The 56,825-nt window shown below is 72.3% G+C and carries 54 protein-coding genes (2 of these 54 only partly in view); 32 read left to right on the top strand and 22 right to left on the bottom strand.

Features of this window, described 5'->3' with window-relative positions:
* From eccCa to IEY73_RS04805, 5 genes are all read left to right on the top strand, one after another.
* On the top strand, positions 1-3,213 hold the 3' portion of the coding sequence (eccCa, locus tag IEY73_RS04825) for a type VII secretion protein EccCa (RefSeq protein WP_189077731.1). Its footprint begins 771 nt before the window's first position; the window shows 3,213 of its 3,984 coding nt (coding positions 772-3,984); its start codon lies beyond the left edge, outside the window; the stop codon is at positions 3,211-3,213.
* Positions 3,214-3,363: 150 nt separating this feature from the next.
* On the top strand, positions 3,364-3,711 hold the full coding sequence (locus IEY73_RS04820; protein WP_189077730.1) for a WXG100 family type VII secretion target: 348 nt from the start codon (positions 3,364-3,366) through the stop codon (positions 3,709-3,711).
* A 31-nt stretch (positions 3,712-3,742) separates the two neighbouring features.
* Positions 3,743-4,045, top strand: coding sequence for a WXG100 family type VII secretion target (locus IEY73_RS04815; RefSeq protein ID WP_189077729.1), 303 nt, complete (start codon positions 3,743-3,745; stop codon positions 4,043-4,045).
* 87 nt (positions 4,046-4,132) lie between these two features.
* The gene (locus IEY73_RS04810; RefSeq protein WP_189077728.1) at positions 4,133-4,507 is read left to right on the top strand and encodes a hypothetical protein; all 375 of its coding nucleotides are present in this window, start codon (positions 4,133-4,135) and stop codon (positions 4,505-4,507) included.
* An 11-nt stretch (positions 4,508-4,518) separates the two neighbouring features.
* Positions 4,519-5,772 carry a WXG100 family type VII secretion target gene (locus tag IEY73_RS04805; RefSeq protein ID WP_189077727.1) on the top strand — a complete coding sequence of 418 codons (1,254 nt, stop codon included), beginning with the start codon at positions 4,519-4,521 and terminating at the stop codon, positions 5,770-5,772.
* On the opposite strand, the gene IEY73_RS04800 is transcribed toward IEY73_RS04805, so the two are convergent.
* Positions 5,738-6,610 carry a sensor histidine kinase gene (locus IEY73_RS04800; RefSeq protein ID WP_189077726.1) on the bottom strand — a complete coding sequence of 291 codons (873 nt, stop codon included), beginning with the start codon at positions 6,608-6,610 and terminating at the stop codon, positions 5,738-5,740. The genes IEY73_RS04805 and IEY73_RS04800 overlap by 35 nt on opposite strands.
* A gap of 199 nt (positions 6,611-6,809) precedes the next feature.
* Here IEY73_RS04800 and IEY73_RS04795 point away from each other — a divergent pair, with 199 nt between their 5' ends.
* From IEY73_RS04795 to IEY73_RS04775, 5 genes are read left to right on the top strand one after another with little or no spacing between them, the layout of a single operon-like run.
* Positions 6,810-7,538 (top strand): hypothetical protein, encoded by a 729-nt coding sequence (locus tag IEY73_RS04795; protein WP_189077725.1) that lies wholly within the window; start codon positions 6,810-6,812, stop codon positions 7,536-7,538.
* 33 nt (positions 7,539-7,571) lie between these two features.
* Entirely contained in the window at positions 7,572-8,144 is a 573-nt protein-coding gene (locus IEY73_RS04790) for a DUF6529 family protein (protein WP_189077724.1), read from the top strand.
* A gap of 24 nt (positions 8,145-8,168) precedes the next feature.
* Positions 8,169-8,615, top strand: coding sequence for a Rieske (2Fe-2S) protein (locus IEY73_RS04785; protein ID WP_189077723.1), 447 nt, complete (start codon positions 8,169-8,171; stop codon positions 8,613-8,615).
* A 50-nt stretch (positions 8,616-8,665) separates the two neighbouring features.
* Complete coding sequence (locus IEY73_RS04780; protein ID WP_189077722.1) at positions 8,666-9,280, top strand: RNA polymerase sigma factor; 615 nt, start codon at positions 8,666-8,668, stop codon at positions 9,278-9,280.
* Entirely contained in the window at positions 9,277-10,278 is a 1,002-nt protein-coding gene (locus IEY73_RS04775) for an anti-sigma factor (protein ID WP_189077721.1), read from the top strand. Before IEY73_RS04780 ends, IEY73_RS04775 begins: the two co-directional genes overlap by 4 nt.
* Here the strand turns inward: IEY73_RS04775 and IEY73_RS04770 are convergent.
* From IEY73_RS04770 to IEY73_RS04750, 5 genes are read right to left on the bottom strand one after another with little or no spacing between them, the layout of a single operon-like run.
* Positions 10,259-10,855, bottom strand: coding sequence for a hypothetical protein (locus tag IEY73_RS04770; RefSeq protein ID WP_189077720.1), 597 nt, complete (start codon positions 10,853-10,855; stop codon positions 10,259-10,261). The genes IEY73_RS04775 and IEY73_RS04770 overlap by 20 nt on opposite strands.
* A 1-nt stretch (position 10,856) precedes the next feature.
* Positions 10,857-11,690, bottom strand: coding sequence for a carbohydrate ABC transporter permease (locus IEY73_RS04765; protein ID WP_189077719.1), 834 nt, complete (start codon positions 11,688-11,690; stop codon positions 10,857-10,859).
* Positions 11,690-12,670, bottom strand: coding sequence for a carbohydrate ABC transporter permease (locus tag IEY73_RS04760; protein ID WP_373292740.1), 981 nt, complete (start codon positions 12,668-12,670; stop codon positions 11,690-11,692). The genes IEY73_RS04765 and IEY73_RS04760 overlap by 1 nt, the downstream gene beginning before the upstream one ends.
* Positions 12,667-13,971 carry an ABC transporter substrate-binding protein gene (locus IEY73_RS04755; RefSeq protein ID WP_373292739.1) on the bottom strand — a complete coding sequence of 435 codons (1,305 nt, stop codon included), beginning with the start codon at positions 13,969-13,971 and terminating at the stop codon, positions 12,667-12,669. The genes IEY73_RS04760 and IEY73_RS04755 overlap by 4 nt, the downstream gene beginning before the upstream one ends.
* Positions 13,972-14,004: 33 nt before the next feature.
* A complete protein-coding gene (locus tag IEY73_RS04750; protein ID WP_189077717.1) occupies positions 14,005-15,024 on the bottom strand; it encodes a LacI family DNA-binding transcriptional regulator in 1,020 nt (339 codons plus the stop codon).
* Between the two features lie 252 nt (positions 15,025-15,276).
* On the opposite strand from IEY73_RS04750, the gene IEY73_RS04745 reads away from it, so the two are divergent.
* From IEY73_RS04745 to IEY73_RS04720, 6 genes are read left to right on the top strand one after another with little or no spacing between them, the layout of a single operon-like run.
* On the top strand, positions 15,277-16,617 hold the full coding sequence (locus IEY73_RS04745; protein WP_189077716.1) for a Gfo/Idh/MocA family protein: 1,341 nt from the start codon (positions 15,277-15,279) through the stop codon (positions 16,615-16,617).
* A 3-nt stretch (positions 16,618-16,620) separates the two neighbouring features.
* Entirely contained in the window at positions 16,621-18,042 is a 1,422-nt protein-coding gene (gene uxaC / locus IEY73_RS04740; protein ID WP_189077715.1) for a glucuronate isomerase, read from the top strand.
* On the top strand, positions 18,039-19,325 hold the full coding sequence (locus IEY73_RS04735) for an enolase C-terminal domain-like protein (RefSeq protein WP_189077714.1): 1,287 nt from the start codon (positions 18,039-18,041) through the stop codon (positions 19,323-19,325). Before uxaC ends, IEY73_RS04735 begins: the two co-directional genes overlap by 4 nt.
* On the top strand, positions 19,316-20,809 hold the full coding sequence (locus IEY73_RS04730; RefSeq protein WP_189077713.1) for a mannitol dehydrogenase family protein: 1,494 nt from the start codon (positions 19,316-19,318) through the stop codon (positions 20,807-20,809). Before IEY73_RS04735 ends, IEY73_RS04730 begins: the two co-directional genes overlap by 10 nt.
* On the top strand, positions 20,806-22,005 hold the full coding sequence (locus IEY73_RS04725) for a Gfo/Idh/MocA family protein (protein ID WP_189077712.1): 1,200 nt from the start codon (positions 20,806-20,808) through the stop codon (positions 22,003-22,005). The genes IEY73_RS04730 and IEY73_RS04725 overlap by 4 nt, the downstream gene beginning before the upstream one ends.
* Before the next feature lie 9 nt (positions 22,006-22,014).
* On the top strand, positions 22,015-22,428 hold the full coding sequence (locus IEY73_RS04720; RefSeq protein WP_189077711.1) for a hypothetical protein: 414 nt from the start codon (positions 22,015-22,017) through the stop codon (positions 22,426-22,428).
* On the opposite strand, the gene IEY73_RS04715 is transcribed toward IEY73_RS04720, so the two are convergent.
* From IEY73_RS04715 to IEY73_RS04695, 5 genes are read right to left on the bottom strand one after another with little or no spacing between them, the layout of a single operon-like run.
* Positions 22,358-23,239, bottom strand: coding sequence for a DUF6807 domain-containing protein (locus IEY73_RS04715; protein WP_189077710.1), 882 nt, complete (start codon positions 23,237-23,239; stop codon positions 22,358-22,360). The two genes, IEY73_RS04720 and IEY73_RS04715, sit on opposite strands and share 71 nt — an antisense overlap.
* A gap of 30 nt (positions 23,240-23,269) precedes the next feature.
* Positions 23,270-23,875, bottom strand: a complete 606-nt coding sequence (locus IEY73_RS04710) for a hypothetical protein (protein ID WP_189077709.1) — start codon at positions 23,873-23,875, stop codon at positions 23,270-23,272.
* A 19-nt stretch (positions 23,876-23,894) separates the two neighbouring features.
* Positions 23,895-24,698 (bottom strand): sugar phosphate isomerase/epimerase family protein, encoded by an 804-nt coding sequence (locus IEY73_RS04705; RefSeq protein WP_189077708.1) that lies wholly within the window; start codon positions 24,696-24,698, stop codon positions 23,895-23,897.
* Positions 24,695-25,852, bottom strand: coding sequence for a DUF993 family protein (locus IEY73_RS04700; protein WP_189077707.1), 1,158 nt, complete (start codon positions 25,850-25,852; stop codon positions 24,695-24,697). The genes IEY73_RS04705 and IEY73_RS04700 overlap by 4 nt, the downstream gene beginning before the upstream one ends.
* Entirely contained in the window at positions 25,849-27,015 is a 1,167-nt protein-coding gene (locus IEY73_RS04695) for a Gfo/Idh/MocA family protein (RefSeq protein ID WP_189077706.1), read from the bottom strand. Before IEY73_RS04695 ends, IEY73_RS04700 begins: the two co-directional genes overlap by 4 nt.
* Before the next feature lie 142 nt (positions 27,016-27,157).
* Between IEY73_RS04695 and IEY73_RS04690 the strand changes: the two genes are divergently transcribed.
* On the top strand, positions 27,158-28,183 hold the full coding sequence (locus tag IEY73_RS04690; RefSeq protein WP_189077705.1) for a LacI family DNA-binding transcriptional regulator: 1,026 nt from the start codon (positions 27,158-27,160) through the stop codon (positions 28,181-28,183).
* A 7-nt stretch (positions 28,184-28,190) separates the two neighbouring features.
* Here IEY73_RS04690 and IEY73_RS04685 read toward each other — a convergent pair whose 3' ends face one another.
* The 4 genes from IEY73_RS04685 to IEY73_RS04670 form a co-directional block, all read right to left on the bottom strand.
* Positions 28,191-29,873 carry a GGDEF domain-containing protein gene (locus IEY73_RS04685; RefSeq protein WP_189077704.1) on the bottom strand — a complete coding sequence of 561 codons (1,683 nt, stop codon included), beginning with the start codon at positions 29,871-29,873 and terminating at the stop codon, positions 28,191-28,193.
* 104 nt (positions 29,874-29,977) lie between these two features.
* Positions 29,978-30,754: an ABC transporter ATP-binding protein gene (locus IEY73_RS04680; RefSeq protein ID WP_189077703.1), complete on the bottom strand. Its 777-nt coding sequence runs from the start codon at positions 30,752-30,754 to the stop codon at positions 29,978-29,980.
* Between the two features lie 10 nt (positions 30,755-30,764).
* Positions 30,765-31,556, bottom strand: coding sequence for an ABC transporter permease (locus tag IEY73_RS04675; RefSeq protein WP_189077702.1), 792 nt, complete (start codon positions 31,554-31,556; stop codon positions 30,765-30,767).
* Between the two features lie 93 nt (positions 31,557-31,649).
* Positions 31,650-32,672, bottom strand: a complete 1,023-nt coding sequence (locus IEY73_RS04670) for an ABC transporter substrate-binding protein (RefSeq protein WP_189077701.1) — start codon at positions 32,670-32,672, stop codon at positions 31,650-31,652.
* Between the two features lie 391 nt (positions 32,673-33,063).
* On the opposite strand from IEY73_RS04670, the gene IEY73_RS04665 reads away from it, so the two are divergent.
* The 5 genes from IEY73_RS04665 to IEY73_RS04645 all read left to right on the top strand — a co-directional run bounded on the left by IEY73_RS04665 (position 33,064) and on the right by IEY73_RS04645 (position 39,693).
* The gene (locus tag IEY73_RS04665) at positions 33,064-34,002 is read left to right on the top strand and encodes a DUF6282 family protein (RefSeq protein ID WP_189077700.1); all 939 of its coding nucleotides are present in this window, start codon (positions 33,064-33,066) and stop codon (positions 34,000-34,002) included.
* 214 nt (positions 34,003-34,216) lie between these two features.
* Positions 34,217-35,140, top strand: coding sequence for a carbohydrate ABC transporter permease (locus IEY73_RS04660; RefSeq protein ID WP_189077699.1), 924 nt, complete (start codon positions 34,217-34,219; stop codon positions 35,138-35,140).
* Positions 35,133-36,032 (top strand): carbohydrate ABC transporter permease, encoded by a 900-nt coding sequence (locus IEY73_RS04655; protein ID WP_189077698.1) that lies wholly within the window; start codon positions 35,133-35,135, stop codon positions 36,030-36,032. Before IEY73_RS04660 ends, IEY73_RS04655 begins: the two co-directional genes overlap by 8 nt.
* A gap of 25 nt (positions 36,033-36,057) precedes the next feature.
* The gene (locus IEY73_RS04650) at positions 36,058-37,368 is read left to right on the top strand and encodes an ABC transporter substrate-binding protein (protein WP_229715494.1); all 1,311 of its coding nucleotides are present in this window, start codon (positions 36,058-36,060) and stop codon (positions 37,366-37,368) included.
* Positions 37,369-37,395: 27 nt separating this feature from the next.
* Positions 37,396-39,693 carry a rhamnogalacturonan lyase gene (locus IEY73_RS04645; RefSeq protein ID WP_189077697.1) on the top strand — a complete coding sequence of 766 codons (2,298 nt, stop codon included), beginning with the start codon at positions 37,396-37,398 and terminating at the stop codon, positions 39,691-39,693.
* A gap of 16 nt (positions 39,694-39,709) precedes the next feature.
* Here IEY73_RS04645 and IEY73_RS04640 read toward each other — a convergent pair whose 3' ends face one another.
* Entirely contained in the window at positions 39,710-40,216 is a 507-nt protein-coding gene (locus tag IEY73_RS04640; RefSeq protein WP_189077696.1) for a DinB family protein, read from the bottom strand.
* Positions 40,217-40,436: 220 nt separating this feature from the next.
* Here IEY73_RS04640 and IEY73_RS04635 point away from each other — a divergent pair, with 220 nt between their 5' ends.
* Positions 40,437-41,024, top strand: coding sequence for a hypothetical protein (locus tag IEY73_RS04635; protein WP_189077695.1), 588 nt, complete (start codon positions 40,437-40,439; stop codon positions 41,022-41,024).
* 81 nt (positions 41,025-41,105) lie between these two features.
* Here IEY73_RS04635 and IEY73_RS04630 read toward each other — a convergent pair whose 3' ends face one another.
* The 4 genes from IEY73_RS04630 to IEY73_RS04615 form a co-directional block, all read right to left on the bottom strand.
* Positions 41,106-42,629, bottom strand: a complete 1,524-nt coding sequence (locus tag IEY73_RS04630; RefSeq protein WP_189077694.1) for a catalase — start codon at positions 42,627-42,629, stop codon at positions 41,106-41,108.
* Positions 42,630-42,843: 214 nt separating this feature from the next.
* Positions 42,844-44,130 carry an SGNH/GDSL hydrolase family protein gene (locus IEY73_RS04625; protein ID WP_189077693.1) on the bottom strand — a complete coding sequence of 429 codons (1,287 nt, stop codon included), beginning with the start codon at positions 44,128-44,130 and terminating at the stop codon, positions 42,844-42,846.
* 201 nt (positions 44,131-44,331) lie between these two features.
* Complete coding sequence (locus tag IEY73_RS04620) at positions 44,332-45,387, bottom strand: S-adenosylmethionine:tRNA ribosyltransferase-isomerase (RefSeq protein WP_229715492.1); 1,056 nt, start codon at positions 45,385-45,387, stop codon at positions 44,332-44,334.
* The gene (locus IEY73_RS04615; protein WP_189077692.1) at positions 45,384-46,109 is read right to left on the bottom strand and encodes an SDR family oxidoreductase; all 726 of its coding nucleotides are present in this window, start codon (positions 46,107-46,109) and stop codon (positions 45,384-45,386) included. The genes IEY73_RS04620 and IEY73_RS04615 overlap by 4 nt, the downstream gene beginning before the upstream one ends.
* Before the next feature lie 124 nt (positions 46,110-46,233).
* Here IEY73_RS04615 and IEY73_RS04610 point away from each other — a divergent pair, with 124 nt between their 5' ends.
* Complete coding sequence (locus IEY73_RS04610; protein ID WP_229715491.1) at positions 46,234-47,400, top strand: GAF domain-containing sensor histidine kinase; 1,167 nt, start codon at positions 46,234-46,236, stop codon at positions 47,398-47,400.
* Positions 47,387-48,073, top strand: a complete 687-nt coding sequence (locus tag IEY73_RS04605) for a response regulator (protein ID WP_229715489.1) — start codon at positions 47,387-47,389, stop codon at positions 48,071-48,073. Before IEY73_RS04610 ends, IEY73_RS04605 begins: the two co-directional genes overlap by 14 nt.
* Before the next feature lie 51 nt (positions 48,074-48,124).
* Here IEY73_RS04605 and IEY73_RS04600 read toward each other — a convergent pair whose 3' ends face one another.
* Positions 48,125-49,267, bottom strand: a complete 1,143-nt coding sequence (locus IEY73_RS04600) for an LCP family protein (RefSeq protein ID WP_189077690.1) — start codon at positions 49,265-49,267, stop codon at positions 48,125-48,127.
* 336 nt (positions 49,268-49,603) lie between these two features.
* Between IEY73_RS04600 and IEY73_RS04595 the strand changes: the two genes are divergently transcribed.
* The 6 genes from IEY73_RS04595 (at position 49,604) to IEY73_RS04570 (ending at position 55,452) form a co-directional block, all read left to right on the top strand.
* Entirely contained in the window at positions 49,604-50,875 is a 1,272-nt protein-coding gene (locus IEY73_RS04595) for an MFS transporter (RefSeq protein WP_189077689.1), read from the top strand.
* 91 nt (positions 50,876-50,966) lie between these two features.
* Complete coding sequence (locus IEY73_RS04590; protein WP_189077688.1) at positions 50,967-51,203, top strand: phosphopantetheine-binding protein; 237 nt, start codon at positions 50,967-50,969, stop codon at positions 51,201-51,203.
* Positions 51,200-51,985 carry a 2,3-dihydro-2,3-dihydroxybenzoate dehydrogenase gene (locus IEY73_RS04585; protein ID WP_229715488.1) on the top strand — a complete coding sequence of 262 codons (786 nt, stop codon included), beginning with the start codon at positions 51,200-51,202 and terminating at the stop codon, positions 51,983-51,985. Before IEY73_RS04590 ends, IEY73_RS04585 begins: the two co-directional genes overlap by 4 nt.
* Before the next feature lie 29 nt (positions 51,986-52,014).
* Positions 52,015-53,190 (top strand): isochorismate synthase, encoded by a 1,176-nt coding sequence (locus tag IEY73_RS04580; protein WP_189077687.1) that lies wholly within the window; start codon positions 52,015-52,017, stop codon positions 53,188-53,190.
* Positions 53,191-53,192: 2 nt separating this feature from the next.
* Positions 53,193-54,806: a (2,3-dihydroxybenzoyl)adenylate synthase gene (locus IEY73_RS04575; protein ID WP_189077686.1), complete on the top strand. Its 1,614-nt coding sequence runs from the start codon at positions 53,193-53,195 to the stop codon at positions 54,804-54,806.
* Between the two features lie 4 nt (positions 54,807-54,810).
* Positions 54,811-55,452 (top strand): isochorismatase family protein, encoded by a 642-nt coding sequence (locus tag IEY73_RS04570; RefSeq protein WP_189077685.1) that lies wholly within the window; start codon positions 54,811-54,813, stop codon positions 55,450-55,452.
* Here the strand turns inward: IEY73_RS04570 and fes are convergent.
* Positions 55,436-56,710, bottom strand: a complete 1,275-nt coding sequence (gene fes / locus IEY73_RS04565; RefSeq protein WP_189077684.1) for an enterochelin esterase — start codon at positions 56,708-56,710, stop codon at positions 55,436-55,438. The genes IEY73_RS04570 and fes overlap by 17 nt on opposite strands.
* A 42-nt stretch (positions 56,711-56,752) precedes the next feature.
* Between fes and IEY73_RS04560 the strand changes: the two genes are divergently transcribed.
* Positions 56,753-56,825, top strand: partial view of a non-ribosomal peptide synthetase gene (locus IEY73_RS04560; protein WP_189077683.1) — the start only. 3,743 nt of this gene lie beyond the right edge of the window; the window shows 73 of its 3,816 coding nt (coding positions 1-73); its start codon is at positions 56,753-56,755; the stop codon falls past the right edge of the window.

The following is a 56,825-nucleotide window of genomic DNA, read 5'->3' as shown; positions in this document are numbered from 1 at the left end:
TGGCTCCCGCACGCCGGCCATCCGGACCGGGCCGACGCCGCCGGCCCGGCACGCCTGTTCGGCCACCGCCCCGGTGATCTGGAACCGCTGCTGGCCGGGCTGACCCAGGACCGGCCACGCTTCCAGGCCGGGGCGGGTGCGCCGGCCGGCCGGGCGCACCTGGTGATCGTGGTGGACGGCGGTCCCGGTGCGGCGTCCGCCTGGGCGGTGGCCGGCGAAGGGCTCGCCGGGGTCACCGTCGTCGCGGTCGGCGGCGAGCACGAACGCCGCGCCCCGGCCGTCCTGGATCTGGTGGTGGCCGACGACGGGCGGCTGGGCGCGCGGCGACGCGACGCGGTGGCGCTCATCGGCACGCCGGACCGCCTGGACGCGGTCGCCGCGGAGGCGACCGCCCGGCAGTTCGCACCGTGGTTCCATCCGGCGCCGACGCACTCCGGGTCGCGGCACACCGGCCCGTCCGGGCTCGCCGACCTGCTCGAACTGGGCGATCCTCGGCAACTCGACACGGCACGATGCTGGCGTCCGCGTACGGCGCGGGAACGTCTGCGCATTCCGCTGGGCACCGACGCGGACGGCGTACCGGTGGAGATCGACCTGAAGGAGTCCGCCGAGGGCGGCATGGGCCCGCACGGCCTGGTGATCGGCGCGACCGGCTCGGGCAAGAGCGAGCTGCTGCGCACCCTGGTCACCGGCTTGGTGACCACGCATTCCTCGGAGACGCTCAACCTGGCCCTGATCGACTTCAAGGGCGGCGCGACCTTCACCGGCATGGCCGGCCTGCCGCACACCTGCGCGGTCATCACCAACCTGGCTGCCGAGCTGACCCTTGTCGATCGCATGGGCGACGCGTTGCGGGGGGAGATGATCCGCCGTCAGGAGTTGCTGCGCGAGGCCGGCAACTACGCCTCGGTGCGCGACTACGAGCAGGCCCGATCGGCCGGGGCGGATCTGCGCCCGTTGCCGTCGCTGCTGGTGGTGATCGACGAGTTCAGCGAGCTGTTGTCGGCGCGTCCCGAGTTCACCGAACTGTTCGTGATGATCGGCCGGCTGGGCCGCAGCCTGGCGATCCATCTGCTGCTCGCCTCGCAGCGGTTGGAGGAGGGACGCCTGCGCGGTCTGGAGAGCCACCTGAGCTATCGGATCGGCTTGCGGACGTTCTCCGCGGCGGAGAGCCGGACGGTGCTCGGCGTGCCGGACGCGTACCACCTGCCGGCCGAGCCCGGCGTCGGCTACCTCAAACAGGACACCACCACGATGGTGCAGTTCAAGGCGGCGTACGTGTCCGGTCCGGTGCGCACCGCGCCGGTGTCCGGCGGTGCCCGGCCGGGACACCGGCGCCCGCCGGATCCGGTGCCGTTCACGGTGACGGCGATCGCGGACCGCGGCGCGACCGCGGGCGGCGCGACTACGGCCGAGCCCGAGGCACCGGCGGTGCGACCGGCACCGCCACCGGCGGCGACCACCGGTCCGTCCACCATGGAGGTCCTGCTGGATCGACTCACCGGCCGGGGCCCGGCCGCGCACCGCATCTGGTTGCCTCCGCTGCACGAGCCGCCCGCCCTGGACGATCTGCTGCCGCCGCTGTCGGCCGACGCGGACCGCGGGCTCTGCGCGGGCGGATTCGCCGGCAACGGGTGCCTGACCGTGCCGCTCGGCTGGGTGGACAAGCCGTTCGAGCAGCGCCGTGACGTGCTGTGGGCGGACCTGTCCGGCGCCGCGGGGCACGCCGTCGTGGTGGGTGCGCCGCAGAGCGGCAAGAGCACCTTGCTGCGCAGCCTGACCGGCGCGCTGGCGCTCACCCACACCCCCCGCGAGGCGCAGTTCTTCCTGCTGGACTTCGGCGGCGGCACGCTGTCCACGCTCTCCGGGCTGCCGCACGTCAGCGGGCTGGGCAGCCGACGCGATCCGCAGCGGTGCCGGCGCATCGTGGCCGAGGTGACCGCCTTGCTCGCCGAGCGGGAGGTGGCCTTCCCGGAGCACGGCATCGACTCCATCGCGGCTTTCCGCCGCCATCGGCCGCCGACCGCCGACGGACGCGAGTTCGGTGATGTCTTCCTGGTCGTCGACGGATGGATGACATTGCGCCAGGAGTTCGAGGAACTCGAGGAGGCGGTGACCGGCCTGGCGGCGCGGGGTTTGGGATTCGGCATTCACCTCCTGCTGTCGGTGAACCGCTGGATGGAACTGCGGCCCGCCATGCGGGACATGATCGGCACTCAGTTCGAGCTGCGTCTGGGCGACCCGTCCGACTCGGCGGTCGACCGGCGCGCCGCGGCCGGCGTCCCGGATTCCCCCGGCCGCGGCATCACCCGGGACAAGTTGCACTTCCTCACCGCGCTGCCGGTGCTGGGCCACGGGCCGGACGACGCCGACGCCGGTGCCGACGTCGCGTCCGGCGCGACGCGGCTGTCTCAGCGGGTCCGCGAAGCATGGCCGGGCGAGCCCGCCCCACCGGTGCGGCTGCTGCCGCGCCTGGTGCCGGCAGGCGACATGCCGGTGCCGGAGGGGGACCACCGGGTGCCGTTCGGGTTGGCCGAATCCGACCTCAAGCCGGTCTTCGTGGACTTCGACGCCGAACCGCACCTGCTGGTGTTCGGCGACACCGAGGCGGGCAAGTCCGGCCTGCTGCGGCTGCTGGCCCGCGGGATCGCCGACCGGTACACCCCCGCCGAGGCCGCGATTCTGGTGGCCGACTTCCGGCGCAGCCTGCTCGACGTGGTCACCGGCGACCATCTGCTGGGGTACGCGGGCTCCGAGCCGACCTTGACCGCTCTGATGGGCGATGTGGTCACCGGAATGCGGGCGCGCCTGCCCGGCCCGGACGTGACCGCCGACCAGTTGCGCCGCCGAAGCTGGTGGACCGGACCGGAGCTGTTCCTGGTGATCGACGACTACGACCTGGTGGCCGCGCAGGGCGGCAACCCGGTGGCCGCCCTGCTCGACCTGCTGCCGCAGGCGCGCGACATCGGTCTGCATCTGGTGCTGGCCCGCCGCACCGGCGGCGCGGGGCGGGCGATGTACGAGCCGGTGATGCAACGCCTGCGTGAGCTCGGATCGCCGGGTGTGCTGCTGTCCGGCGCCGCCGAGGAAGGCGCGCTGCTGGGCGGCGTCAAGCCGGCACCCCGGCCGCCGGGGCAGGGCCGGTACGTGGGCCGCCGGGACGGCGCACCGGTCGTCCAGGTCGCCTGGTCACCGCCGCCGGGCGAGGACTGACGCGCCCCCGGCGACCGGGTCGCACAGAAGGGGTAGAAGTGCCGTGCTGGCACGGCTTCCCGATTCCTAGGCTGAAAAGCACAAGGACCGCCGACAACCCGAAACATCCACCCGGCAGGTCCGTCCACATCAGAGAAGGGAGGATCCGTCATGGCCGGTACGGGCTATCAGAGCGATGCCGCGGCGATGTCGCGAGCCATCACCGGGTTCAACGAGTCCGCCGCGGACGCGCGTTCCTCGATGAGCGCGCTGGAGAACGAGCTCACGAGCGTGCTGAGCCGGTACGCCGGCGCGCAGGCGCAGGCGTTCTGGCAGTTGCACGCCCGGCTCCAGGAGGACATGCAGAAGGCCGGACAGGAGCTGGACACCATGTCCCAGCTCGTGCACGACAGCGCGACCAACTACGACACCGGCGACACGGACGTCGCCTCGTCCCTGACCAGCCTCGTCGGACAGGCCGGCAACAGCGCGGTGCTGGGCCGGCTCTCCGGGGCGTGACCGCCCCCCTTCGCACAGAAAGGCTTCTGACATGCCCGCCGATGTGATCAATGTCGACTTCGCCGCGCTGCGGTCCGCCGCGGACTCCCTGTCGGTCAAGGCCAAGGCCCTGGACGCCAACATGGAGGGCCTGGTGCAGTCGCTGATGCCGATCAAGGAGACCTGGTACGCCTCGGGAAGCTCCGCCGGTCAGGCCGCGGAACAGTCCGAGTCGCGGCTGCGCGCGGCGATCGCCGACGTGACGTCGATCATCGCCTTGTTCTCCGCGAAGGTCAGCGAGGCGCACGACACGCAGATGGCGCTGGAGAACAAGAACACCAGCTATTTCTCCTGAGCCGCCGCTGTGCGGCCGGCGGTGCTTCTCCGGCGGATCGTCCGCCGGAGACGGCATCGCCGCCGCCGTTTCTCCGGGAGGCAGAACATGAACGTCGAGGGAAACGCCGGGTCGTACGAGGTGCGACCGGGCGACGTGGAGGCGCTGGCCGACGAACTGGCCGCGCAGCGCGAGGCGGTGCGGCTGCCCGCGGACCGGATCGCCGCTCTCGGCGCACATCCGCTTGAGCTGGGTGCGTTCGCCGAGGCGTACGCGCTGCGCGACGCGCATGCCGCAGCGGTGCAGCGCATGGGCCAGCTCACGTACGCGGTGGCGGTGGCCATCGGGTTCGCCGAGGAGGTCGCCCGTGCGGTTGCCGCCGGTTACGCGGAGGCGGACGAGGCGGCGGCGCAGGCGTACCGGTCGCTGGCGAACCGGGCTGCGGGCACGGTCTACACGTCCCGCCGAGGCGGACTGGAGTGACGATGCAAGCCGTGCCCGAGCGTCCGGAGATCTGGACCGACTTCTCCCGCTACCCGCACGCCGAACTCATTCGTGCCCTGTCGGCGAGCAACCCGAACGCGGTGACCGCCGCCGGGGACGTGTGGGCCGATGTGGCCGCCGCGCTGCACGAACGCGCGGACGACGTGGCCGACCGGACGACGGAACTGCGCCGGACCTGGTCCGGTGTCGCCGCCGACCGTTTCCAGGTGATGGCCGGCGACCTGCTGACCGGCATCCGGCGGGTGGCGGACGCCGCGCAGGAGATGCGCGACCTCGCGTACGCCGCCGGGGAGGCCCTGTACGCGGCGTGGACCGCGATGCCCGCGGTGTCCGGTGAGGCGGCGCGCCGCCAGGCGATCCTGGTGATGGCCGAGCTCGCGGAGCGATACCTGGTGCTGGCGGCGCAGTTCCACGAGGCGATGTCGCAGTTGCTGCCCGGCGCCGCCGACCCGGCGACCGCCGGGGCACCGGGACGCGACGGGGTTCCCGCCGGAACGCTACCGCCGGCCAAGCTGGTCTTCGGCAGCCCGAGCGGGCCGGGGGGTTCGAGCGCCGGCCGCGGTGGCCCGGATCCGTTGTTCGGACGGATGCTGCCCGCCGGGCTGGCCACCGCCGCCGTACTGGGCCGGCGTTTCGTGCCGAGCCTGTTGACGCCGCGCCGCCAGGCGGACGGCTACTCCCCCGCTCACCCACCGGCAGATCCGCAAACCCCGGTACCGCCGGACGCCACGGTCGGTCCGGCGGATCCGGACATCGACGACCCGGACATCGACGACCAGCAGATCGGCGACCAGCAGATCGGCGATCTGGCCGGGTCCGGCCCGCCACCCGGCGGGCTGCCCGGTCCGGACGCCGACGCCGCGGAGCTCGACGAGCTGAGCGCGGGCGGCGGCCTCGACCCGCTCCCCGGCGGGGGCGGATCGCTCGGCGGCGCGGACTTGGGTTCGCTCTCCGGTGGCGGTCTGGGACCGCTGCCCGATGCCCCGGACATCGGCGGCACGGCCACCGCGGGGGGCGTCACCGCCGCGGCCGGTGTCGGTGCCGCCGCCGGGGCCGGGGCCGGGGCGGCCTCCGCACGGCCGATGATGCCCATGATGCCGATGATGCCGATGGGCATGGGCGGCGAGGGCGGCGGCGGCCGCAGACTCCCGCCGTGGCTGGTGGAGACCGAGGACGTGTGGGGCGAGAGCGCGGCGATGACCGCCCCGGTCATCGGCGAGGACGCCGACGCAGGCGGGTGGTGATGACGGTGGACGGCGCCCAGAGCCGCACCCGGGTTCCCCGCCCGGGACGGGACTCGATCTCCGCCGATCCGCCCGCCTCGCGCAGGCGCGCGGAGATCGACTCCCGCGTGCCGAATCCCGGGACGGTACGGCGCGGGTCGAAGCCGCGCCCGTCGTCGCGCACGACCACCTGGACGCCGACGCCGGCGGCGGTCACCCGCACCACGATCCGGCGCGCCGCGGCGTGCTTCACCGCGTTGCCGAGTGCCTCCCGGACGGCGTCGCGCAGCGCCTCGCGCGACGCGGCGGCGAGCCGCGGAAGGTCGGCGTCGGCCAGCAGCTCCACCGGCGGAGCCGCATCGGGCAGGCCGGCGATCACCTCCGCCAGCGTCGGTGTCACCCCGGACCCGGCGTGGCGGTCCCCGGCCAGCTCGGCCAGGCTGCGACGCAGCAGCGACGCCTCCCGGCGGGCGGCATCGCGCAGCCGGGCCAGCTCCGCACCGGCACCCGCCGGGTCGGCGTCCGACGCCTTGGCCATCGCCTCCAGGGTCTGCAGCACCGTGTCGTGCGACATGCGCAGGTATCGGGTCCGCTCGGCGGCGCGCCCGGCGCGGTAGGCGGCCGGTGCCACCGCCGCGACGGCGGGCAGGACCGCCGTGAGGACGAGCCACCACATCGGGCGGACCAGCCCGGCAGCGCTCAGCCCCGCGGTGAGCAGGGTGGCGGGGATCAGGGCCGCCAGGGCGAACAGGGCGGGCCGGGCCGGCACCCGCGGGCGGGCGCGCCCACCCGGCGGAGCGAGCCGCACGGCCGTGTCCACCGTGAAGCCGGATCGATAAGGGTTCATGGTCACCGACATGATCGCCTCCCCGCGTCGCCGTGCCCGGACGTGGCCGCGGCGCGGCGCCCGGTGCTGCCGGTTCTCCGCACCGACACCGCGTTTCGGTTCTCCCGTGGAGCGAATCCGAGCCGGAGGAAAAAATTCGGCGCCGCCGCGAACCGAATGCGCTTCTCGCGCGGACCTGCTGGTGAGGACACCATCGCGACGGGAGGACGTCATGAAGCGCAACGGCCCGTTGATCACCCTGCTCGCCGGCATCGGCGTGGCGGCCGTGCTGTTCCTGCTGAGCATGCAGGCGACCGGGAACGGCGACGCGGCGCTGCAGCCGGCCGCCGATCCGCAGGTCTCCCTCTCGGCGCCACCGCGGGTGGCCGATCCGGTCCAGGCCGCGCCGCAGCGGTCCGCGACGTCCCCGGCCGCGCCGGCGACATCCGCCTCCTCCGCTGCGATCGACCGGGAGACGCTCGCCGCACCGGCGCCGGTGACCGCCACCTGGGCCGGGCATCTCAAGCCGGGCACCCTGGCCATCGCGGCGAAGGACGGCACGGCGATCGCCTACCTGTGCGACGGCAAGCGGGTCGAGGCGTGGCTCAAGGGCGTCGCGTCGGACGGCCGCCTGGCGCTGACCGGCAAGAAGGAAGCCCGGTTGGACGGCACCTACGACGAGGACGCCGGCAAGGCCAGCGGGACCGTGCGGGTCGGCGAGCGGACGTGGAAGTTCTCCATCACGAAGGTGAAGAAGCCGGGCGGCCTGTACCGCGCCGCCGCCAACGTGCGTGGCGCGAAGATCGTCGGCGGGTGGATCGTGCTGCGCGACGGCACGCAGGTCGGACTGGCCACCGTGAACGGCACACTGAAGCGCCCGTCCGCTCTTGACCTGACGACCGGAACCGCGACCATCGATGGCATCCAGGTAACCGCGGCGCCCGCCGACGGCAGCCGATGATGTCCCGCCGTACGCCCACCCGTGGGAGGTTCCATGCAGGCCGCCGGACAGGCAGACCATCCGTCCTCCCGCTCCCCCGGCACGCGCACGCTGCTGGTGCCGGTCGCCGTCGGTGGCGCCGCCGCGATCACCATCGGGGTCTACGGCAGCCTGCACACGCCGACCGGCGTGGGTGTCAGCCTGGCCGGATTCTCCAGCCCGGTGACCGTCAAGGTGTGGCTGGCTTCGGCCTCCGGCATGCTCGCGCTGGTGCAACTGGCGTCGGCGCTGGTGATGTACGGGCGGGTTCCCGGGCTGACCGCGCCCCGCTGGACCGCCGGGCTGCACCGCTGGTCCGGACGAGCGGCCTTCCTGCTGGCGGTGCCGGTGGCCGTGCATTGCCTGTACGCCCTCGGCGCGTCCTATCAGGACCCGCGGACGCTGCTTCACTCACTGGCCGGTTGCCTGTTCTTCGGCGCGTTCACCACGAAGATGCTGATCCTGCGCGCACCGGCCGCGCCGGGTTGGGCGCTGCCGCTGGCCGGTGGACTGGTGTTCGTCACGCTGGCCGGTCTCTGGCTCACCGCCTCGCTCTGGTTCTTCATCACCGTCGGCCCGCAGATCTGACCTCCCCGACCGCAGGAGCAGCCCATGCCACCCCCTCCGTTCACCACCGAGCCCGGCACGCACCCCTGCGGCCGTTCGTCGCGCCGACGGCTTCTCGGCGCCGCGGCGCTCGGCGCGTCACTCACCGGCTGCCAGGTCTATCGGGAGCCCGGCACCGCCCCGGCGGACGGCTCTCCGGAGCCGGTCACCGTCCTGGCCCGGATGCCGGACGTTCCGGTCGGCGGCGGCCTGATCGTGGCGAGTTCCTCGGTGGTGGTCACCAGGCCGTCGGCGGAGCGTGTGCTGGCCTTCTCGGCGGTGTGCACGCATGCCGGGTGCGCGGTCAGCGAGGTGGCCGACGGCACCATCAACTGCCCCTGTCACGGCAGCCGCTTCGCGGTCGCCGACGGTTCGGTGGTGTCCGGGCCTGCGCGGCGGCCCCTGCCGTCGTTACCGGTCACTGTCGCGAACGAGACGATTCGGCTCGCCTGAGCGTTGCGGGTGGCCCGGGAGAACATCGACCACCTACGATCAGGGCCACGATGGACGACACGCAGTTGGCCACCCGGTTCGCCGAGGGCGGCGAGGAGGGCTTCACGGCCGTCTACACCGCCTTCCGGGGTCCGGTGTTCGGCATGGCGATCAACATCCTCACCGACCCCGGTCTGGCCGAGGAGGCGACCCAGCAGACCTTCGTGGGCCTGTGGCGCGGTCGCGGGCGATACGATCCGGGCCGCAGCCTTGCGGCATGGGTGTTCGGCATCGCCCGCAAGACCGCCATCGACTTCTATCGGCGCGAGCGGCGGGTGCCGGTGCCCGCCACGGACCGATCGCCGGAGACCACCGTCGAGGCCATGTCGGCGGAGCGGCTGTGGGAGGTCTGGGAGGTGCGCCGGGCCGTGGAGCATCTGCCGCCGGACGAGGCCGCGATCGTGCGCCTGGCGCACTACTACCAGATGACCCACAGCGAGATCGCGGAATATCTCGGCGTGCCGGTGGGCACGGTGAAGTCGCGGTCGCATCGCGCGCATCGACGGCTGGCCGAGTCCCTCGGTCACCTGCTCGACGAGCCGTCGCACGACGGCCCGGCAGGGCCCCCGGGAGGAGGCCCCGACGGCGGGGCGAACGACGAGGTGGCGGCCGGAGGGCATCGATGAACGACGACGTGGAGCGCCGCGCACGGGCGCTGGAAGGAGCGCTGAGCCGGGTGGTGGCCCTGGCGGCCGACGGCGACGCGCCCCGGCCCGGAGAGACCCGGCCCGAGGAGACCCAGCCCGAGGAGACCCAGCCCGAGGTCGTGCGGCCCGGGGAGACCCAGCCCGGGGAGACCCAACCGGAGACGGTGCGGCCGGAGGGGGTGCGGCCGGAGGCGGTGCGGGCCGGCGAGGTCGGGCCGGCGCACGAGCGGGCCGTCCTGGCCCGGATGAGCGCGACGCTGGCGCACCCCGGCACCTGGCAGCAGGCGCCCGCATCGCTGCCCGCGTCGCTGCTCGCGGAGATTCGCGCGGCCGCCGGCACGGCGAGCACCGAGCCGCTGACGGCTCCCGCGGCCGACGCCGGCCCGGAAGCCGACGCCGACCTGCAGGCCGATGCGGGCCCGGCAGCCGGCGCAGACCCGCCGGCCGGGACGATCCCGGGTTCGCCGGCGCCGCCTCCGGATCGCGAGACGGCCGCCATCAAGCCGACGCGGCCCGCGCGGAACCGGTGGTGGCTGCCCGCCCATTGGTCGTTCCCGCGTCCCGGGCTCGGCATCGCCGCGGCCCTGGCCGCGGTGGTGCTGGTGGCCGTGCTGGTCGGCAACTACCTGGTCCAGCCGTCCGACCCGGGACGCCTGGTCGCCACGGTCCAACTGACCGGCACCAGCGTGGCTCCGGGCGCACACGCTCGGGTGCAGGGCTTCGAACGGGACGCCGGGTGGCGGTTGGTGGTGAACGCCGACGGCTTGGCCCCGGCCCCGGCGGGCAAGTACTACCAGGGCTGGGCGGTGCGCGGCGACGAGTACGTGCCGCTGGGCACCTTCCACATGCACCAGCCCGGGCAGGTGGAGCTCTGGTCCGGGGTGCCACTGAAGAAATTCAACCGCATCGAGGTGACCGAGCAGCGGGTGGGCGGCGGCAACGCCCCCGGCGTCCTGGTCATGGTCGGGCAGATGTGAGACTGCCGTGGTGCCGTCGGCGCCGGCAGATCACATGCAACGCGAACAGGGTGTAGCCGGCCAGCACCGGGACCAGCACCGGATGCACCAGCACCGCGAGGCCGGCCGCCAGCAGGATCACCCCGGCGCAGGCCGCCGGGGCGGACGGCCGCATCCGGGCCGCGCGCACCGCGGTCGCCACGGCACGACGCACCGGGCCGCCGTTCGCCGCCGTCACCACCGCCAGCCCGCCCACCCCGAGCAGCGCGAACGCCACCGCGGCGGTGACCGCGATCAGCGGAACGCCGCCGGGCACCCGGCCGTCCCCCAACGCCCGCAGGTCCGCCACGATCAGCCCGGCCACCGCGACGGTGACCACGGCCGCCGCCAGCGCCGGCCAGAAGGCGCGCCGGAACGCGTCGCCACACGCGCGTGGCGACGGCCATCGGTCATGGTCGAGGCGGTGGCGCACGGCGGCACTGCCCGCGACCGTCACCGCGGGCGCGGTCACCACCGGCAGCGCGGCGAGCACCAGCAGGAAGCCGAGCACGGCCAGTTCGGTCGCGGTACGCACGGTGTCGTGCCAGCGAGGCGTCATCTCAGCCCTTCAGGCCGCTGGTGTTGATGCCCTCCACCAGCATCCGCTGGAAGGCCACGAAGAACAGGAACACCGGCACCAGCGACAGCAGTGACATGGCGAACATCGGGCCGACGGCGGTCTCACTGGTGGAGTCGATGAACAGGGTCAGCGCCACCGGCACCGTGTACTGGTTCAGGTCGGACAGGTAGACGAGCTGGCGGAAGAAGTCGTTCCAGGTCCAGATGAACGAGAAGATGGCGGTGGTGACGAGCGCCGGGCGGCTCAGCGGCAGGACCACGTAGCGGAAGACGGTCCAGGCGGACGCGCCGTCGATGGTGGCGGCTTCGTCCAGCTCGCGGGGGATGCTCCGCATGAACTGGACCATCAGGAAGACGAAGAACGCCTCGGTCGCCAGGAAATGCGGCACCAGCAGGGGCAGGTACGGCCAGGATCCACCGATCCAGCCGAGCGACCGGAACAGGATGTACTGCGGGACGATCAGCACGTGGCCGGGCAGCAGCAGGGTGGCGATCATGACGGCGAACCACACCGACCGCAGACGGAAACGCAGCCGGCCGAGGGCGTACGCGGCGAGCACACACGACGCGACGTTGCCGACCACGGTGAGCCCCGCGACCAGGACGCTGTTGGCGAAGAACCGGCCGAAGCCGACGTCGAACTTGTGCCAGCCCTGGGTGAAGTTGCCGGGCGTGACGTGCTCCGGAAGCAGCCCGATGTTGCTCACGATCTCGCCGGGTGACTTGAATGCGGTGCCCACCATCCACACCAGCGGATAGAGCACCACGGCCAGCACCAGGATCAGCAGCAGGGGGCGGAGGAGCCGGCCACGCATCAGTGCTCCTCGGCGTCGGAGTAGTGCACCCAGAAGCGCCCGGTGCGGAACAGCACCACGGTGATCAGGCCGACCGCGACCAGGAACACCCAGGCCATCGCGGAGGCGTATCCCATGTCCAGCCGGACGAAACCGTTGATGTAGAGGTTCAGGGTGTACATCAGGGTGGAGTCGACCGGGCCGCCGGTGCCGTTGCTGAGCACGAAGGCCGAGGTGAATCCCTGGAATCCGTGGATGGTTTCGAGCACCAGGTTGAAGAAGATGACCGGGGACAGCATCGGCAGGGTGACGTGCCAGAACCGCCGCACCGCCCCGGCACCGTCCACCGAGGACGCCTCGTAGAGCTCGGTGGGCACCTGTTTGAGGCCGGCCAGGAAGATCACCATCGGCGCACCGAACTGCCAGATCGCCAGCAGCATCAGCGTCTCCAGCGCCCAGCGCGGATCGTTGACCCACGGGGCGCCCTGGATGCCGAACAGGGCGAGCAGCGAGTTGAACGCGCCGTCGCGGTTGAACATGCTCACCCACACGATGGCCAGCGCGACGCTGCCGCCCAGCAGAGACGGCAGGTAGAACAGGCCGCGGAACACGCCGACGCCGCGGAACGTCCGGTTGAGCAGGACCGCGACCCCGAGCGCGACCGCGAGCTTGAGCGGGACGGCGACCAGCGCGAAGGTGAGGGTGACCCGGACCGCGTGCCAGTACGACGGGTCGGCGGTGACCATGCGCCGGTAGTTGTCCCAGCCCACCCAGTGCACCTCGCGCAGCGGGGTGAGCACGTCGTAGTCGGTGAAGCTGAGATACAGCGAGAGCAGCATCGGCACCGCGGTGATCAGCAGGAAGCCGACCAGCCAGGGGCTGAGGAACAGATATCCGGGAAGGTTCTGCCGGTGGCGCCCGCCGGGGCCCGGCCGCGGTGCGGCCGGGCCCCGGCGGGCGATCGCGGGACGTTCGGCGGTCGGCGCCGCGGCCACGGTCAGCCCTGCCCCACGGCGGATTTCGCCGCCGCGAAGTACATCGCCGCGGCCTGGGCCGGCTGCTGCCGGCCGTACTGGACCTCCTCGGCGGCCTTGAGGAGTTCCTTTTTCACGTCGCTGTGCCCGGCCGGGGGCACCGACGGCGCCGGGCCGAACTTGTCCGCCAGGTCGTCCTCCACCCGGATGGACTGCTTCATGGCCGGGTCGTCGACGGCATCGGCGAGTTTCCGGCGTACCTCCATGTTGGACGGCAGCCCGCGGTCGGTGCCCAGCACCTGGGCGACGTCGGGGTCGTTGACCAGGAAGTTGATCACGTCGACCGCCTCGTCGCGATGCGGGCTGCCGCGAAACACCGACAGGTACATCGATGCGCGGGCCCACTGACCGCTGGGATCGCCCGGGTAGGCCACCACGCCCAGTTCGTCGTCGGTGTTCTTCTTCAGCTCGGGCATCTGGTTGGCCCACACCCAGGAGGTGGCCGCCTTGCCCGTGACCACGAGCTGCTTGCTGATGTCGGTGACGTTGCCCTCGTGGATGACGTCCGGCGGCGGGGTGGCACCGCGGTCCCGGGCGCCTTTCCACAGCTCGAACCAGCGGGTCACGTCCTGCTCGGTGAAGCCGAGTTGCTTACCCTTGTAGAGGTCCTTGCCCTGCTGTCGCAGCCAGACCCAGAACGCCTTGTAGTCGGCGCTCGGGTCCTGGGTGCCGGGCACCTTGGCGGTCTTGCTGACCCGCTCCGCCCAGGCGATGTGATCCTCCCAGCCCATCCCGGTGGTGGGCGCGGGCAGCCCGTGCCGGTCCAGCAGGGTCTTGTCGAAGACGAGACCCTGAGTGTTCTCACCCATGGCGACGCCCGCCAGTTCCCCGTCCACCACGCCGTACTGGTAGAGGCTTTCCGGGAACTTGCTGACGTCGAGTTCGCCGTCCGAGCGGTACGGGTTGAGGTCCAGCGTGACGTTGCGGGTCGCGTACTCGGCCAGATAGTTGTCGTCGATCTGGAACAGGTCGGGTGCGTTGCCGCCCGCGGTCAGCGTGGCCAGCTTGTCGAAATACCCCTGGTTGGCCTGCCAGGTCTTCTTGAAGGTGACATTGGGGTGGCGCTCGGTGTAGAGCGCCAGCGCCTTCTCCGTCAGTGATGCGCGTTCCTCGGCGCCCCACCAGAAGACGGACAGCTCCACCGCCTTGCCGGAGCCGGAGCCGTCATCGTCGCCGCCGTCGCCGCAGGCCGCGACTGACGCAAGCACGGGCAGGGCCAGCGCCGCGGCCAGCACGCGACGCCGGGTGGCGTGGGTTTTGCGGTGCAACACACTCACTCCTCGAAGTGGGAGGGGACGGTCTCAGACGGTGCCGGCCGCGTCGCCGGGCTCCGCGGGACGGCGCGGGTTCGGCGCCGCGGTCGAGTCGCGGACGACGAGCTCGGTCTGCAGGTTCACGTGTGCGGTGGTGCGGCGGTCGTCGCCGTACGCGAGAAGCATGTCGACGGCCGCCCGGCCGGCGGTGGCGGTGGGCATCGCCACCGTGGTGAGCTTGGGCCGGGTGAGACGGCTGAGGGTGATGTCGTCGATGCCGACGACGCTGATGTCCTCCGGGGTCCGCACACCGGCGGCGTGCAGGCCCTCCATCAGGCCGATGGCCATCAGGTCGTTGTAGGCCAGCACGGCGGTGGCCGGGCCGTGGGCGATCTGTTCGGCGACGGACAGCCCGCCCTCCTCGGTGGGCAGGTTCGGGCCGACGATGGAGAGCTCGCACCGTGCGGTGCGGGCCGCCGCCGTGGCGGCACGCCGGATCTCCCGGCTGGTCCAGGAGCCGCGCGGCCCGCTGACCAGCGCGAGACGACGGTGTCCCAGGCCGGCGAGATGCTCGACCGCGCGACGCGCGCCGTACGCGACATCCATCACCACCGCGGGCAGGCCGCCGACCTGACGGTTCACGATGACCAGCGGGACCTCGCGGCTGAGCTGCTCGATGAGGCTGTTGCTCATCCGCGGGCTGCACAGCAGCACGCCGTCGACCTGCTTGGCGAGGGCGCGCACCAGGTCCTCCTCGACCACCGCGTCCTCGTTGGTGTCGGCCACGAAGATGTGGTGGTCGTGCCGGCGAGCCTGGCTCTCGGCCGCCTTGACCAGCGGTGGGAAGAACGGGTTGGCGATGTCCGCGACGATCAGTCCGATGTTGAAGGTGCGGCCGGTGATGAGCGCCCGCGCGGCCCGGTTGGGCCGGTAGCCGAGCTGCTCGGCGCAGGCCTGCACCCGCGTCCGGGTCTCGACGTTGACCAGGTGCGGGGCGGAGAAGGTCCGCGACACGGTGGAGATGTGCACGCCGGACGCCTTGGCGACGTCACGGATCGTGGCCGGCATGCTCGGTGCCTCCTCGTCGGCTACCCCCGCAAGAAGTGGCGTGGGTCACGGTATCGGCCACCATTAATACAAGCGGTTGCATCAATGTCAACCACAATGTGTTGCCAAATGATTTCGACGCGGCTTCGATCAACCGCCCATAAGCGGACAAGACCGGGCGATAAGGCCCCTATTATTGACTGCCGTCTATCGCTTTGGTTAGCGTCGAAATGCAAACGTTTGTAGCCTCGGGATCGAGGGGACGGAAGGACCATGGCCGACACGGGCAGCGAGGGACGGCGACGCTACGCGATCGTCGGCACCGGGGCGCGCGCCGAGATGTTCGTCCGGGCGATCACCCGCGACCACTGCGGCACCGCCGAGTTGGTGGCCCTCTGCGACCGCAACCAGGCGCGCATGGACGCGCACAACCGCTGGCTCTGCGCGGACGCCCTGGCGCCGGTGCCCACCTACCGCTCGGCGTCACCGGCCGCGATGCTCGCCCGCGAACACGTCGACACGCTCGTGGTGACCAGCATGGACAGCGCGCACGCGGACCACATCGTGGCGGGCCTGGACGCGGGCTGTGACGTGATCACCGAGAAGCCGATGACGGTGGACGGCGACGGCTGCCGCGCCATCCTGGACGCCGAGAAACGCACCGGCCGCGAGGTTCGGGTGGCGTTCAACTACCGGTTCAACCCGGTCCACGAGAAGGTGCGGGAGCTGCTGGCCGCCGGCGCCGTCGGGGAGATCGGCTCGGTGCACTTCGAATGGCTGCTGGACGTGCGGCACGGCGCCGACTACTTCCGGCGCTGGCACCGCGAGCGGGCCGGCTCCGGGGGCCTTCTGGTGCACAAGGCCGGGCACCACTTCGACCTGGTCAACTGGTGGCTGGGCGCCCGGCCCGAGCGAGTGTCCGCGCAGGGACGGCTGTTCTTCTACGGCGACGCCGGCACCCGGCATGGTTACGCTCGCGACTACCAGCGGGCACACGGCAGCCCGCAGGCCGCGGACGATCCGTTCGCGCTGTCCCTGGCGGGCAACCACCGGCTGCGCGAGCTCTACCTCGACGCCGAGGCGGAGGACGGCTATCTGCGCGACCGCAACGTCTTCGCGCCCGGCGTGACCATCGAGGACGACATGGCGGTGCTGGTGCGCTACCACACCGGCGCGACGATGACGTACCACCTCACCGCGTACGCGCCGTGGGAGGGCTACCGGCTGATGGTCAACGGCAGCCGGGGGCGGCTGGAGTTGGAGGTGGTGGAGAGTGACCACGTCGAGCCCGGCCAGGCCGCCTCACTCAAGGGCGCGGCGGTGCACGGGATGACCGCATCGTCCGAGCGCGGCCGGGTCCGGCTGACCCTGCATCCCTTCTGGGCTGCGCCCCGCGAGGTGCCCCTGCCGGAACGCCCCGGGGACGGGCACGGCGGGGCCGACGCGCGGATGACCGCCGTGCTGATGGGCGCGGCCACCGACCCGATGAACCGCTCGGCGACCGCCCGCGACGGGGCGCTGGCCCTGCTGACCGGTCTCGCCGCGAACGAATCGATGCGGACCGGCGACGCCGTGCACGTGTCCGACCTGCTGGACCTGACCCGAACGGAGTGAGGCGTGCCCGACCTATCGTTTGCCCTGGCCGACTCGGACCGCGCGTTGGCGCGGGACCTGCACGCGCAGGTGGCCGAGCTGCCGCTGATCTGCCCGCACGGGCATGTGGATCCGCGGCTGCTCGCCGACGACGTGCCGTTCGCCGACCCGGCCCGGCTGCTGGTGGTGCCCGACCACTACGTCACCCGGATGCTGCTCAGCCAGGGCATCCCGCCGGGCATGCTGGGCGTGCCGGCTCGCGGCGGCGCCGCCGTGGAGACCGACGGGCGCACCATCTGGAGACGGCTCGCGCAGAACTGGCACCTGTTCCGCGGCACACCGTCCCGGCTGTGGCTGGAACGGACGTTCACCGGCGTGTTCGGCGTCGACACCCCACTGCGCGCGGAGACCGCCGACGAGGTGTACGACGCGATCGCCGCCCGCCTGGCCGAGCCCGGATTCCGCCCGCGGGCACTGTTCGAGCGCTTCGGCATCGAGGTGCTGGCCACCACCGAGTCGCCGCTGGACGACCTCGCCGCGCACGCCAAGCTGGCCGCCGACGGCTGGGGCGGTCCCGGCGCTCGGGTGATCACCACATTCCGGCCGGACGAGGTGGTGGACATGGAGTTCGGCGGGTGGCCGGACGCGGTGGCCCGGCTCGGCGCGATCGCCGGGGAGGACACCACCCGCTACGGCGGCTACCTGGACGCGCTGCGCCGCCGCCGGGAGGCGTTCGTCGCGGCCGGCGCCACGTCGGCGGACCACGGACACCCCACCGCCCGCACCGCGGCGCTGAGCCGGGCCGAGGCCGCCGAGCTGTACGAGCGTGGCCTGCGTGGCGAAGCGGACGCGACGGACGCGGAGACGTTCCGCGCGCACATGCTCATGGAGTTCGCCCGAATGTCCATCGAGGACGGTCTGGTGATGCAGTTGCACCCCGGATCGGTGCGCAACCACAACCGGTGGCTGCACACCACGCACGGCCGTGACACCGGCGGCGACATCCCGCAGGCCACCGACTATGTGCACGCGCTGGCCCCGCTGCTGGACGCGCACGGCAACGATCCACGGCTGCGGCTGGTCGTCTACACGCTGGACGAGTACACCTACACCCGGGAGCTGGCCCCGCTGGCCGGCGGCTACGCCGCGATGTACCTCGGCGCGCCGTGGTGGTTCCTGGACACCCCGGGCGGGCTGCGCCGGTTCCGGGAGGCGGTCACCGACACCGCGGGCTTCTACAACACCGCCGGCTTCGTGGACGACACCCGCGCCTTCTGCTCCATCCCGGTGCGTCACGACGTCGCCCGCCGGGTCGACGCGGCGTACCTGGCCACCCTGGTCGGCCAGGGCCGGATGTCGCCCGACGAGGCCGCCGAGACCATCGCCGACCTCGCCTACCACCTGCCCAGGCGGGTGTTCCGGCTGGACCGCGGGGCGAGCGCGTGACCACCATCGTCGCGGTGCAGGTGCACGACGTACGGTTCCCGACCGCCGCGACCGGGGACGGCTCGGACGCGATCAACCGCGGGGACTACTCGGCCACCTACGTCGAGTTGCGCACCGACGGGCCGCACACCGGCACCGGCTTCACCTTCACCAACGGTCGCGGCAACGAGCTGACCTGCGCCGCGGTGCGGGCGCTCGCGGTGCACGTGACCGGCCGCACGATGGCCGAACTGGCCGCCGACCCGGTGGGATTCTCCCGCTCGCTCACCGCCGATCCGCAACTGCGCTGGCTGGGCCCGGAGAAGGGCGTGCTGCACATGGCGACCGGCGCGCTCATCAACGCGGTGTGGGATCTGCGCGCGAAACTAGCCGGCCTGCCGCTGTGGCGCCTGCTCGCCGAGATGCCGACCGAGGAACTGGTCGCCTGCGTCGACTTCCGGCACATCGGCGACGCCCTCACCCCGGCGGACGCGGCGGCCGTCCTGGACAAGGGACTGATCGGCATGCCGGAACGCCGGGCGCGGCTGGAACGCGACGGCCTGCCGTCGTACACCACCAGCGTCGGCTGGCTGGGCTACCCGGACGCCAAGGTCACCGCGTTGACCCGGGCCGCGTACGCGGCCGGCTGGCGGGCGATGAAGATGAAGGTGGGCGGCGACATTGAGGACGACGTCCGCCGGGCCCACCTGATCCGCGCCGAGATCGGGCCGGACGCGTTGCTGATGATGGACGCCAACCAGGTGTGGGACGTCGACGAGGCGATCGCCTGCATGCGTCGGCTGGCCGGTGCCGCGCCGTACTGGATCGAGGAGCCCACCCACCCGGACGACGTGCTCGGGCATGCCCGCATCCAGGCGGCGGTGGCGCCGATCCGGGTGGCCACCGGTGAGGTCGCCGCCAACCGGGTCGTCTTCAAGCAACTCCTCCAGGCCGGCGCGATCGGCGTCATGCAGGTCGACGCGTGCCGGGTCGCCGGGGTCCCGGAGGTGCTCGCGGAACTGCTGATGGCGGCCAAGTTCGGGGTGCCGGTGTGCCCGCACGCCGGCGGCGTCGGACTCTGCGAACTGGTGCAGCACCTGGCCGCCTTCGACATGCTGCGGGTGGGCGCCTCCACCGACGGCCGCCTCGTCGAATACGTCGACCACCTGCATCAGCACTTCACCGACCCGGTGCGCACCCGGGGTGGCCGCTATCTGCTGCCGCGCTCACCCGGCTACAGCAGCACCCTGCGGCACGCCTCGGTGGCCGAGTTCGCCTTTCCGGACGGGCCGGCATGGCGGTGACCGCGGCCGGGCTGCTCGGCCGCGCCGGGCTGGCGCGCCTGCCGGAACGCAGCCGCCCGCTCGTGCCCCCGGGCTCGCTGCGCACCGGCATCGTCCACCTCGGACTCGGTGCGTTTCACCGCGCGCACCAGGCGGTCTACACCGAGGAGGCGATCGCCGGCGCGGGCGGCGACTGGGGCATCGCCGCGGTGGCGCCCCGCTCCACCGGCGTGCTGTCCGCCCTGCGCGCCCAGGACGGGCTGTACAGCGTGACCTCGACCGGCGCGCACGGCGCGCACACCCGGGTGGTGGGGGTCTTCACGGACCTGCGGCACGCCGCCGCCGACCCGGATGCGGTGGTGGCGCTGATGGCCGACCCGGCGGTGCGCATCGTCACGCTGACCGTGACCGAGAAGGGCTACCGGCTCGACCCCGCCTCCGGGCGGCTGATCCTGGACGACGACCTGCGCGCCGACCTGACCGGTGAGCGGCCGCCGGTCACCGTGCCGGGCCTGCTGGTGCGTGCGCTGAGCGCCCGGTGCCGCGCCGACGCCGGCCCGCTGGCCCTGGTGAGCTGCGACAATCTGCCCGCGAACGGGCGCCGGCTGCGACGCCTGACCGAACAGGCGATGCAGCGGCTCGGACCGGGCGGACCGGCCGGCCTGGCCGGGTGGGTGGCCGACAACGTCGCCTTCCCGGGCACGATGGTGGATCGCATCGTGCCCGCCGCCTCGCCGGACAGCCTCGCCGCCGCCGAATCCGCCCTCGGCGTGCGCGACCTAGCCGCGGTGACCGCCGAGCCGTACCGGCAATGGGTGATCGAGGACCACTTCCCCGGCGGCCGGCCCGCCTGGGAGCGGGCCGGCGCGGTGCTGACCGCAGACGCCGGGCCGTGGGAGCGGCTGAAGCTGCGCACCCTCAACGGCGTGCACTCGGCGATCGCCTACCTGGGTGCGGTCGGCGGGCAGCCCACCGTGGCCGCGGCGCTGCGGATGCCGGGCCTGCACGAGGCGATGCGGCGGCTGGTCGCCGAGGACGTGGCGGCGAGCCTGCAACCGCCGCCGGGGGTGACGGTGGTGGAGTACGGGGAGTCGGTGCTCGACCGGTTCGCGAACCCGGCGATCGCCCATCGCACCGTGCAGGTGGCGCAGGACGGCTCGCAGAAACTGCCGCAACGGTTGCTGCACACCGTCGCGGACCGGCGGGCCGCGGGTGCGGCACCGAGGTGGGCGGCGCTGGCGGTCGCCGCCTGGATGCGTTTCGTGCAGGGCCGGGCGGACGACGGCACCGACCTGCCGCTGGACGATCCGCTGGCCGCTGCGATCCGGCAGCGTCTGGCGTCCGCGCCGGGGAACCCGGCCGGCGTGGTGCACGCGCTGCTCGGTCTGCGCGCGGTCTTCCCGGCGGAGCTGGCCGCCGACGAGGTGTTCCGGGACCTGCTGACCGCATGGCTGACCGCGCTGGACCGGCACGGCGTCGCGGCGACCCTGTCCGGCGCCCGATGAGCACCCCTGCCCGCGTGGTGCTGATCGGCGCGAACGGGCACGGCCGCACGCACCGGGCGACCATCGCGGCCGGGCAGGCCGCGGGCATCTTGACGCTGACCGGGGTGGCCGAACCGCAGCCGCTGCACCCCGATCCGCCGCTGCCGTCCGGGGTGCCGGTCTTCCACGACCATCGCGAGCTGCTGGCCGCCACCGCACCGGAGGTGGCGGTGATCTGCACCCCGCCGCACACCCACCTGGCGATCGCCACCGACGCGCTGGCCGCCGGATGCGACCTGCTGCTGGAGAAACCGCCGGTGGTCACGCTCGCCGAACACGTGCGGCTGCTCGCTGCGGTACGCCGGTCGGGGCGTGCCTGCCAGGTGGGCTTCCAGGCGCTCGGCTCGGCCGCGCTGACCCGGCTGCTCGCCGCGGTGTCGCGGGGCGAACTGGGCACCGTCACCGGGCTCGCCACGCTCGCGTCGTGGCGGCGCGAGGACGCCTACTACGAGCGGGCGCCGTGGGCCGGGCGGCAGCGGGTCGCGGGCCGGCGCGGGCTGGACGGGGCGCTGGTCAATCCGCTGGCGCACGCGGTGATGCAGACCTTCGCGGTGGCGTCCGCGGCGGGCGCCGGCGAGCCGGCCCGCCTGGAGGCGGAACGATACCGGGTGCGGCCCATCGAGACCGACGACACCGCGTTCGCGCGGGTGACGTTCCGCAGCGGGCTGCGGATGACCGCGTCGGTGACGCTGGCCGGGGAGGATTTCCTACCCGGCGAGGTGATCGTCGCGGCCACCCGGGGCCGGGCGGTGCTGGAATATCCCACCGACCGGCTGGCCCTGCCCGCGGACCCGCGGATGCGGGAGGTGCCGGGCCGGGTGGACCTGCTGACCAATCTGATCGCACACCGGCGTTCCCCTGCCGACGTGCCGTTGCTGGCGCCGCTGGCACGCACCGCCGGTTTCACCGCGTTCGCCGAGGCGCTCACCGATCCGGACGGTCCACGGCCGTCCATGCTGGACGGTGACCTGGTGACGTCGGCCGGGGAACCGCCCCAGCGGGTGCGGGTGATCCGGGGCATCAACGCCCTGCTGCGCCGCACGGCGGACACCGGCGCGCTGCCGTCGGAGCTGGGCGTCGCCTGGGCCACGCGCCCCCGGTCGACGGCGTTGCGGCAGCCGGCCGGCAACGCGCGCGGAGAGGCGGTGGCGAACTAGGATCCGGGCGTGCATGCGTTCGCCTTCCTGACCTGGCCGTGCTGGATCCTGCCGGCTCTGCTGGTGGCGATCTGGCTGCTGTTGTGGTTCGCACGCAACGGCAGCCGCACCCGGATGTGGTACGCGGGCACGGCCCCTCTCGTCTGCGCGGCAGGCATCGTGATCGGCGTCGTCACGATGTTCACGGCCGGGGACCGCACGCCGGCGGACTCCTGCGCCGGCCCGCAGTCGTGCGCGGCGGCGGGCCACGCGGCGCACTGGGCCTCCAGCCTGTCCTCGATGTCCGACGTGGGCGCGTTCCTTGTTCTGAACGCGCTGATCGCGGCGGCCGTTTCGCTTCCCCTGCTGGTCGTCACGGCTGCGGTGGAGCTGCCCCGGATGGCGGCTGCCCGGGAACGGACGACGGTCCCGGGGCGGCGCTGACCTGTGCCCGCGCCACCTCGTCCCGGGTCAGCGTCCCGTCGGCGACCAGCACCCGCACCTCCCGACGCAGTGGCGCGCCCGGCCCGACGGTCAGCGTGTGCCGGAACGCCCAGGCCGCGCACACGCCCGCATACTCCGCGGTGCGCACGAACCACCGGTCGGCGCCCGCCAGCCCGTCCAGCACGAGGGTGTACGCGTCCGCCACGGTCAGCGCCACCCACGGCGCGGCGCTGCCGTTCACCTCGCCCGCGCCGCGGTGCCGCGCGGTGAACGTGTCCGCCGCTCCCGGACCCGCGCGCCAAAGAAACCCGCCGTACCCCGCTCCCCCGCTCCGCCCGTGCGTGGCCGGGCTGCCCAGCACGACCGGGACGTCATCCGCCGCGGCCAGCTCGCACCTCAGGCGCAGGCGCCACCCGTACGGCGGGGCGGCCTCGGCGGTGATCCCGCGCCGCTCGGTGAGCAGCACCCGGCCGGCCGCATCGCACCAATGCAGCTCCTGGTCGAGGCCGTCGGCGGACGGTCGCCACGCATGGTGCGTGATCCGGCCGTGGTCGCCGCACCACTGATACCCGGCGCCGCGGACGTACGTGCGGCCGCCCCACAGGTTGACCCCGGCCACGTCGGCGACCGCGATCGAGGCGCCCAGATGCCAGGGATGGTCGAAGCAGAGCGCGTCGGTGACCGTGACGCCGCCCAGCGTGCGCACCGGATGCAGGTACGGGCGGGGCGCCAGCCGCACGTCCAGGTCGGGATCGACCACGTACGTGGCGACCGGCGCACCGTCCACACGCAGGTCCCGTTCGACGGCCATGGCGCCTCCTCTCCTCCGGCGGAACGCCGGTCACCGCGCCGGGGTGCCGCGGACCCGGAAGTCGCGGCACCGCCCGATGTCGTCGAACGAGCCGAAACCCACCCGGCCCGCGCCGAAGGTGCGGTCGGTCGCGGTCAGCAGCGGGTCCCGATCGCCGTCCAGGTGCACCGCGATCCGGCCGGTCGCCGGATGGTGCCGCACCGTCACGTGGTGCCAGGCGTCGTCGGTGATGGCCGGGGCGGCCCGGCTGCGGCGCCCGTCCCACTGGTCGTCGATGCGCTCGCGGTCCGCGTCGTGCACCTTGAACACGCCGTTGTGCGGATAGATCGTGTTGTCCGCGCACAGGTGCGCGTAGTAGAAGCGGGTGTCGCTGCGGTGGCCGAAGACCACGATCACGTCCCGGTTCCGGTTCGTCACCGGCTCGTCGGTCCGCACCCGCGCGTCGATGCGCACCGCGGAGAACTCTGGCCCGGCGGCGAGCAACGCGTACTCGAAGGGCCGGCGCGGGCCCGGACGGCTGCGGCCCGACTCGGCCAGCACCACCTCGCCGTCGGCGAACCGCCATCGCGCCGGAGTGACCGGCGCCCAGTCCTGCGGCCGGGCGGCGCCCACGAGCCGGATCTCGCCGTCGGTCACGTCTCCTCCTCCCGGTCCCTCAGGCTACGTGCGTGCGGTACGCGGCGATCGCCTCGTGCAGCACCGAACGGCCCGGACGCGCCCACAACGCGGCGTCGAACACCTCCACCTCCACCGGCCCGGCGTATCCCGCGGCGTCCACGGCTTCCCGGAACCGGCGCAGATCCACGCAGCCCGCGCCGGGCAGACCGCGGCCCAGCAGCACGCCCGCGGGTAGCGGGGTCACCCAGTCGGCGACCTGGAAGCAGGCGATGCGGTCCGCGCGCCCGGCCCGCTCGATCTGCGTCCAGACCTCGTCGTCCCACCACACGTGATAGGTGTCCACCACCACCCCGACGGCCGCGCTCGGATGCGGCGCCGCCAGGTCCAGCGCCTGGCGCAGACTGGACACCACGCACCGATCGGAGCAGAACATCGGATGCAGCGGCTCCACGGCCAGCCGCACCCCGCGCTCCAGCGCGTACGGCGCCAGCGCGCCGAGAGCGTCGGCCACCCGGCCGCGGGCCCCGTCCAGGTCGCGACTGCCGGGCGGCAGGCCGCCGCAGACGAGCACCAGCACCGGGGCGCCGACGGTGGCGGCCTCGTCGAGTGCCCGCCGGTTGTCGTCCCACCAGTCCGGCCGCTCGAAGAAGCCGCCGCGGCACAGCGACGTCACGGCGACCCCGCAGTCACGCATCAGCGCGGCGGTCGCGGCCGGCCCGTACGCCTGGACGTCCTCGCGCCACAGCCCGGCCCCGGCGACGCCCGCGGCGGCGCACTCGCGCGCCAGCTCGGGCAGCGGCCAGCCCTTGGTGGTGGCCTGGTTCAGGGCGAAACGGTTCACGGCTGGTCCACCCCCACGGTGGTGAAGAAGGCACGCGCCCGGTGCGCGGCGAGTTCGGCGTCGGGCAGCGTGCCCGCGGCGTCGGCCAGGCGCAGCAGGGTGCCCAGATGCCGGGGCGACCGCGCGCTCCGCGCACCGCCCAGCATGGTGCAGTGGGACTGATGCCCGGCCAGCCAGGCCCAGAACACGATGCCGGTCTTGTAGTGCCAGGTGGGCGCGCGGAACAGGTGCCGCGCCAACGCCACCGTCGGGGACAGGATGCGCGCATACCGGCCGGTGTCACCGGTGTCCAGGGCGCGCAGCGCCGCCGCGGCCGGTGGCGCGATCGCGGCCAGCACGCCCAGCAGCGCGTCGGAGTGCCCGTGGTCGTCGCCGCGGATCAGGTCCGGATAGTTGAGGTCGTCCCCGGTGTACAGCCGCACCCCGTCCGGCAGGCGGCGGCGCAGCGCCACCTCGAAGCCGCGGTCCAGCAACGAGAGCTTGACGCCGTCGACCCGGCCGGGACGCGCGGCGATCAGCGCCACCAGCGCGTCGGCAGCGCGTTGCGGATCCTCGCTCCCCCAGTAACCGGCGAGCTGCGGATCGAATGCCGGGCCCAGCCAGTGCAGCACCACCGGCGTGTCCGCCTCCTCGTCCAGCAGCCGGCCGTAGAGGCTCAGATAGTCGTCCGCGCCGCGGGCCGCCGCCGCCAGGTGCCGGCTGCACATCACCACCGGCACGGCGCCGGCCTCCTGCACGTCGGACAGTTGCCGGGCGTACGCCGCCCGGATCGCCGGCAGCGTCGCCGGGCCGGGTGGCAGGTGGTCGGTGGCCACGCCGGCGCAGATCGCCCCGCCGACCGCCCGAGCCCGGTCCGCGCTGCGCCGGATCAACTCCCGCGCACACGGGTAGTCCAGCGCGGCGCCGCGCTGCGCGGTGTCCATCGCCTCGGCCACCCCGAAGCCGTGCGACCAGAGGTGCGTGCGGAAGGCCAGCGTGGCGTCCCAGTCCGGGGCCGCCGCGGCGCCCGGCACGTTGTCCGCCAGCGGGTCCGCCACCACGTGCGCGGCGGCGTAGGCCACCCGGCTGGTGAACGGCGGCCCGGGGGTGACGTGCTCGGCGCCGGCACCGCTCAACGCGTACCGCCCGTCCGGCAGAGCGACCACGACGCTCACGCGGCGCCGCCCGCGACGAGGTCCGGAATCTCGATGCGGCGTCCCTCGCGGGCGGAGCGCAGCCCGAGTTCGGCCAGTTGCACGCCGCGGGCGCCGGCCCAGAGGTCCCAGGTGTACGGCTCGCCGCACGCCACATGGCGCAGGAACATCTCCCACTGGGCGCGGAAGCCGTTGCCGAACTCGTCGTTGTCCGGCACCTCCTGCCACTGGTCGCGAAACGCCTCGGTGACCGGCAGGTCGGGATTCCACACCGGCTTGGGGGTGGCGGCGCGGTGCTGGATCCGGCAGCCGCGCAGCCCGGCCACCGCGCTGCCGTGCGTCCCGTCGACCTGGAACTCGACAAGCTCGTCGCGGTGCACCCGCACCGCCCACGAGGAGTTGATCTGAGCGACGATGCCGCCGTGAAGTTCGAAGAGGCCGTACGCGCTGTCCTCGGCGGTGGCCTCGTAGGCGCGCCCCTGCTCGTCCCAGCGCCGGGGTATCGCCGTGGTGACGTGCGCGGTGACCGCGCGCACCGGCGCGAACATCTGTTCCAGCACGTAGTGCCAGTGCGGGAACATGTCCACCACGATGCCGCCACCGTGCTCGGCCCGGTAGTTCCAGCTCGGCCGCTGCGCCGGCTGCCAGTCTCCCTCGAACACCCAATAGCCGAACTCGCCGCGCACCGACAGGATCCGGCCGAAGAAGCCGCCGTCGATCAGCCGCCGCAGCTTGCGCAGTCCGGGCAGGAACAGTTTGTCCTGCACCACCCCGTGCCGCACCCCGGCGGCGTCGGCGGCACGCGCCAGTTCGACGGCGCCCTGCACGGTGGTCGCGACCGGCTTCTCGGTGTAGACGTGCTTCCCGGCCGCGACGGCCTGCCCGATCGCCTTCTCCCGCTCGCTGGTCACCTGGGCGTCGAAGTAGATCTGCACGTCCGGACGGGCCAGGGCGGTGGCCAGGTCGGTGCTGATCTCGGTGAGCCCGTGCCGGTCCGCGATCTGGGCCAGCTTGGCCTCGCTGCGCCCCACCAGCACCGGCTCCGGCCAGAGCACCTGCGCGTCGGCGACGGGCACGCCGCCGGCTTCCCGGATGGCCAGCAGCGACCGGACCAGGTGCTGCCGGTACCCCATCCGGCCGGTGACGCCGTTCATCACGACGCCGATCGGCACACGTACGGCCATGGCCGTGACCTCCCTCGTCGGCGCCGGCGCCATGGCGGATGCGCCTGAAGCACCGAGGTAAGCGCTTTCCTGGCAGATTAGCGGCGTGCCGCAGGTACCGGCAAGCGCTTACCGGGACGGACCGGTGCGCTATTCTCGGCCGGTGGTGACCCTCGCGGACGTCGCGCGGCACGCTGGCGTCTCGACCGCCACGGCGTCCCGCATCATCAACAACAGCCCCAAACCGGTCGCCGAGCACCTGCGCGAGCGGGTCCTCGCCGCGGTCAACGAGCTGCAGTTCGTGCCCAACGCCAACGCTCGGCAACTGGCCCGCGCGGACCGCAGCGCGGTCGGCGTCATCGTGCACGACGTCTCCGACCCCTACTTCGCCGAGATCACCCGCGGGCTGCAGCGGGTCGCCGCCGAGCACGGCCGCCTGGTGATCATCTGCAACAGCTACCGCGACCCGGAACGCGAGCTGGCCTATGTGGATCTGCTGCACGCGCATCGCACCGCGGCGATCGTGCTCGCCGGCTCCGGCTACCACGACACCGCCGCCACCGCGCGGCTGCAGCACAAGCTCCGCGTCTACCGCGACGCCGGCGGCCGGGTGGCGGTGGTCGGCCGGCACGAGCACACCGGCGACGCGATCGTGCCGGAGAACGAGAAGGGTGGCTACCTCGCCGGCGACGCCCTCTATCGGCTCGGGCACACCGCCATCGGGGTGATCGCCGGGCCGCGTCACCTGACCACCACCACCGATCGGCTGGCCGGGCTGCAACGCGCGGCCCGCGAGCACCGCCGCCGGATCACCTCGCGGCACGTCGTCTACGCCGGGTTCGACCGCGACGGTGGCGTGACCGCCGCCGCGGAACTGCTGGAACGCAACCCCGCCATCACCGCGCTGGCCGCCCTGAACGACTCGATGGCCGTCGGCGCCCTGGCCTGCCTGCGCGAGCGCGGGATCGACGTGCCGGAACGGGTCAGCGTCATCGGCTTCGACGACATGCCGGTGGCGGTGGACGTCACCCCCGCGCTGAGCACCGTCCGGCTGCCGCTGGAGGAGATCGGCATGCGCGCGATGGCACTGGCGCTGCGCGGCGGTCAGGGCGCCCCCACCACGGAAACCGCCGCCGCCCGGCTGGTGCTGCGCGGAAGCACCGCCGCCGCGCCGCCCCAGGGCCGGTGAGCACGGCTCAGGCGGCCTCCGGCAGCCCCGCGCTGACCCGGTTGCGACCCTCCCGCTTGGCTCGGTAAAGCTGCTCGTCGGCGCGGCGCAACGCATCGGTCAGCGCCGTCTCCGCCGACCCCTCGCCCAGCATCGCCAGCCCCACGCTGATCGTGACGGCCAGGCCGGGCTGCACCGTGTGCCATGGCCAGGCGGCCACTGTCGAACGGATGAGTTCACAGCGCTGAGCCGCGGCGTCCGGGTCCAGACCGTGCAGGGCGATCAGGAACTCCTCGCCGCCGAACCGCGCGACCAGATGCGGCTCGCCCACGGTGTCCCGCAGCAGCGCCGCCAGCCGGCGCAGCACCACATCGCCGACGGGGTGGCCGAAGCGGTCGTTGACGTCCTTGAAGAAGTCCGCGTCGGCGATCGCCACGCACATCGGCCCGCCGCCGGCCGCCAGCTCCGGCAGGCGCAGTTGCGCGCACCGCCGGTTCGGCAGACCGGTCAGCGGATCCTCGCGGGCCTGCTGCGCGAGCTGCCGCCGGTCCTCCTCCAGCTCGACGCTGCGCACCCGGTGCAGCTCGGCCTCCAGCCGGGCGTTCGCCGTCTCCAGCCGGGCGTTGTCCAACTCGAAGTGATGCACCGCCATCCGGGCGCGGGCGGCGGCGACCTCGTTGTGCGTGCGGCGCTCCAGCCGATGGTGGGCGCGGTAATGCCGCAACGCCGCGCCACAGTCGCCGGTCTGCTCGTAGGCCTCGGACAGCTCGCGGTGGATCTCCATCTCCATCGGCACCTCGCCCGCCTCCACGGCACGGTCCAGGGCCGCGAGCAGCCCCTCGATGGCCCTCGTGACCTGTCCGCGCATCAGACGTACGCGGGCCTGGTGCTGCAGCGCGGCGGACTCCAGCGACCGATATCCGTGAATGACCGCGATCGCCCGGGAATCCTCGATCAGGCGCTCGGCCTCGGCGTAATCCCCGGTCAGCGCGAGCAGCATGCCGTAGTTGTCCAGGCAGATGGACTCCCGGAAGGGATGCCGGGCGGCGCGGGCGAGACCGAGAGCTTCGGTCACGCACTGCAGCGCCTGGGTGAGCACCTGGTGTGCCGCGCCGGTGTCGCCGTCGGCCCGCAACTGCGGAACCCGGTGCGTGCCGTTGTCGCCCACGTTGTTGAGGATGCAGAACCGGGCCTCGTCGTCCATGCCGTCGGCCATGCCCAGCGCGGTCATCAGGTATCGGGTGCTCAGTTCGCGGTCACCCATGCTGCCGTGCACCACGCCGGTGCGGTTGTGCACCCAGTAGAGCAGGTCGCGGTCGCCGAGGCGCTGCGCGATCTCCCGGGCGTCGGCGAGCGCCTGCAGCGCCTCCTCGTGCATGCCCAGCTCGTTGAGCGGCATGGCCAGCACGGTGAGCACCCGGCAGGTGGCCGGGTCGTCGCCGATTTCGGCCAGCAGCACGGCCGCCGCGCGGCAGGCGCCGACCGCTGCCTCCTGCTCACCCAGGCGCAGTAGCTGGTCCGCCATCGACCGCAGCGCCCCCGCGCGACCCGCCAGATCGCCGACCGAGGCCGCCAGCTTCTCCGCCTGGCCGGCCAGTTCATGGCCGCGCCGGTAGTCGCCGGCCAGGCGGGCCTCCTCGGCCTGGTCGAGCAGCGCGGTGACGTGCGGCGACCGGGAGCCTGCCGGAGTGCGCGCGATGTCCGTGGCCATCGGACGCCCGCCTCCTCCCGCCGGGAGAACGGACCGCAACCCGGACACCTTCCCATCGCCGGGCCGGGCCTGGACTTGAGGAGATTCCGCTTTGCGGTTGCGGCTCAGGCCGGGTGGTGGGCGGCACCTTCCTCGGCCAGCAGCAGGTGATGCAGCTCGGCGGAGGCGCCAGCCACCTCCTCCAGGTGGGCGTTGTGCCCGAACGACCGCGGACGCGGGATGTCGATGCCGATCACCTTGCGCAGCCGGCCGGGACGGGCGCTGAGCACCGCCACACGGTCGGCCAGCAGCACCGCCTCCTGGATCGAGTGCGTCACGAAGACGACCGTGGTGCCCAGCTCCATGTGGATGCGCTGCAGCTCCACCGCCAGCTCCTCGCGGGTCAGCGCGTCCAGGGCGGAGAACGGCTCGTCCATCAGCATGACCTTCGGCCCCTGGATCAGCGCCCGGCACAGCGACACCCGCTGCTGCATGCCGCCGGACAGCTCATGCGGCAGGCGTTTGGCGAAGCCGCCGAGGCCGGTCATCTCCAGCAGGTTCTGCGCCTGACGGCGGTGCTGCGCCCGGGACCATCCGAAGATCTCCACCGGCAGCAGCACGTTGTCCAGCACCGAGCGCCAGGGCAGCAGGGCCGGGCGCTGGAAGACCATGGCCACGTCCCGGCGTGGGGTGGTGACCCGGTCGCCGGCCACCGTCACCCGGCCCCCGGTCGGCTTGAGCAGGCCCCCGATCAGCCGCAGCAGGGTGGACTTCCCGCAGCCCGAACGCCCGATGACGGCCACGAACTCACCGGCACCGATGGTCAGGTCGATGTCCTGCAGCGCGTGCACGCGCCCGCCCCGGGCCTTGAAGGTCTGGGTGGCCGCCTCAATGGTGATCATGGTGACTCCGTCAGGACGCGATCGCGGCGGCCCACGGCACGAGCAGGCGCTCGATGGCCACGATCAGATAGAAGAGGACGACTCCGGTGATGGCCAGCAGCACCAGCGCGGCGAAGGCGAGCGGGGTGTCGGCGGAGGATCCGGAGCCCACGATGACCGAGCCGAGACCGTGGTCCGGGCTGACCACCTCGCCGATCACCGCGCCGATGATGGCCAGCGGGGTGGCCACCTTGATGCCGACGAAAATCTGCGGCAGCGCCCACGGCAGGCGCACCTTGACGAACGTCTGCCACCAGGAGGCGGACAGCGACCGGCCGAGCTCGCGCAGATCGGCCGGGGTGGAGGTGAGCCCGGCCATGGTGGACACGATCACCGGGAAGAAGCTGACCAGGACCACCATGACGATCTTGGGCGAGTTGCCGAAGCCCATCCAGACCAGCAGCAGCGGAGCCAGCGCCACCTTGGGCACGGCGTTGATCGCGGCCAGCAGCGGCATGGTCATCCGCTCGACGGTCCACGACGCGGCCAGCAGCACCGCGATGAGCAGGCCGCCGGCGACCGCGATGCCGAATCCGATGAGCACCCGGCTGAAGGTCACCCAGGTCTCGTTCATCATGAAGCCGGGATCACGCATGAAGGCATCGAGCACGTCGGCCGGGGACGGCACGAAGAACGGATCGATGTGCAGGGCGACGGTCACGAGCCACCACAGGGCGACCGCGAGGATCGCGCCCAGCGTCGGCAGGGCCGTGTTCGCCCACGCCCGGGTCAGCGTGGATCCCGTGCTCTGCTGCGTGGCCATCGAGCACTCCGTGGAAATCGGTCTGTCAGTTCTCTGGTGCGAAACCGCCCCGCAGGCGGCGGCCGGGTGGCTGCCGCCCGCGGGGCGTCGGGCTCAGCTACTCGGGACGATATCGAAGTCGGCAACCTTGTCCGGGGTCAACCCCGGCGGGATCAGACCGGCGCTCTGCAGCACGGCGATGCTGTGCGTGACCCGCGTCTGGTCGATGCTGCCCAGCGGCGCGCCGCTGGCGGGGGCGGTGTACGGCTTCATGGCCTCGATCTCGGCGACCGCGGAGTCCTCCGAGGAGGTCGGCTCGGCGGCGTGCAGGCTGGCGGCGGCCTCGTCCGGGTGGTCGAGGGCGTACTGCAGGCCCTTGAGCGCGGCCCCGATGAACCGCTTGACCAGGTCCGGGTTGCTGGAGATGAGCTCCGGCTTGGCGATGATGACGTTGCCGAACAGGTCGCTCAGGTAGTCGCTGTACGGCATCACCACGGCCTGCTTCTTGGACGCCGACTCCAGTGCCTTCTTGCTGAGCAGGAAGGTGCTCAGCGCGTCCACCTTGTTGCTGGCCATCAGGCCGTTCAGCGCGGTGGACTGGGCGCCCTGGATGGTCACCGAGTCCGGGTCCAGCCCGGCCAGCTTGGCGTACGCCGGGAACAGCAGCTCGCTCACCGAGCCGGCGCCGGTGGCCACCGTCTTGCCCTTCAGGTCGGTCGGCTTGGTGATGCCGGTGTCGTCGGTGGTCATGATGGAGACCAGCGTCTGCTGGTGGATGGCCGCCACCGCACGCCAGTCGGTGAACTTGCCCTTGCCGGCCTGGATGATGGCGCCGGTGTAGTCCAGCGCGGAGAACTGGACCTGGTCCGACTTGACCGCCGACAGGTTGCCGGTGCCGGTGCCCTTCTGGATCGTGATGTCGATGCCGGCGTCCTTGAAGAAGCCCTTGTCCTTGGCGAGCCAGATGAAGGCGTCGCGGCCCAGGGCACCGAACGCCGTCATGTAGGTGACGGAGTCGGTCTTGCCGGAGTCGCCGGTCGATCCTCCTTCGGTGCTGTCGTCGGAGCTCGTGCAACCACTTGCTGCGGCCAGCGTCGCGGCCAGCAACAACGCCAGCACACGAGAACGCCTGATCATGCTTTTCCTCCCGAGGGATTGACCGTTTCGGCGATGAAGATCGACTGCCCGTACCCACACTGCACGGCCGTCTTCGCTATTGACGCCGGGCCACCGGCCGACGTCCGGACGAGATCGTAGAGCAGCATCGATCCGCTGTCATCGGCGGATTCGGACAATGCGCCCCCGCCCGCATCCCGCGGCCACCGGAGAGATCGGACATCCATCCAGGTCAGCACGGAGATGATGAGGCGTCATCCTGTGTGCAAGATTGTCGCCAATCCGGTATGCGGCATCCCTCAAACGGGCTCCGCGGCGGCGCCGCCCCATCCGCCGAGAGGTCTCGACGGTGCTCTATGATCCAGTTCGCCGCCCGGACGCGACACTGCTCGACCCGATCGGAAGGAACGTCATGACGGACCACCCCACCCCGTCGGATGCCGCCCGCGATCTGGTTGCCGGCGCGTATGACACGCACGTCCACATCGCCCCGGACGTGATGGAGCGCCGGGTCGACGACCTGACACTGGCTCGCCGCTTCGCCGAGGTGGGTCTCGCGGGATTCGTGATGAAGTCGCACTACGTGGCGACCGCGGAGCGGGCCGACGTGGTTCGTCGCGCGGTGCCCGGAGTGGACGCGCTCGGCGCCGTCACGCTCAACGGTTCGATGGGCGGCATGAACCCGGCCGCGGTGGAGGTCGCCGCTCGCGAGGGCGCCCGGATCGTGTGGATGCCCACGGTGGACTCCCGCAACCAGCGCAGCAGCACCGCCAGCGACCTGCCCGGCGCCAAGCCGGCGATGTGGGGCGCGTTGCAGGCCAGCCTGCGCGAGCAGGGCATCATCCCGGACATCGTGGAGGTCGTCGACCAGACGGGCGCGGCGTTGGAGCGGGTGCGTCAGGTGCTGCGCGTGCTGGCCCGCCACGACCTGGTGCTGGCCACCGGCCACCTGTCCGGGCCGGAGATCCTCACGGTGGTCCGCGCGGCCCGCGAGGAAGGGGTGCGGCGCGTCGTGGTGACCCACCCGGAGTTCACCTCCCAGCGGCTCTCCGTGGCACAGCAGCGTGAGCTGGCCGACCTGGGCGCGCTGATGGAGCGGTGTTTCACCACGCCGTACACCGGCAAGGTGTCGTGGTCGGACCTGTTCGACAACATCCGCCGTGTCGGGCCCGAGCATTCGGTGTTGTCCAGCGACCTCGGTCAGCCCTTCAACCCTCCGGTGGAGGACGGGTTGCCGCTGTTCGCCGAGCGGCTGCTGGACGCCGGCTTCTCCGAGGCCGAGGTGCGCACCATGGCGGTGACGAACTCCCGCATGCTGGCCGCCCCGGCGGGCGCCGACGCGACGAAGTAGGCGCCGCGCCGTTTCCGGCGCGCGGGTTCTGAAACGTTCAACGCCGGGAAGCGTCCCGGCGCCTTCCGCGCGGGCCGGGACGACGGCAGCACCGCCACGCCCGCAGTGAAACGATCCATGTGACTTCCCCGTAGCGGTTGACCCAGCGACGCCGGTCGATGCAAACTCAGGAAACCGCTTTCCTGAGGGGTTCCGGCCGGGCGAGGGAGGTCACGTGAGCGCTCTCGACGCCCGCCCGCGCAAGCGCGACAACCACGCCCGCCCGCGCAAGCGCGACAACCGCGCCGCCGTCGCGTTCCTGCTCCCCTGGTTCGGCGGCCTGGCCCTGATCACCGCCGGGCCGGTCGCGGCGTCGTTCGTGCTCGGCTTCACCGACTACAACCTCATCCAGCCGCCGCGGTTCAACGGCCTGACCAATGTGCACCGGATGCTCTCCGACGAGCGCCTGCACCACGCCTTCGGCGTCACCGTGGTCTACGTCGTCGTGTCCGTGCCGCTGCAACTCGCCGCGGCTCTGGGGCTCGCCATGCTGCTGGACCGGGGTCTGCGCGGGATGGCGTTCTACCGCTCGGTGTTCTACCTGCCGTCGCTGCTCGGCGGCAGCGTGGCCATCGCGGTGCTGTGGCGGCAGATCTTCGGCGCGCAGGGGCTGCTGAACCAGGTGCTCGGCGTGGCCGGGGTGCCGGACCGCAGTTGGATCGCCGACCCGGACACCGCCCTGTCCACCCTGATCGTGCTCAACGTGTGGACCTTCGGCGCCCCGATGGTCATCTTCCTGGCCGGGCTGCGGCAGATCCCGGTCATGTACTACGAGGCGGCAGCGGTCGACGGAGCGAGCCGGTGGGCGCAGTTCCGCGCCATCACCATGCCGCTGCTCTCCCCGATCATCTTCTTCAACCTGGTGCTCCAGGTCATCCACGCGTTCCAGGCGTTCACCCAGGCGTTCGTCGTCTCCGGCGGCAGCGGCGGGCCCTCCGACTCCACCCTCTTCTACACGCTCTACCTCTATCAGCGCGGATTCAACAACTTCGACATGGGGTACGCGTCGGCGCTCGCCTGGCTGCTCCTGCTGATCATCGCCACCTTCACCGCGGTCAACTTCTGGGCCGCCAGACACTGGGTCTTCTATGATGACTGACCTGAAGGAGCGCGGCGTCCCGGTGGTCACCGAGGGCGATCCGCCGCCGAGACGCACGCGGCTGCCGTCCGCGGTGCGGTCGGTCGCCAAGCACGCCGGTCTCAGCCTGCTGGCGCTGGTGATGCTGTACCCGGTGATCTGGATGGTGGTCAGCTCGCTGCGGCCGAACAACGACATCTTCCGTTCGCCGGGGATCGTGCTGGACAGCCTGCAGGTCTCCAACTACGGCACCGGTTGGAACGCGCTGGCGTCCCCGTTCGGCCACTACATGATGAACTCCGCGATCGTTGTGCTGGGCTGCATCATCGGCAACCTGGTCTCCTGCTCGATGGCGGCCTATGCATTCGCCCGGCTGGACTTCACCGGCAAGCGCCTGTTCTTCGCGATCATGCTGGGCAGCATCATGCTGCCGATCCACGTGATCATCGTCCCGCAGTACATCATGTTCTCCCAGCTCGGCTGGGTGAACACGGTCCTGCCGCTGATCGTGCCGAAGCTGCTGGCCACCGACGCGTTCTTCGTCTTCCTCATGGTCCAGTTCATCCGGGGGCTGCCGCGCCAGCTCGACGAGGCGGCCCGGATCGACGGCGCCGGGCACGGACGGATCTTCCTGCGGGTGATCCTGCCGCTGATGCGCCCGGCGCTGGCCACCACCACGATCTTCACCTTCATCTGGACCTGGAACGACTTCTTCAGCCAGCTCATCTACCTGACCGACCCGGACAAGTACACCGTGCCGGTCGCGCTGCGGTCCTTCGTGGACTCGACCGTGGCGACCTCGTGGGGCGCCATGTTCGCCATGAGCGTCGTCTCCCTGCTGCCGATCTTCCTCGCCTTCCTGTTCGGTCAGCGCTACCTCGTGAAGGGCATCGCGACGACCGGCATCAAATGACCACCGGCTCCGGAAGGACACGCCCATGCGCAACGGAATGACCCGACGCTCCGTCCTCCGTCTCGCGGCCGGCGCCGGCGCCGGCGCGGCCCTCGCCGCCTGCGGCGACGGCGGCGGCGACGCCGGCGCCGACATCTCAGGAGATCCGGTCACCCTGCGCTTCACCTGGTGGGGGTCGGACGCCCGGCATCAGCGCACCCGGCAGGTCATCGACCTGTTCACCAAGGCGCACCCGAGCATCACGGTGAAGGGCGAGTTCAAGGAGTGGAACGGCTACTGGGACAGCCTGGCCACCACGGTTGCCGCGAACGATGCCCCGGACATCATCCAGATGGACGAGCTCTACCTCTCCTCGTACGCGCAACGCGGCGCCCTGCTGGATCTGGCCACCGCAGCCAAGCACCTGAGCACCGCACGGTTCGACGCCAACGCGCTGGACACCGGCAGGGTGGAGGGCACGCTGTACGCGCTGCCGACCGGGCTCACCGCGTACGCGATGGTGGTGAACACCGATCTGCTCGGCCGGTTCAAGCTCGCGGTGCCGGACGATGCCACCTGGACCTGGGACGATCTGAAGAACCTGGGCGCGCAGGTGTCCCGGGCGTCCGGCGGGTCCGTGCACGGCGTGCAGTCGTGGGGTTTCGACACCGGCGGCCTGAACGTGTGGGCCCGGCAGGCCGGCGCCTCGCTCTATGACGCGCAGGGCAACGTGGGGATGCCGCCGGACGTGCTGGCGAGCTTCTGGCAGTACCTGCTGGACCTGACCACCCAGGGCATCGCACCGAAGCCCTCGGTCACCATCGAACAGGGCGCCGGGGGCCTCGACCAGTCCGGCACCGCCACGAACACCGCGGCCTTCGGCACGTGGTGGAACACCCAGCTACCGTCGCTGGCCGAGGCGAGCGGGCAGGAACTGCGGCTGCTGCGCCAGCCGGGCGAATCGCGGGCCCCGTCGCCCGGCGCCTACCTCAAGCCGTCGATGTTCTGGTCGATCTCCGCGCGCTCGGCGCACCCCGCCGAGGCGGCCCTGTTCGTCGACTTCCTGGCCAACTCCACGCAGGCCGGCGACGTCCTGCTCACCGACCGCGGCGTACCGGCCAACACCGCTGTCCGCGCGGCCGTCCTGCCGAAGCTCTCCGGAGCGGACAAGGCCGCTGCGGACTATCTGGAGGCGATCCAGGTGGGCCCGGCGCCGCGCGTCACCCCGAACGGCGCCAGCGACATCGAGGCGATTCTCAAGCGCCACACCGAGGAGGTGCTGTTCGCCCGCCGGACACCGGCGCAGGCGGCGGCCGGCTTCATCAAGGAGTTGCAGGCCGAGATCGATGCGGCCTGATCACGCGTACGGATGAGGAGGCAGGCGATGATTTCGCGCATCACGGCCGCGGCCGGTGTGACGGTGCTGGCGCTGGCCGGTGTGCCGGGTGCACCCGCCGCCGCGGGTGCACCCGGGCATGGCATCGCCGGGCATGGCATCGCCCTGGAACGGCTCGACCGCGGTCTGGTCGCCGCCGTCACCGGTGACGGCGTCTTCCTGAGCTGGCGGCTGCTGCGCGGCGAGGTGTCCGGGCATTCACCGACCGGCGTGACCGGGACGGACTTCGCCGTCTACCGGGACGACCGGCGCATCGCCACGGTCACCGACAGCACCAACTACCTCGACGGGCGCGGCGCCGCGACGGACCGGTACCGGGTCGTGCCGCTGCGGCACGGGGTCGCGGCCGGGCGCGGTGCGACGGTCGCCCCCTGGTCGGCTGGCCACGTCGACCTGCCGCTGCGCAAGCCGCCGGACGGCGTCACGCCGACCGGCGAGACATACACCTACTCGGCCAACGACATGAGCGTCGGGGACGTGGACGGCGACGGCCGGTACGAGTTCGTGGTCAAGTGGGACCCGTCCAACTCCAAGGACGTGTCCCAGGTGGGATACACCGGGCCGGTGCTGGTGGACACGTACGAGCGGAACGGCACCCTGCTGAACCGGATCGACCTGGGCGTCAACATCCGGGCGGGCGCGCACTACACCCAGTTCCTGGTCTACGACTTCGACGGCGACGGCCGCGCCGAGATGATGATGAAGACCGCGCCGGGCACGCGGACCCTCCGGTACGGCGCGGACGGCCGGGTGGTGTCGCAGCGCTTCATCACGATGCCCCGTGCGGACGTGCGGGCCGGCTGGTCCCCGCACGACGACTACCGGATGAGCGCGGCGGACTACTACCGGCACATCGTGGATCTGTTCCTGGGCTGGCACCGGCTGCCCGAGGTGGCGGCGGGTCACTGGCCGACCACGCTGGAGGAGGCGTTCGGCATCGCCCCGGCATACGCGTACCCGCTGCGCCGCCCGGACGCGGAGGCACTGGCGGACTACTTCATGGACGTGTACGCGCCGTCGCGCAGCGAGCGGAACAACCTGCGGGCGTTCGAGGGCTTCATCCTCACCGGGCCGGAGTACCTCACCGTGTTCGACGGGGTGACCGGCCGGGAGCTGCAGACGGTCCGGTACCGGCCGGGACGGTACGACGACGGGCTGATGTGGGGCGACTACGCGATGCCCCGGATCGAACCGGGCAACCGGGTGGACCGGTTCCTGGCCGGCGTGGCATACCTGGACGGCCGCCACCCGTCCGCGGTCTTCGCCCGTGGCTACTACACCCGTTCCACCCTGGTGGCGTACCGCTGGACCGGCCGGCGGCTGGTGCAGGACTGGTATGTGGACAGTGGCTGGACGCCGATGAGCAACCCGTTCCACGACTCGCCGCACGGGCGGGACGGCACCAACCCGGAGTTCGCCACGCTGACCACGCAGGGTTTCCACTCGATGAGCGCGGCGGACGTGGACGGCGACGGGCGTCAGGAGATCGTCTACGGGTCCGCGACCATCGACGACGACGGCAGCCTCAAGTATTCGTCCTTCGACGTGCTGCCCGAGGGCAGCGCGGCACCCGGCGAGCGGGTCCGCCTCGGGCACGGCGACGCCATGCACGTCACCGACATCGACCCGGACCGTCCCGGCCTGGAGATCTTCACCGTGCACGAGAACGCCACCCTGGCGCCGTACGGGATGGCGATGCGCGACGCGGCCACCGGGCGGGTGCTGTTCGGCGCGTACTCCGGCCGGGACACCGGTCGCGGCATGGTCGGCGACGTGCTGCCGCAGGTGCGCGGCATCGAGTCGTGGGCGAGCATGCCCGGCGGCTCGGAGGCGCTCGGCCTGCACACCGCGACCGGCGAGGTGACGCCCGGCCCGATCCCCGGCACGAATCAGAGCATCCGCTGGGCGGCGGATCTGACCACGCAGATCCTCGACGGGGCGATCGACGTCACCCCGCGGATCGAGGACTGGCAGCGCGGCACGCTGCTGACCGCCGAGGGCACCCTGGCCAACAACGGCACCAAGGGCAACGCCTGCCTGATCGCGGACGTGTTCGGGGACTGGCGCGAGGAGTTGCTGCTGCGCACCGCGGACAGCTCCGCGGTGCGTATCTATCTGAGCACCGAGGTGACGCGCCACAAGATGTACACGCTGATGCAGGACCCGCAGTACCGGGTGGAGGTGGCCCGCCAGCAGACGACCTACAACCAGCCGTCCTATCCGGGGTTCTACCTGGCCGCGGACACCGACTGGGCGCGGGTGCCGGGAGCCGCCGGGCGGGACTGAGCCCGCGCCTGCGGCATCAGTCGCCGGTCGCGCCGTCGATCTGCTCGCGCAGGATGTCGGCGTGGCCGGCGTGCCGCGCCAGCTCCTCCAGCATGTGCACGTAGATCCAGCGCAGGGAGACACGCCCCATTCGATGGTGCGGCACGGCGTCGTCCAGCTCCATGCCCGCCGCGATCTCCCGGGAGACCGCGCACGCCTGCGCGAACTCGGCGCGGACGTCGGCGATGGTCTCCGTCTCGGCGACCTCCCAACTGTCGTCGTCGCCGCGGGAGTTGCCGGAGATCTCCGCCGCGGGCCGTTGCCCGAGGCGCTGCTGGAACCAGCCCCGCTCCACCGCCGCGCAGTGCTTGACCAGGCCGATGAGGGTGGTCAGCGAGGGGACCTGACGCCGGCGCACCTCGGCCTCGGACAGGCCGTCCAGCTTGGCGGCGAGCACTCGCCGGTAGTAGTCGACGAAGGTTTCCAGGGTTTCCCGCTCGCCGGCCGTGCTGACGAGTTCTTCCGCTTCGAGATCCACTGTCATGCCCGCAGCCTACTGTTTCGCAACGCTGCGCAACGCATTGACCTCAATCTATTACTTGTCGTAACGAAACAACTACTTTCTGTCCTGATATAGAACACGCTGCGTTAATGATCCACTTCGCGCTAAATGAATACTTGCCACCCCGATGTCGGGTTTCCCCCAAGTGACGCCGGGCACTGCACGATTCGACAGCAGTCAATCAACAGAAGGGGACACCCGAATGCGAATCAGAAGCGCATCGCGGATGCTGGTGGCCGGCGCTCTGGCCATCACCACGGCCGTCGCCGTCGCCGCACCCGCACAGGCTGCACCGGCGCCCGCGCCCGCACCGACCGGTCTGAGCAACGCCGCCGGCAGCCTGACGTCGGAGGTCGAGGGTTCGTTCACCGACGCCGCCGGCGCGCTGGGTTCGGTCTCCGGGGACTTCAGCCCCACGAAGTTCGCGAAGAGCGGCAACGGCATCACGGCCACGGGCATCCTGACGGCCACGCTGACCGACTCCACGGGAACCGCCCTCGGGACGGTGCAGCGCACCGTCAGCATGCCGGTCGAGCTGCCGACCGGCGTGGCCACCCGGGCCTCGTGCCCGGTGCTCAACCTGATCCTCGGCCCGCTGCACCTGGACCTGCTCGGCCTCGTGGTCGACCTGAACCGGGTGATTCTCAACATCGTCGCCGAGTCCGGCGCCGGGAACCTGCTCGGCAACCTGGTCTGCGCCATCGCCAACCTGCTCAACGGCGGCTTGAACCTGCCGCTGGCGATGATCGTCGACCTGCTGAACCAGATCCTGGCCATCCTCCGGATGTGATCATTATGAGCTGAACCAGCGGCGCCCCCCACGCAACTTCGTGGGGGGCGCCGCTGTCTTCTCGAACAGGCCCGCGTCGGCTCAGGCCTTGGCCTGCATGCTGGACCGGGCCGGGTTGCCCTGCTGGGCCGCCTTCGGGTCCTTCTCGTTCTGCTTGGCGCGCACACCGGCCTCGACCCGGTCGCCGAGGCTCTTGTCCACGTTGTGCCAGTACTCGAAGGCACGCAGCAGCACCGGCTCGGTCACCCCGTTGAGCAGGTGGCCGACGATGTTGTCCACCAGCCGCTCGCGGGCCGCGTCATCGAGCACCTCCCGGACCATGGTGCCGGCCTGGCCCCAGTCGTCGTCCTCGGCGCGCAGGGTGTACGCGGTGCGCACCATCTCCCCGTCGGAGTACCACGTGCCGCCGTCGTCGGTCCGCGCCGGGTCGGCCTGCGGGCCGCCGTACGAATTTGGCGCGTACACGGGATCGCTGACGTTGTGCACCCGCATGGCGCCGTCCTTGGAGTAGCTGTGCGTCTCCACCTTGGCGGAGTTCACCGGGATCTGCTTGTAGTTGACCCCGAGCCGGGCGCGGTGCGCGTCGGCGTAGCTGAACCCGCGGGCGAGCAGCATCTTGTCCGGCGACAGCCCGGTGCCGGGCACCGTGTTGTTGGGCTCGAACGCGACCTGTTCCATCTCGGTGTGGTAGTCGGTCACGTTGCGGTTCAAAGTGAGCTTGCCGACCTCCTGCAGCGGGTAGTCACTGTGCGGCCACACCTTCGTCAGGTCGAACGGGTTGAACCGGTACGTCTTGGCGTCCTCGAACGGCATGAGCTGCACGTGCAGCGTCCAGCTCGGGAACTGCCCGGCGGCGATGTGGTCGTACAGGTCACGCTGGTGGTAATCGGTGTCGGCGGAGGCCATCTGGTCCGCCTCGTGCTGGGTGAAGCACTCCACACCCTGATCGGTCTTGAAGTGGTATTTCACCCAGAACCGCTCACCGGCGGCGTTGATCCACATGTACGTGTGGCTGCTGTAGCCGTTCATGTGCCGCCACGTACGCGGAATGCCGCGGTCCCCCATCAGCCAGGTGACCTGGTGCGCCGACTCCGGCGACAGGGTCCAGAAGTCCCACTGCATGTCGTGGTCGCGCAGGTTGTTGTCCGCGCGGCGCTTCTGCGAGCGGATGAAGTGCTGGAACTTCATCGGGTCCCGGACGAAGAAGACCGGCGTGTTGTTGCCGACGATGTCCAGGTTGCCGTCGCTGGTGTAGAACTTCACCGCGAAGCCACGCGGGTCACGCCAGGTGTCGGGGGATCCACGCTCCCCCGCCACGGTGGAGAACCGGATGATCACATCGGTCTCGGCGCCGGGCTGGAAGACGGCCGCCCGGGTGAACGCGCTGACGTCGCTGGTGACCTCGAAGGTGCCGAACGCGCCGCCGCCCTTGGCATGCGGCTGCCGCTCCGGGATCCGTTCGCGGTTGAAGTTCGCCATCTGCTCGATCAGGTAGTGATCCTGGAGCAGCAGTGGACCGTCCGGACCGACGGTGAGCGAGTGCTCGTCGCTGGCGACCGGTATCCCGGCGTCCGTGGTGGTGGGCCGACGTTCATGTGTCGTCACGCGAAACTCCTTACGTCGGATGTGTCTGCCTCCCCCGGCGGTGGAGACCGCCACCGGGGCGGGCAATCCCTGCATCGTCGACCTGGTACCCGGCGCGCGGCGGCGGAATCACCACCACGGCATTTCCGGCGTGACGCGCCGGTCGGCGACGACGGATCCAGCATCCACCTTTTCTGGAATGAGTCAAGTTGAGCGCTACGGGCGGGCGGGCCGCTCAGCGGAAGAAGCGCAGCGGGACCGCCGCCGCCATGGCGGCCATCCCGGTGTCGTTGGGATGCAGGTGGTCGCCGCTGTCGTAGGCGGGCCGCAGGCGCAGCGGATCGGCCGGGTCCTGCATCGCGGCGTCGAAGTCCACCACGCCGTCGTATTCGCGCGACGTCCGGATCCAATGGTTGAGCGTCTGCCGCTTGCGCTCGTTGTCCTCGGTGAAGAAGCCGAGCGTGTCGCCCTTGAACGGCAGGATGGTGCCGCCGAACGCGGCGATGCCCGCCTCGTGCGCCCGCGCGATCAGTTGCCGGTGACCGGCGATGAGATCCGCGGCGGAGACCGTCTCCGACTCCGGCGCCACGGTGCCCGGATGACCCAGGTCGTTCACGCCGAGCAGGACGATCAGATAGCGCGCCGCCGGCTGGGCGAGCACGTCACGGTCGAAGCGGCGCAGGGCGGCCTGCCCGAAGTACGCCGCGTACGCTTCCGCACCGCTGCCGGCCGGCGGATGGGGGTCGTGCAGCAGCCGGTTGCCGGAGACGCCCAGATTGAGCATCCCGCGGTCGAGGTGCGCCGCGCGCAGACGCCCGGCCAGCAGATCCGGCCACCGGTGGTTGACGTTGTTCGCGGTGTTCGCGCCGTTGGTGATCGAGTCGCCGAGCGCGACGATCGCCGTGTGCCGCGACCGGACGCTGACCCCGGACAGGAAGTAGTCCTGCGTGACGGTGGCGGCCGGGGTGACCGAGCGGGCCCCGGTGACGTTTCCGGCGGCGACCACGTTCTCCTGGTAGGCGAACGCGGCCACGGTGGTGACCGCGGTCGGACCGGGCAGATAGAGGCTGATCACCAGGTCGCTGCCGTCCGGCACGTCGAGCCGCACCGGGTCGCTGATCAGCGGAGCACCGGCCGGCACGGTCACCGACGTCCGTCCGCCGAAGGTGAGGCGCCGGTCGGTGCCGGGCACCGTGTCGGTGCTCGCGGGCGAGCCCGACCGTCGCGCCAGCCGCGCCTCGCCCACGACCAGCGGCACCGGCCCGAATTCATTGGTCAGCCGGACCCGCACCTCGTCGCCGCCGAGGCTGGCGTGCACCACGTGCCGGACGGTCTGGTCGGTGACCGTGCCGACCGCGGAGTCCGGGACGGTGGTGGGCACGGCCGCCCAGGTGCCGGCCCAGGCTCCCGCGGGGCCGGCACCCGGCGGGCGGCCGGCCCACGCCGGCGCGGGCGCGGACGCGGTCGCCGCGGCCAGCGCGGCGCCCGCGCCACCGGCCAGAAGCTCACGTCGGGTGGCCATGAGTCGCCTCCGCTCCGCCGGCGCACCGACGCTGCCGCACGGCAGGGCGAGGCCGGAACTTTCGGTTACCTTCCGATGACGCCATCGCAACGTAGAGCCGTTCGTCGATGTCGTCAAGCGCGGACACCCCCGTTCACCGCCCGCGCCGTCGACATCGGACCATCGGCCTCGATACTCGGACATCCGGAAGTTTCGGCATCCTCAGCGGTGCCGACGGTCCGGCAGCAACAGGTGCACGTCGCCGAACTCGTGCCAGCGGTAGCGTTCCCGCAGCGCCGCCGCATAACCGGCGCGCAGCGCCGGCTCCCCCGCCACCGCGGTCAGCATCTGCAGATGCGAGGCGCGCGGCTCGTGCAGGCCGGTGAGCAGGCCGTCCACGCTGCGCACCGGCCGGTCGCCGCCGACCACCAGATCGGTCCATCCGCAAGCCGCGCGCACCCGCCCCGCGCTGTCCACCGCGGACTCCAGCGCCCGCACGACGGTGGTGCCGACCGCGATCACCCGTCCGCCGCGCTCCCGGACGTGCCCGATCAGGCCGGCGGTGGGCGCGCGCACCGCGAACCATTCCGGGTACGGCGGTTCGGACACCTCGGCCGAGGCGACGCCGGTGTGCAGGGTGATCGGCGCGACCGTGATCCCGCGCCCGGCGAGTTCGGCCAGCACCGCCGCGGTCAGCGGCCGGCCGGCGCTGGGCATCTCCGCGCTGCCCGGCTCGGTGGCGTACGCGTTCTGGTACGCCGACAGCGGCCAGTCCCGATCGGTATAGGAGTACCGGATCGGCCGCCCGTGCTCCGCCAGCAGGGCGACAAGCCCGCCCGGCACGTCCGCGGCGGCCACCCACAGCCGGGCGGTCTCCGGCCGCACCAGGGTGAGCGATCCGCGGGCCACCGCGAGACGCAGGCCCGCGCGGGCCGGTCCCCGTCCGGCCGGCCAGGGCGTGGTGCTTCCGCCGGCCGGGCGGCGCACCTCCACCAGCCAGGTGCCGTCCGGGCGGGCGGTGGAGACGTGCACGACCACCGGCGGCCCCTGCTCCGGGACGGCGTCCACGGCGGCCGGCACGGTGGCGGAGTTGTTCACCACCACCAGGTCGCCGTCCTCCAGCAGGCGCGGCAACTCGGTGAACCGGCGATGCTCGATCTCGTCGTCGCCGCGGCTCACCAGCAGCCGCACGTCGTCACGGCGGCCACCGTGCGCCTCGACCGGTTCCCGGGCGGCCAGTTCCGGCGGCAGGTCGAAGTCCAGCGCCGCGGCGGTCACCGGCTGGCCGTCTCGGCCGCCAGGTCGGCGGCCACGTACCGCCCGGACGGCGGACGGCGGTGCAGCAGGGCGAGCAGGCGCGGAACCACGGTCTCCGGCAACGGCCGGTCCGAGATGTCCTCGCCCGGAAACGCCTCCTGCTGCAGCCGGGTGCGCAGATCCCCCGGATCGACCGACCAGAACCGCAGCGCCGGATCCTCCTTCGCGAACACCGCGCTCGCGTGGTCCAGGGCGGCCTTTGCGGCACCGTAACCGCCCCATCCCGGGTACGCCTCGACCGCCGCGTCGGAGCTGACGTTGAGCACCGCGCCAGCCGGCGCGCGCCGAAGCTGCGGCAGCAGCAACTGGGTCAGCGCGATCGGCGCCAGCACGTTGACCTCGAAGGTCTCCAGCAGCGCCGGCAGCGGGAAATCGGACAGCGGCGGGGGTGGGCTCCCGCCGAGCGTGGAGGCGTTGTTCACCAGCAGGTCGGCGCCCCCGAACCGATCGGCCGCGGCGGCCAGCGCGACCCGGTGGGCGTCGTCCACCACGTCCCCGGCGAGGACCGCGACGGCGGTCAGCGGTTCCAGACCGGCGGCCGTCGCGGCCAGGTCGGCGGCGGTACGCGCGTCGACCACCAGGCGCCAGCCGGTGCGGGCGAGCCCGGCGGCCAGGGCGGCGCCCAGACCACGGGACGCGCCGGTGACGACGGCGACCGGCGCCTTGTCGAAGATTTCAGTCATGTCCGGAACACTGCCGCGCGCTTCGCTGCGGCGAATCCGGCTGCGGCACGGTCCACGGACGGACCTTGGTCCTAGGACCGCTGACCGACGCGGGGCGCCGGACGGCGCGGATATCGTGTCTGACGTGACCACTGCCGCCGGTCAGCCCGGCCGCGACGAGCTGCGCACCGCGCGCCGGCTGTCCGATGCCGTGCTGGCGGTGAACGGCCGGGTCACCGTCCCGGAGGTGTTGCAGACCATCGTCGACACGGCCCGGGAGCTGGCCGGCGCCGAATACGCGGCGCTGGGCGTGCCGGACGGCGCCGGATCGTTCGCCCAGTTCCTGGTCTCCGGCATGACCCAGGGGCAGCAGGACGCCCTCGGGCCGCTGCCCCGCCAGCACGGATTCCTGGCGTTGATGCTGCGGGAGCCGGCCGCCCAACGGGTCGCCGACATCCGCGCCGACCCGCGGTTCCGGTGGTGGCCCGAGGAGCATCCGACGTTGCGGGCCTTCCTCGGCGTGCCGATCCTGACCGGCACGGACATCCTCGGCGCGCTGTACCTGGCCAACAAGGCGGGCGGGTTCACCGAGGCGGACGAGGAACTCGTGGGCGTGCTGGCCGCGCACGCCGCGATCGCGTTGACCCATGCCCGGCTGGCCGCGCGCAACCGCGAGCTGACCATCGCCGAGGAACGCGCCCGCATCGCGCACGACCTGCACGACGCGGTGGCCCAGCGGCTGTTCGGGCTGCGGCTGACCGTGCAGGCGACCGGCATGCTGCTGGACCGCGATCCGGCCGCGGCACGGGCACGGCTGTCCGAAGTGGCCACGCTGGCCCGCGAGGCGAGCGAGGAGTTGCAGGCGGCCGTGCTGGAACTGCGACCGGCCGGCATCGGCGACGGCGCGCTGCCCGCGGCGCTGCAGGCCCAGGTGCGGGCGCTGGACCGGGCCTGCCGGGCCTCCGGCGGGCCGCGGTTGAGCTACACCGGCGACGGGCCGCTCACGCTGCCGCCGGCGCATCAGGCGGTGGTGCTGCGGGTGGCCCAGGAGGCGCTGCACAACGCGGTCCGGCACGCGCGGGCGCACACCGTACGCGTACGTCTGATGCCGCACGGCCGCGGCGGCGCGCTGCTGGAGGTGTCCGACGACGGCGCCGGATTCGACGTCGGCGCGGCGCTTGCCGCACGGGGCAGCCTGGGCCTGCGGTCGATGCGGGAGCGTGCCTGCTCGGTGCGCGGCACCGCGACGGTCCGATCCGGGCCGGACACCGGCACGGTGGTGCGTCTGGAGGTGCCCGGTGTCCGCGGCTGATCCGCTCGGGCCGGCGATCCGGGTGCTCATCGTCGACGACCATCCGGCGGTGCGCCGCGGGCTGCGCACCTTCCTGGAGCTCACCGACGACATCGACGTCACCGGCGAGGCCGCGGACGGCGCTTCGGCGTTGGAGTTGATCACACAGACCGCGCCCGACGTGGTGTTGCTGGACATGGTGCTGCCCGGCACCGACGGCATGGCCGTGCTGCGCGAGGTGCGCCGCCGCGACCTGCCGGTGCGGGTCCTGGTGGTCACCAGCTTCACCGATCCGGGCCGCGTCCTGCCGGCCGTGCGGGCCGGGGCGCACGGCTACCTGTCCAAGGACGTCGACCCGCAGGCGCTGGCCGCCGCGGTGCGCTCGGTGCACGCCGGTCATCTGCTGCTGGAACCGCAGACGGCCGCATCGATGCTGAGCGAGCCCGGCACGCGCGCGGATGCCGGGCCGCCGCTGACCGCCCGGGAGCGCGACGTGCTGGCGCTCCTCGCCGACGGCCGGTCCAACCGCGAGATCGCGCGGATGCTCGTGGTCTCCGAGAAGACCGTCAAGACACACGTGTCCAGCATCCTGCTCAAGCTGGGCGTGTCCGACCGGACCCAGGCCGCGCTGCACGCCGTGCGGGCTCACATGGCCGTGCCCGGCACCGGGGGTGACACCGCCGGAACGCCGTAGCCGTCGGCCCGGCGTCTCGGGGCTCGGCCGGCGTCTCGGGGCTCGGCCGGCTCAGACCGAGGAGTTCAGGTATTCCGGGTTCTGCAGCAGGAAGTCCGGGATGCGGTCGTTGCGCACCGCGGCGAAGAAGTCGGTGGAGCTCGCCTCCAACTGTTCGCCCTGATATCTGCCGTTCTCGATGATGCCGCCGCCGGTCAGCTTGACCAGCATCATGTCCTGCGAGCCGATGCCCTTCAGGGCCAGCCCCCAGTCCACCACCGAATGCCCGCCGCCGTCGAAGATCAGCGACTTACCCGCCGCCTTGAGCACCTTGTCCAGCTTGATCGGGTTGGTCACCACGTCCTTGCTCAGCGCCTGCGCCGCCATCGCCTTGATGAACTGCTGCTGGTGACGTTGCCGGTCGTAGTCGCTCTTCGGCAGGCCGTACCGCTGACGCACGTAGTCCAGCGCCTCCCAGCCCTCCAGGTGGTAGGTGCCCTTCTTGTATTCCTTCTGCGGCCCGATGTACGGGTGGTCGCATCCGGACTGTGGGCGCTGACAGGCCGCCGACTTGGGGCGGTGCTTGCCGTCCGGCCGCAGGTGCTCGGACTTGACGTTCTGGTCGATGGTCATGGTGACGCCACCCATGGCGTCCACGATCTGCTTGAAGCCGCCGAAGTTCACGATCGCGCCGGCGTCGAACTTCTTGATGCCGGTGAGCTGCGACACGGTCTTGGCCAGCAGCTCGAAGCCCTGCGTCACATCATGTTTGCCGTTGCCCACCGAACTGCCCGCGGCCATCGCCGCGTTGATCTTCGTGCGCTGGCCCTGGAAGCCGGTCTTGGCGAACGGCGGGATGTCCACCACCAGGTCGCGCGGAATGGAGAACACGTACGCCTGATCCATGGCCGCGGAGATGTGCACCACGATGATCGAGTCCGACCGGGGCGCCTGAGTGTCGTCGCGCGGGTCGATGCCGGCCAGCAGAATGTTCAGCGGTCCCTCGATGTCGCTCTGCCCCTGCGAGGCCGCGCCGCCGTCCCCGAACAGGTTCTGCGTGGACACCGCCCCGGCGTACCGGGCGACGAGCACCTGGCTGCTGATCAGCGCGCCGCCGCTGAGCACCATGAGAACGCAGCCGCTGATGGCGCACAGCGTCGCCCACAGCGGAACGTGGCGCCGCGCGGCCGCCCTTCTCCTGCTGCTCTTCGCCATCGATACCCCACATTCAGTCTCGTCGGTTCCTCCGCGGGTCCGAGAGCCTAGCCGACCCACCTTCAAGATCGCCGAGTCCCGTCCCGATCTCCGTTTCCGTTTCTACGGCCGCTACCGTGCGTAGAGATCGCCATGGTGATCCGGGTCACTCGGGGCCAACTGAGATCGCCAACCACCATGGCATGCCAACGCCACCCGGTGATCGCGAAGCCGCCCTGGAACGCCCGCGCCGGGCCCCGGCGGTGGCCGGGATCACCGGGCGGGGCACCCCGGCCGCGACGGCGGGTGTCGTGGAGCAAGCTCGACAGCGTTCCCGTTGCCACGTGAGGTGGATCCGTGCCCGACACACCCGCGGCAGGTGCCGTCGCACCGCGCAGATTCGCCGCCCTGCGCAACCGGGACAGCCGCCCATACCTGTTCGGCGCGGCGCTGGCGATGATGGCCGACAACATCGAACACGTCATCACGTACTGGGTGCTGTGGCAGAAGTTCCACTCCCCCGCACTGGCCGGGTTCGAGGTGCTCAGCCACTGGCTGCCGTTTCTGCTGTTCTCGGTGTACTTCGGCGCCCTGGCAGACCGATTCGACTGCCGGCGCGTGATTCAGGTCGCCCAGGGCCTGTTCATGCTGGTCTCGGTGAGCTGGGGCGTCCTGTTCGCCACCGGCGGCCTGCAGATCTGGCACGCCTGCGTACTGCTGGTGCTGCACGGCCTGGCCGGTTCGCTGTGGGGCCCGGCGGAACAGTTGATGCTGCACGACTTCGTGGGTGACCGGGAACTGCCGAGCGCGGTGCGCCTGAACGCGACGTTCCGCAGCCTGGGCGTGCTGTTCGGTCCGGTGGTCGGCTCCGCGCTGCTGCTCGGCCTGGGCGCGAAGGCGGGCATCTTCGTCAACGTCGCGTTCTTCCTGCCGCTGACGCTGTTCCTGTTCCGCACCCGGTTCAGCGGCCACAGCCGCGACCATGACCGGGGCGTGCGCCGGCCCCGCATGGGCATCGTGCAGACGGTCCGCGTGCTGCGCACCGTGCGGGCCAACCGGACGCTGGTCAGCATGATCGTGCTGGGCGGCCTGGGGTCCTTCTTCGTCGGCGCCTCCATGCAGTCGTCGATGCCGATCTTCGCGCAGGACCTGGGCGCGGGCAGCGCCGGCACGGCGTACGGCGTCCTGCTGTTCGCCAACGGCGCGGGCGGCGTGGTCGGCGGCATCCTGCTGGAGGCGACCGGCCGGGTCCCGCCCAGCGTGCCGGCGGCGATGATCAGCACCGCGGTGTACGGCGTGAGCACCCTCCTGTTCGCGCTGACCGGCAGCTATCCACTGGCGGTGCTGCTGCTCGTGGTCGGCGGCGTGGCGAACCTGGCCTCGATGTCGATCGGGCAGACCGTGGTGCAACTGCACGCTGCGCCGGCCGACCGGGGCCGGGTGATCGGCGTGTACGGCATGTCGGCCAACGGCCTGCGGTTCGGCAGCGGCATCACGGTCGGGTTGTTCGGTGCGGTGGTCGGCATCCACTGGTCGCTGGGCTTGAGCGCGGCGGCCCTGTGCGTGGGCACCGCGCTGGCCGCGGTGGCCGTTCGCGCCGGGCACCGGTCCGACCGGGTCCACGACTGACGCCCGTTCGGATGGCGCATCGACCCGCGGCCTCCCCTTCCCTTCGCTCGTTGGTAGGTTAGCCTAGCCTTATTGCGAAGGGAGTCGATTGATGACCGATTCGTTCACCGACCGCCTGCGTCGTGATGTCGCCGAGATCCTGGGCGAGGACGCCGACAGCCTGTCCGACGACGAGAACCTCGTCGACCGCGGACTCGACTCGATCCGCATCCTGACGTTGTCCACCCGCTGGCGTGAGTCCGGAGTGGACACCGGCTTCCTGGACCTGGCCGACGAACCCACCATCGCGGCCTGGTCCACGCTGGCGAGCGAGGACCACCACCGGTGACCGGCAGCGGCCTGGGCAGCGCCGCCTTGGTCACCGGTGCTGCCCTGGTCACCGGCGCCGGCCAGGGGATCGGGCGCTCGGTCGCCGGCGCGCTGGCCGCCGAGGGCGTCCGGGTGGCGGCCGTGGACCGGGTGGCCGGCGGGGTGCGGCGGCTCGCCGCCGAGCACGACGGCGTCGTCGCGTACGTCGCGGACGTCACCTCGGCGGACCGGATGGAGGCGGTGGTCGCCGAGGCCGAGGCCGAACTGGGCGCGATCGGTTTACTGGCCAACGTGGCCGGCGTGCTGCGCACCGGCGACGTGGCGGGATACCGCGACGACGACTGGGCGGAGACCTTCGCGGTCAACACCACCGGCGTCTTCCACGCCAGTCGCGCGGTGGCCCGCCGGATGATCCCGCGCCGGCACGGCGTCATCGTCACGGTGTCGTCCAATGCCGCCGGTGTGCCCCGCGCGGGCATGGCGGCGTACGCCGCGTCGAAGGCCGCCGCCACGTTGTTCACCAAGTGCCTCGGTCTGGAGCTGGCGCCGTACGGCATCCGCTGCAACGTGGTGGCGCCCGGCTCCACCGACACGCCGATGCAACGGGCGCTGTGGACCGGTGACGATCCCGGACCGGTGATCGCCGGCGACCCGGCCGCCTTCCGCACCGGCATCCCGCTGGGCCGCATCGCCTCCCCGGAGGACGTCGCGGACGCGGTCCTCTTCCTGGCCTCGCCGCGGGCCCGGCACATCACCATGCACGACCTGTACGTCGACGGCGGCGCGACGCTGCGCGCCTGACCGAGTACACGGTGAAGGGAGAAACATCCGTGACGCTCGCCTGTCCCGCAATCGACGGCGTCGAACTGCTGTCCGCCTACCGTCCCGGCCTGTCGTCCGTGTTCGCCTCGCCCAGCGGCACCCTGCTGGCCGAGGGCGCCGAGGCGGAGGTGTCCGGCGGCGTCCACGGCATGCTGCCCGACCAGGTCGAGGCGATGCTGACCGGCGCCGGCCCCGGCGCCCGCGCGGTCGTCGGGGCGATCCCGTTCGCGCCCGACGCACCCGCCCGGCTGGTCCTGCCGCGCCTGCTGCGCCGCGGCACCGCGCCACCGGCCGGGGCTGCGGTGCCGACCGCCCGGCCCGCTCCCGCCCGCGCGGGCGGCGCGCCCCCGTGCGACGACGACGGCTATCTGGAAGCCGTGGCCCGCGCGGTGCGCGACATCCGGGCCGGCCGGTACACCAAGGTGGTGCTGGCCCGCGCGCTGCGGCTGGCGGCGCCCGGCTTCGACCCGGCGCCGGTGGTGCGGGCGCTGGCCGCGGGCGCCTCCGGCAGCTACACCTTCGGCATCGACGTGGGCGGCGGGCAGACCCTGTTCGGGGCCAGCCCGGAGTTGCTGGTGGCGCGCCGCGGCCGGTACGCCGTCGCGCACCCGCTGGCCGGTTCCGCACCGCGCAGCACCGACCCGGCGGAGGATGCGCATCGCGCCGCCGCCTTGCTGTCGTCGGCCAAGGACCGGCACGAGCACGCCTTCGTCAGCGAGGCGGTGGCCGACGGGCTGCGGCCGTTCTGCCGTGCGCTGCGGGTGCCCGTCGAGCCGACGCTGACCGCCACGCCCACCATGTGGCACCTCGGTTCCCGCATCACCGGCGAGATCACCGACCCGGACGTGTCGGCGCTGCGCCTGGCCACCGCGCTGCATCCGACGCCCGCGGTGTGCGGCAGCCCGCCGGGCGCCGCACGGCGGGCGATCGCCGAGCTGGAACCGTTCGACCGCGGCTTCTACGCCGGCATGGTCGGCTGGTGCGACGCCGCGGGCGACGGCGAGTGGGCGGTCACCATCCGGTGCGCCACGGCCGGGCCGGAGGGTCTGCGGGTCTACGCCGGCGCCGGCATCGTCACCGGCTCCGATCCGCACGCCGAACTCACCGAGACCACCGCCAAGCTGGGCACCATGCTCGCCGCCCTCGGGCCGGCCGACCGGGCCCTGACAACCCGGGGAGCCTGACGATGTGGCCGCAGGAATTCGCCGCCCGTTACCGCGAGCGTGGTTACTGGACCGGGCAGACCTTCGACGATCTGCTGGCCGAGCGCGCCCGGACGTTCGCCGACCGGGTCGCCGTGGTCGACGGGGACCGCCGGATCACGTACCGGCAATGGCGCGAGCGCGCCCTGCGGCTCGCCGCCGGGCTGTACGACCTCGGCGTGCGCCCGGGTGACCGGGTGGTGGTGCAGTTGCCGAACGTCGCCGAGTTCTTCGACGTGGTGTTCGCCCTGTTCCGGCTCGGCGCGCTGCCGGTCTTCGCGCTGCCCGCGCACCGGGCCGCCGAGATCGGGTATTTCTGCGCGCACACCGAGGCGGTCGCCTTCGTCACCACCGACGTGCACGGCGGCTTCGACCACCGTTCGCTGGCCGCGGTCACCGGCCGGGCCACCGTGATCGTGGCCGGTGAGCCGGGCGGGCACACCGCGCTGGCCGACCTCTACGACCGGGGCGACGTGGACCGCCTTCCGGCCGGCCCGCGCGCCGGGGAGCTGGCCTTCCTGCAGTTGTCCGGCGGCAGCACCGGGCTGCCCAAGCTCATCCCCCGCACCCACGACGACTATCTCTACAGCGTGCGGGCCAGCGCCGAGATCTGCGCGCTGAACGCCGGCAGCGTCTATCTGGTGACGCTGCCGGTGGCGCACAACTTCCCGATGTCCTCCCCCGGTGTGCTGGGCGCCCTGCACGCCGGGGCCCGCATCGTGCTCTCCCCCTCGCCCGACCCGGCAGTGGCGTTCCCGCTCGTGGCGCGCGAGGGCGTCACCATCACCGCGTTGGTGCCACCGCTGGCGCTGGTGTGGCTGGAGGCGGCGCAACGCGCCGAAACCCCGGATCTGTCCAGCCTCCAGGTGGTGCAGGTGGGCGGCGCCAAGCTGGCGCCCGCGGTGGCGCAGCGGGTGCGACCGGTGCTCGGATGCCGTCTGCAACAGGTCTTCGGCATGGCCGAAGGGCTTGTCAACTACACCCGGCTGGACGACGCCGACGATCGGGTATGGCACACCCAGGGCCGGCCGATCTGTCCGGACGACGAGATCCGCGTGGTGGACGACGACGACGTGGAGGTGCCGGACCAGACGGTGGGGCATCTGCTGACCCGCGGCCCGTACACGATCCGCGGCTACTGGCGCGCCGCGGAGCACAACCGGGTGGCGTTCACCGCCGACGGCTTCTATCGCACCGGCGATCTGGTGCGCCGGCTGGACGGCGGATACCTGGTGGTGGAGGGCCGGGCCAAGGACCAGATCAACCGCGGCGGCGAGAAGATCGCCGCCGAGGAGGTGGAGAACCACCTGCTGACCCACCCCGCGGTGCACGACGCCGCGGTGGTCGCGGTGCCCGACCCCTACCTGGGCGAGCGGTCCTGCGCGTTCCTGGTGTGCCGTGCCGGGCAGCAACCGCCCACGCTCGGCCAGGTGCGGTCCCATCTGCGCGATCGCGGCCTGGCCGGGTACAAGGTCCCGGACCTGGTGCGTGTGGTGGACGCCTTCCCGGTCACCGGGGTGGGCAAGACCAGCCGCCGCGACCTGCGCGCGGCGCTTCGAGACCTGGCCGCGGCGCCTGCCGCCGACCGGAGAGGATGATCCGATGCTGCCCCGCATCACCCCGTATCACCTGCCCACCGGCTACACCCGCGCGAGCGGGAAGGTGGCGTGGCGGCTGGAGCCCGCGCGCGCCGCGTTGCTGGTGCACGACATGCAGAACTACTTCCTGGCACCGTTCGGCACCGCCGACCGCAGCCTGCTGGGCCGGGTCGTGGACACCATCGCCACGCTGCGCGCGCACGCGGAGCGCTGCGGCATGCCGGTGATCTTCTCGGCGCAGCCCGGCGGGCAGAGCCGCGACGAACGCGGTCTGCTGCAGGACTTCTGGGGGGACGGGCCGCCGGACGACGCGCAGCAACTGGCCATCGTGGACGCGTTGCGGCCGGGGCCGGCGGACGTGGTGCTCACCAAACGGCGATACAGCGCCTTCGTCGGCACCCCGCTGGCCGAGGTGCTGGGCGGGCGGGATCAACTCGTGATCACCGGCGTGTACGCGCACATCGGCGTGCTCGCCACCGCGCTGGACGCCTTCATGCGCGGCGTTCAACCGTTCGTGGTCGCCGACGCGATAGCCGACTTCAGCCCGGCGCACCATGCCGATGCGCTGCGTCACGTCGCCACCCGGTGCGGGGTGGCCGCGTCCGCCGCGGAACTCACCGAGGACCTGCTCACCCCGGTGCGGTGACCGGGGTGAGCAACCCGGCCAGCGCGTCGCCGAAGCGGGCACGCCAGCAGACCCGGTCGTGCCCGCCGGCGAACTCGGCGTACGTCAGGTCGTATCCGCGCCCGGTCAGCGCGTCCCGCAGCCGCCGGTTGGGGTCCAGCGCCACCCACTCGTCCAGGCCCGCCTCCAGGTGCCAGCGCACCGGCCGGCGGGCGGCCCCGGACACCGTGCGGGTGAACCTTTCGGCGTCTCCCGGCAGGTTGCTGGGCCACCAGAACGCCCCGGACTGGCTCAGCACGTTGCCGAACCGTTCCGGGGCGCAGAAGGCGGCGAACGCCGCGGCCAGGCCGCCCAGGCTCTGCCCGGCCACCACGGTCCGGGCCGGGTCGCCGGTCACCCGCAGCCCGGCGGCGGCGTGCTCGATGAGGTCACCGCGCAGGAAGGCGGCGAAGCCGGGATGGCAGGCGTACTCGGTGAACCGGGTGGTCCGGCCCGCGCTGTCCGGCATGAGGGCGACCACCGGCGGGATCCGGCCCGCCGCTATCAGGTTGTCCAGCATCGGCGCGACGGGCGTCACCGTGCCCCATATGTCGCCGTCCAGCAGCACCAGCAGCGGGTACCGGCCCGCGTCGCGGCGGTCCCCCGGTGGACGGTACCGCCACACCCGGCGCGGGCCGCCGGCCGGAGCTCCGGGCACCTCGACCACGTCGACGCGCCCGGCCGGCACCGCGGGGTCGGGCAGCCACCAGCGCGGACGCGCGGCCGCCGCGGGCGCGGTGGCCACCGACTTGTGCGGCGGTCGTTCCTGCGGCAGCGTCACCGGGTTGAGCGGGTCGGCAACCACCCGGGCGGCGACCCGCCGCCAGTGCGCCGGATCCTGCGCGGTGCCGGCGGAATCCGGCGCCGCGAGGTCTTCGTCCGGCGCGAACTGGTAGCTGCCCTGCCAGTCCGGCCGCACCCGGTAGGTCAGGTGCCACAGGTCGGTGCCGGGCATCCGGCGCATCCGGGACGCGCCCAGGTCGTGGCGATCGGCGAGCTTGTTGACCAGCACGAGCACGTCGCGCGTGGGTCGTCGTTGCCGCCACAGGAACGTCAGCAGGATGGCGTCACCGTCCGATTCGACGAGGGGGGCGCCGTCGCGGCCGATCCGCGCCCAGAAGTCCGCCACCGCCCCCGGACCCGCCTCGCGCAACTGCTCGATGCGCGGGCTGACCGCGACCGGCGGCGGCCACGGGCGCGGCACGCGGGGCGGAACCGAGGTCGGCGGCACAGCGGGCATCTCATTGACCCTTTCAGACGGTTTGCTTAGGCTACCCTAACTATGAATGCCGATCGCCGTCCGCTCACCGCAGCGCAGCAGGCACTGTGGATCGCCCAGTCCCTCGATCCGCACA

The organism is Mangrovihabitans endophyticus, from assembly GCF_014646155.1.
GTDB classification, from domain to species: domain Bacteria; phylum Actinomycetota; class Actinomycetes; order Mycobacteriales; family Micromonosporaceae; genus Actinoplanes; species Actinoplanes endophyticus.
This window is presented reverse-complemented; position numbering and strand designations above follow the sequence as displayed.

Bases quoted from the DNA above. Each gene is read 5' to 3' on its own strand.
- IEY73_RS04765 (WP_189077719.1), bottom strand. From the start codon at position 11,690: ATGCGTGGCCGGCTCCTCCGCCCCCTGCTGCTGATCCTGGTGCTGGCC.
- IEY73_RS04590 (WP_189077688.1), top strand. From the start codon at position 50,967: ATGACCGATTCGTTCACCGACCGCCTGCGTCGTGATGTCGCCGAGATC.
- IEY73_RS04575 (WP_189077686.1), top strand. From the start codon at position 53,193: ATGTGGCCGCAGGAATTCGCCGCCCGTTACCGCGAGCGTGGTTACTGG.
- IEY73_RS04780 (WP_189077722.1), top strand. From the start codon at position 8,666: ATGGACGACACGCAGTTGGCCACCCGGTTCGCCGAGGGCGGCGAGGAG.
- IEY73_RS04600 (WP_189077690.1), bottom strand. From the start codon at position 49,267: ATGGCGAAGAGCAGCAGGAGAAGGGCGGCCGCGCGGCGCCACGTTCCG.
- IEY73_RS04635 (WP_189077695.1), top strand. From the start codon at position 40,437: ATGCGAATCAGAAGCGCATCGCGGATGCTGGTGGCCGGCGCTCTGGCC.
- IEY73_RS04695 (WP_189077706.1), bottom strand. From the start codon at position 27,015: ATGGCCGTACGTGTGCCGATCGGCGTCGTGATGAACGGCGTCACCGGC.
- IEY73_RS04795 (WP_189077725.1), top strand. From the start codon at position 6,810: ATGAAGCGCAACGGCCCGTTGATCACCCTGCTCGCCGGCATCGGCGTG.
- IEY73_RS04815 (WP_189077729.1), top strand. From the start codon at position 3,743: ATGCCCGCCGATGTGATCAATGTCGACTTCGCCGCGCTGCGGTCCGCC.
- IEY73_RS04675 (WP_189077702.1), bottom strand. From the start codon at position 31,556: ATGGCCACGCAGCAGAGCACGGGATCCACGCTGACCCGGGCGTGGGCG.
- IEY73_RS04820 (WP_189077730.1), top strand. From the start codon at position 3,364: ATGGCCGGTACGGGCTATCAGAGCGATGCCGCGGCGATGTCGCGAGCC.
- fes (WP_189077684.1), bottom strand. From the start codon at position 56,710: ATGCCCGCTGTGCCGCCGACCTCGGTTCCGCCCCGCGTGCCGCGCCCG.
- IEY73_RS04680 (WP_189077703.1), bottom strand. From the start codon at position 30,754: ATGATCACCATTGAGGCGGCCACCCAGACCTTCAAGGCCCGGGGCGGG.
- IEY73_RS04750 (WP_189077717.1), bottom strand. From the start codon at position 15,024: ATGCCGGCCACGATCCGTGACGTCGCCAAGGCGTCCGGCGTGCACATC.
- IEY73_RS04785 (WP_189077723.1), top strand. From the start codon at position 8,169: ATGCCACCCCCTCCGTTCACCACCGAGCCCGGCACGCACCCCTGCGGC.
- IEY73_RS04715 (WP_189077710.1), bottom strand. From the start codon at position 23,239: ATGGCCGTCGAACGGGACCTGCGTGTGGACGGTGCGCCGGTCGCCACG.
- IEY73_RS04650 (WP_229715494.1), top strand. From the start codon at position 36,058: ATGCGCAACGGAATGACCCGACGCTCCGTCCTCCGTCTCGCGGCCGGC.
- IEY73_RS04670 (WP_189077701.1), bottom strand. From the start codon at position 32,672: ATGATCAGGCGTTCTCGTGTGCTGGCGTTGTTGCTGGCCGCGACGCTG.
- IEY73_RS04775 (WP_189077721.1), top strand. From the start codon at position 9,277: ATGAACGACGACGTGGAGCGCCGCGCACGGGCGCTGGAAGGAGCGCTG.
- IEY73_RS04725 (WP_189077712.1), top strand. From the start codon at position 20,806: ATGAGCACCCCTGCCCGCGTGGTGCTGATCGGCGCGAACGGGCACGGC.
- IEY73_RS04685 (WP_189077704.1), bottom strand. From the start codon at position 29,873: ATGGCCACGGACATCGCGCGCACTCCGGCAGGCTCCCGGTCGCCGCAC.
- IEY73_RS04615 (WP_189077692.1), bottom strand. From the start codon at position 46,109: ATGACTGAAATCTTCGACAAGGCGCCGGTCGCCGTCGTCACCGGCGCG.
- IEY73_RS04570 (WP_189077685.1), top strand. From the start codon at position 54,811: ATGCTGCCCCGCATCACCCCGTATCACCTGCCCACCGGCTACACCCGC.
- IEY73_RS04810 (WP_189077728.1), top strand. From the start codon at position 4,133: ATGAACGTCGAGGGAAACGCCGGGTCGTACGAGGTGCGACCGGGCGAC.
- IEY73_RS04645 (WP_189077697.1), top strand. From the start codon at position 37,396: ATGATTTCGCGCATCACGGCCGCGGCCGGTGTGACGGTGCTGGCGCTG.
- IEY73_RS04800 (WP_189077726.1), bottom strand. From the start codon at position 6,610: ATGTCGGTGACCATGAACCCTTATCGATCCGGCTTCACGGTGGACACG.
- IEY73_RS04745 (WP_189077716.1), top strand. From the start codon at position 15,277: ATGGCCGACACGGGCAGCGAGGGACGGCGACGCTACGCGATCGTCGGC.
- IEY73_RS04665 (WP_189077700.1), top strand. From the start codon at position 33,064: ATGACGGACCACCCCACCCCGTCGGATGCCGCCCGCGATCTGGTTGCC.
- IEY73_RS04655 (WP_189077698.1), top strand. From the start codon at position 35,133: ATGACTGACCTGAAGGAGCGCGGCGTCCCGGTGGTCACCGAGGGCGAT.
- IEY73_RS04730 (WP_189077713.1), top strand. From the start codon at position 19,316: ATGGCGGTGACCGCGGCCGGGCTGCTCGGCCGCGCCGGGCTGGCGCGC.
- IEY73_RS04790 (WP_189077724.1), top strand. From the start codon at position 7,572: ATGCAGGCCGCCGGACAGGCAGACCATCCGTCCTCCCGCTCCCCCGGC.
- IEY73_RS04625 (WP_189077693.1), bottom strand. From the start codon at position 44,130: ATGGCCACCCGACGTGAGCTTCTGGCCGGTGGCGCGGGCGCCGCGCTG.
- IEY73_RS04640 (WP_189077696.1), bottom strand. From the start codon at position 40,216: ATGACAGTGGATCTCGAAGCGGAAGAACTCGTCAGCACGGCCGGCGAG.
- IEY73_RS04770 (WP_189077720.1), bottom strand. From the start codon at position 10,855: ATGACGCCTCGCTGGCACGACACCGTGCGTACCGCGACCGAACTGGCC.